Raw genomic sequence first — 40639 nt, 5'->3', positions numbered from 1 at the left:
CCGGCAGGTGGGGCTCTAGCTGTAGACCGAGATTTGTTTGCTCGAGCCGTTACCAAAACCCTTCAGGACCATCCCAATGTAACCATTATTAGAGAAGAGGTTACTGAAATTCCCCGGGATAGGGTGGTGATCGTAGCCTCCGGCCCGCTTACATCGGAAAAACTGAGTAAGTCAATCCAAAGATTGACGGGAGAAAGATATTTTTATTTTTATGATGCTGCTGCTCCAATAGTTACTTACGAATCCATCAATCATCAGAAAGTTTTTAGAGCTTCTCGTTACGGCAAGGGAGAAGCGGCTTATCTTAACTGTCCTTTTACCGAAGAAGAATATAACCGGTTTTATCAAGAGCTGATTAAGGCAGAACGTCATCCCAGGAAAGAATTTGAAAAAGAGATATTTTTTGAGGGATGTATGCCGGTTGAGGTATTGGCAGAAAGAGGGCCGCAAACATTGCTTTTTGGTCCCATGAAACCAGTTGGGCTTATAGATCCCCGGACTGGAAAACAACCGTACGCGGTGGTGCAATTGCGGCAAGACAATAGGGAAGGAACCCTTTACAATATAGTTGGATTTCAAACCAACCTGAAGTGGGGAGAACAGGCACGAGTCTTTCGTTTAATACCGGGTTTAGAAAATGCAGAATTTGTTCGTTACGGAGTGATGCATCGGAATACTTTCATCAATTCTCCCTCGCTTCTCCTCCCAACTCTGCAACTGAAAAAGAATTCTAACATATTTTTCGCCGGTCAAATTACCGGTGTAGAGGGTTATGTAGAATCTGCTAGCAACGGTATCGTAGCTGGCTTAAATGCGGCGCGTCTGTTGCAGGGAAAGGAACCGTTGGTGTTTCCTCGTGAAACGGTTATCGGAGCGTTATGCCATTATATTACTTCCTCTGAGCCTCAGCAGTTTCAACCTATGAATGCCAATTTTGGACTGGTGCCTCCTTTTGGGAAAAGGTTTCGAAACAAAAGGGAAAAGAATCAAAAGTTGGCTCAGAGAGCACTGAATAGTCTAGAAAGTTTTTTACAAAATATCGACAATTAGGTTGTCATAAATTTGTGAATGTGGTAACATAAACGGTGATTATATGAATTTATGGTGATGCTGGTGGATGGCAAGGAAACAGCGGACTTTTTGGAACGTTTCTTATTTTATCTCCAGGTGGAAAAGAATGCGTCCAAACATACCGTAGAGGCCTACCGCCGCGATATAATGCAATTTATAGAATTCGTTAAAGACGATTTAGCAGGGAATTCTTTTTTGGATTACCGACACTTACGACGTTATCTTTCCCATCTTCACCGGCAGGGTTTATCGAGAAGCAGTATGGCCAGAAAACTTTCTGCTCTGAGGAGCTTTTTCAGGTATTTATGTCGAGAGCAGATTATAGAGTATAATCCTGCGGCTCGAGTTACTACTCCCCGGCTAGAAAAAAGGTTGCCTTCTTTTCTCTATTACCCGGAACTACTGCGTTTATTGGAAGCTCCTGATTGTTCAACCCCTTTGGGTATAAGAGATAGAGCTCTTTTAGAAACTCTCTACGCTACAGGCATAAGAGTAAGTGAATTGGTTGGCCTGAACGAAGAAGATGTAGATATATTCTTGGGTTATGCTAGGGTTTGTGGGAAAGGTTCAAAAGAGAGAATTGTACCCATCGGCAGCGAGGCTGCTGAATGGTTGAAACGATATAAAGAAGTGGTTCGAGGGAAGTTGCTTCAGGATGAACAAACCAGAGCTCTTTTTCTTAATCGACAGGGGCGCCGGATTACTGTTCGCGGTGTGCGTTATATACTAGATAAATATGTGCGTAAAGTATCCTTGGGAGAGAAGGTCAGCCCGCATACTTTGCGGCATTGTTTTGCCACCCACCTTCTTGAACGGGGGGCTGACCTCCGTGTAGTGCAGGAACTGTTAGGACACGTCAAATTATCTACTACTCAGGTATACACCCATGTTACCAAAAACCGTTTAAGAGAAGTATATTTACAGGCTCATCCTAGAGCGCGTATGGAGGAATGATAAAATTGTTTCATGGAACTACAATAGTAGCAGTCAAAACCGAAAAAAGCCTGGCTATGGGCAGTGATGGACAGGTCACTTTTGGTGGTAATACTATCATAAAACACAAGGCAAGAAAGGTACGCCGCCTTTATCAGAACCGGGTGTTAGCAGGTTTTGCAGGTTCCGTTGCTGACGCTTTTGCCTTGTTTGAGAAATTTGAAGGAAAGCTGGAGGAACATCATGGCAATTTACATCGAGCTGCAGTAGAGTTGGCAAAAGATTGGAGAACCGATAAAATCCTCCGACGGCTGGAAGCTCTGCTAGTGGTTGCAGATAAGACTGCTATGCTGGTAATTTCGGGAGGCGGCGAAGTGATAGAGCCTGATGAGGATGTAGTAGCCATAGGGTCGGGCGGACCTTATGCTTTGGCCGCGGCCCGGGCTTTGCGAAAGCATACTGATTTAGGGGCAGCCGAAATTGCTCGGGAAGCTTTAAATATTGCTGCTTCTATCTGTGTTTATACCAATCATGAAATACATATAGAGGAATTGATTTAAGTTAGGGGGAGAGAGATGGAGGATTTGACGCCTAAAGAAATAGTACAGGAATTAGATAAATATATTGTAGGCCAGCAGAAAGCCAAAAAAAGCGTAGCTATTGCGCTGCGCAACCGTTACCGTCGCAAGAAACTTCCTCCGGACATGCAGGACGATATTCTGCCTAAGAACATACTTATGATCGGACCTACCGGTGTAGGTAAGACAGAAATAGCCCGCCGGCTGGCTAAGTTAGTTAACGCCCCTTTTATAAAGGTGGAAGCTACTAAGTTTACGGAAGTAGGTTACGTAGGCAGAGATGTAGAGTCCATGGTCAGAGAGTTAGTGGAAACTTCCATTCGAATGGTGCGCCAAGAAAAGATGGCGGCGGTGGAAAACCAGGCGAAAAAAATGGCCGAGGCCAGAATAATTGAGATTTTATGTCCCTATCCTAAAAAAGAAAAAACGGTTAGAAATCCGTTTGAGATGCTCTTTGGTTCTCCGCAGGCTGAGACAGAAGATTATACCATCCATAGCCAAGATTACGAAGAACAAGTTAAAAGGGTCAAAGAAAGAAGAAAAATTATGCAACAAAAATTGCAGAGGGGCGAGTTGGAAGATGTAATTATCGAGATTGAGGTAGAAGACAGTGCTCCACCGATGATCGAAGTTTTCACCGGCGCCGGTATGGAGGAAATGGGTATCAATTTACAGGATGTATTGGGAAATATTTTCCCCAAACGAAAAAAGAAACGCAAAGTTGTCGTTGCTGAAGCTCGAAAAATCTTAACTCAAGAAGAAGCTCAGAAATTGATTGACATGGATGAGGTGATATCTCAAGCTATTGAGCGGGCTGAACAATCGGGGATAATTTTTCTAGACGAAATTGATAAAATTGCCGGCAGGGAAAGCGGTTATGGCCCTGACGTTTCTCGTGGGGGAGTACAGCGGGATATTTTGCCTATTGTAGAAGGTTCGACGGTTATGACCAAGTACGGGCCGGTTAAAACTGACCATATTTTATTTATCGCTGCCGGTGCCTTTCATGTAACAAAACCTTCGGATCTTATCCCTGAGCTACAGGGACGTTTTCCCATAAGGGTTGAACTGGACAGTTTGAGCAAACAAGACTTTGAGCAGATCCTTACCGAACCGAGAAATTCACTAATCAAACAATACGTAGCCTTGTTGAAGACGGAAGGCGTAAACTTGGAATTTACCCGGGACGCTATTGCGGAAATAGCGGAAATTGCTTATACTGTTAATGCTCGGACAGAGGATATCGGTGCCAGAAGGCTTCATACCATTTTAGAAAAATTACTCGAGGACATATCCTTTGAAGCCGATGGTAGGGAGACTAAAAATATGGTAATTGATAAAGAATATGTTAAGAAAAAGTTAGCTGATATAATTAAGGATGACGATTTAACCCGCTATATTCTATAATCAGTAGGGGTAAGTTAAGGGATTAAAGGAGGAATGAAAATGCGAACTTTACTTGAAAAGACAAGAAAAATCAATAAACTTTTGCAGAAGAGCGCAGGCCATCCAGTTGACTTCGAAGAAATGGCTAACGTACTGTGTGATGTAATTGGGGCTAATTGTTATGTTGTAGGTCGATCCGGCAAAATTTTAGGTTACGCTTTCATGGAAGGTTTCTCTTGCGAAATAATGGAGGACATTGTTTATAAATCCGAAAAATTCCCGGAAGATTACAATGAAGAATTACTGCGCATTAACGAAACTCGTGCTAACTTTAATCAAATTGAGAACGCCTGTGTATTCCACAGAGCGGACCGTTGTCTTTTTAATAATAAATTGGTGACTGTAGTGCCCATTATAGGAGGCGGAGAACGCTTAGGAACCTTAGTGTTGGCGAAGTTTAATGTGAAGTTTACGGACGAAGATCTTATTCTGGCTGAATATGGAGCTACCGTTGTAGGTATGGAAATTCTGCGCTCAAAAGCAGAAAAGGTAGAAGAGGAAGCTCGAAAAAGAGCTACGGTTCATGTTGCGCTGGGAACGTTATCGTACTCTGAGTTAGAAGCAGTGGAACATATTTTTGAAGAATTAGATGGGAACGAAGGGGTCTTGGTGGCCAGCAAAATTGCCGATAAGGCCGGCATTACCCGTTCGGTAATAGTTAATGCTCTCCGAAAATTTGAAAGCGCTGGCGTTATTGAATCGAAATCCTTAGGGATGAAGGGCACTTATATTCGAGTATTGAATGAAAACTTGTTGGAAGAACTGGAAAAATTAAGAAAAAAGAAGTAAATTGAGCGCCATGGCTTAACAACCATGGCGTTACGTTCGTATAAAAAATTTGATAGCTGAACAGCTTGCTAAGGCTAACTCTTTATGCTATACTTACGGTTGGTGCCAGTACACACGTTCCCTGAGGTTTGCAGGTGGTGCCCGTTGGGTTCCTGCAGCTAATGAAGGAAACGGAGGCGAAACCAAAAAAGGAGGTATGTTTCGGTGGCAGTCATTACCATGAAGCAGTTACTGGAAGCGGGGGTACACTTTGGTCACCAGACCCGGCGGTGGAACCCCAAAATGGCTCCTTACATCTTTACCGAGAGGAACGGTATTTACATTATCGACCTGCAGAAGACGGTAAAGATGACAGAGGAAGCTTATAATTTTATCCGGGATCTTGCCAGCCAGGGACAAAAAATTCTGTTTGTAGGTACTAAGAAGCAGGCGCAGGAAACCATAAAAGAGGAAGCTGAAAGGTGTGGTCAGTTTTATGTAAACCAGCGATGGCTGGGAGGTATGTTGACTAACTTTCAAACAATTCGCCAACGGATTGAGCGTTTGAAAGAATTGGAAAGAATGGAGCAGGAAGGCTTAATGGAGGTTCTACCTAAAAAAGAAGTGGCTAGGTTGTTAAAAGAAAAAGAAAAACTGCAAAGGTTCCTGGGGGGTATTAAGGAGATGAATGAACTGCCTGGGGCCTTGTTTGTAGTTGACCCCCGTAAAGAAAGGATTGCGGTTGCTGAAGGTAGAAGGCTGGGAATACCCATTGTGGCCATTGTTGATACTAACTGCGACCCTGATGAGATTGACTATGTAATTCCCGGTAATGATGATGCAATTCGAGCTGTGCGATTGCTTACCAGTAAGATGGCTGACGCTGTACTGGAAGGAACACAAGGTCGCGACACCACGGAAGAAGATGGGGAGGAATAGGCAGGTGGGTGCAACCTGCGGATGCAATTAGTGTCCGTGGGGTGCCCTACCTTTTATTTTCCTTGTGTCTTGGCAAAGAGTAAATTGCAAGGGAGGTTAGAGAAATGATCACCGCGTCAATGGTAAAAGAACTGCGGGAAAGAACTGGGGCCGGAATGATGGACTGTAAGAAAGCTTTAGAAGCGACTGGCGGAGACATGCAGAAAGCTATTGAATATCTTCGTGAAAAAGGGTTGGCTGCTGCTGCCAAAAAGGCTGGACGGGTGGCCAGCGAAGGGTTGGTGGAAAGCTATATTCACGGAGGAGGGCGTATAGGCGTCTTAGTGGAGGTCAATTGCGAGACAGACTTTGTGGCTAAGACAGAAGAATTTAAACAGCTTTGTCGGGATATTGCTATGCAGATTGCTGCAGCTAAACCGGAATATGTTTCCAGGGATCAGGTGCCTCCGGAAGTAGTTGAAAAAGAAAAGGAAATTCTTAGGGCTCAAGCCTTAAACGAGGGCAAGCCGGAAAAAATAGTCGAAAAGATTGTTGAAGGCCGATTGGAGAAATTCTTCAAAGAAGTTTGTCTCATGGAACAGCCTTTTATAAAGGATATGGATAAGACGGTTCAGGAATTAGTTGTAGAAAAAATAGCCAAAATTGGGGAGAATATATCTGTGCGACGCTTTGCCCGCTTTGAATTAGGTGAAGGATTAGAAAAAAGGGAATGCGATTTGGCTGCAGAAGTTCAGGCGATGGTTAAACAAAAGGGTTAAGAGAGCACGAGAGTGCTTTTTTTTGAGTAATGTTTTCTACAAAAATTACATATTTCAAAAAAAGGATTTTTTTGGCCCATGTAGAAAGTTATTGACGTGATGGGGGTTAATCTATGAAGCAGCCCAAGTATCGACGCATCGTTTTAAAGCTGAGCGGCGAAGCACTCGCAGGTAGTAAGGGGTTTGGCATCGACCAGGACATACTCAATTCGATTGCCGAGCAAGTTAAAGAAGTTAAAGAAGCAGGAGTAGATGTGGCTGTAGTTGTAGGTGGGGGAAACATCTGGCGGGGTGTAGCCGGAAGTGCGAAGGGCATGGATCGGGCAACCGCCGACTACATGGGAATGTTGGCGACGGTCATGAATGCTCTGGCTCTGCAGGATGCTTTGGAAAAGTACGGTGTAGATACTAGGGTACAAACCGCTATTGAAATGAGGCAGATTGCCGAGCCCTATATTCGCCGCCGAGCAATTCGTCACTTGGAAAAGGGAAGAGTAGTAATTTTTGCTGCAGGAACCGGTAATCCCTATTTTTCGACGGACACTGCGGCTGCCTTACGAGCAGCGGAAATTGAAGCCGAAGTAATCCTGATGGCTAAAAAAGTAGACGGGGTTTACGATTCCGATCCGGTAACCAATCCAAATGCTAAGAAGTTTAGGGATCTGGGCTACATCGAAGTGCTAAATAAAGGTTTGGGAGTTATGGATTCTACCGCCGCATCTCTGTGTATGGATAATCAAATTCCGCTTATTGTTTTTAGCCTTAACCAAAAAGGTAATATTTATAGGGTGGTTATGGGTGAGGAAATAGGAACCTATGTAGGGAGGTAACCATAACTATGATCCCTGATATTTTAGCCGATGCGGAAACGCGGATGGAAAAGGCTGTGGATGCACTGAAAAAGGATTTAGCTTCCTTGAGGGCCGGGAGAGCCAATCCAGCTTTACTGGACGGGATCCAGGTGGAGTATTATGGCGTTTCTACTCCTATAAATCAGGTGGCCAACATTTCGGCTCCCGAACCTCGGCTTTTGGTGGTGCAGCCCTGGGACAAATCAATAATCGCGGAGATCGAACGAGCCATTCTCAAGTCAGATTTGGGAGTTACGCCTAACAATGACGGAAACGTTATTCGCATTGCTTTGCCCCAGTTAACCGAAGAAAGAAGAAAAGAACTGGTTAAAGTGGTTAAAAAGAAAGCAGAAGAGTCTCGAGTGGCGGTTCGGAACATTCGTCGAGATGCAAATGACCAGGTTAAATCTTTGGAAAAGAAAGGCGAGATTTCCGAAGATGAGGCCCGGCGGGGACAGGAGCAGGTACAGAAATTAACGGATAAATACATTGAAATGATTGACCATATTTTACAAAATAAGGAAAAAGAAATTATGGAGATATAAAGATATGGGCAGGGGCTTGCCAAACCATGAAGCCTCCTGATGTAGTGGGTTTGATTTGGGAAGACGCCCTACAGGAATTAAATAAGTACCATCCTCTAAGAATTGAGACGGTTTTCACGGAGCCACCTCATGGGGGCAGACCTTCTGGAAACAGAAGGGTAATACAACAAAGAGGCGGAAAAGACGGAACTATTGTTTTAGTAGTTGCCTATGAAAATTATAACCGTGGACAAGCGAAAGGAGGTGGAGAAAGTGGCAATTAAGATTACTGAGGAGTGCCTGGCTTGCGGAAGCTGTGTCGATGAGTGCCCGGTAGGTGCTATCTCGGAAGGTGACGACATCTACGTTATCAATCAGGATGAGTGCTCTGAGTGCGGCACCTGCATGGAAGCCTGTCCCAACGGAGCAATTATTGAAGAGTAGTAGTCTAATGAGCCCCCTCGTCAGAGGGGGCTTGCTTATAGTTGTCTTAGGGGGGCAGACTAATGGTACGACAGTTTTGGGAGAGATTCCGGCACAGAAGCGGTGAAGGTCTAGAGAAGGAACTACTGGCGCAGTTGGATCGCACGAGATTGCCAAAGCATATCGCTATAATTATGGATGGTAATGGAAGGTGGGCGCAGAGGAGAGGTTTGCCTAGAAGCGCCGGGCATCGGGCCGGAGTAGAATCGCTGCGGGAAATTTTGAAGATTTGCTTGGATCTAAATATTCATGTACTCACCGTATATGCATTTTCCACGGAAAACTGGAAACGGCCTGCGAAAGAAGTTAATATTCTGATGGACCTCCTAACGGAATACATTCAGAAAGAATTAGATGAATTGGACCGTAACGGGGTACAGATAAGGGTTATAGGATGCTTAGAAGAATTGCCCCCTAAACCCCAGCAGGAAATTTATAGGGCCTTGGCGCGTACCCGGAAGAATGACAGATTAATTTTGAATGTTGCCTTGAATTATGGTGGAAGAAGGGAAATAGTAGAAGGGACTAGAAAGCTTATGCAGAAAGCTTATAACAGAGAACTCAAGCCTGAGAACTTGAATGAAGAAGTATTCGCGCAGCATTTATACACTGCCGGTTTACCGGATCCTGATCTTTTGATCCGTCCCGCGGGAGAATTAAGAATTAGTAATTTTTTGCTCTGGCAGATGGCCTACACTGAGTTCTGGATTACTGATGTTCTATGGCCTGATTTCCGCCGGGTACATTTTTTACAGGCATTAGTTGATTACCAGCAGAGGGAAAGACGATTTGGTGGTTTGAAGAGCTGAAATGACGGTGATATCATGTTGAAGAAAAGGATACTGACGGCATTAGTAGGAATCCCGTTAGTAATGTGGGTAGTTTTTACAGGTGGTTTGCCTTTCTTGATTGTATTGGGATTAATTTCTATCCTGGCTATGAGGGAGTTTTTCCAACTTGCTAGGTTAACGGGAGTTATGCCTGTTGATGGTTTAGGGTTTTTCGGTGGATTATTATTCCTGTTAGGAGCATACCTTGATATCAGAAACTATTCTCTGCTAGCGCTGTCCATACTGCTGGTTGCGGGAATATTTATTTTGACCTTGAAATTTCCTAACCTGCGGGTCACGGATCTCGCGGTTACACTAGTAGGAACGATTTATACGGCTGGACTCTTAAGTTTTGTAATATTATTGAAACAGGAAGATCCTGGGGGTTTTCAATATATTTTTTGGCTGTTGGCTCTCACCTGGGCCAATGATACTGGAGCCTATGTTACAGGAAAAATTATGGGGAAACATAAACTTTGTCCTTCGTTAAGTCCCGGTAAGACATGGGAAGGTGCGGTAGGGGGAATAGCAGGAGCTCTTCTGGCAGCAATAATTATCTATCATTGGATGCCTGTTGTTTCCCCGGGGAGAGTAATAGTACTTGCTCTCCTGGTAGGGATTTCAGGACAAGTAGGAGATCTTTTTGAATCGGCTTTAAAAAGAGCGGCCGGAGTAAAGGATTCGGGGAATTTACTTCCCGGACACGGAGGCATGTTGGACCGCATCGACAGTTTGCTGCTGAACGGAGCAATTGTATATTATTACTTGCGGTGGCCTATAATATGAAGGTGGGTTAATTATATGCGTGATGTTCCACCTGGTCAAATTAAATTTCTTATGCAAATACTAATCGTCTTAGGAATTTTTTTATGTTCGTATCTTGCCTACTATTACCTTTATCCGGCATTGGTCAGTACTATTGGTTATATTCTTCCATTATTGACTCCTTTTATTCTAGGAATAGTCTTGGCTGCCTTAATCGAACCACTGGTACAATTTTGTGAGCGGAAAGCTAAAATCTCGCGTGGGTTTTCGGTAGTAGCTATCCTTCTGCTGCTCCTTGGTTCTACCATAACGCTACTTATGGTTATTATTTCTCGGCTAGTAGTGGAGCTAATTAAACTGTCTAAAAATTTACCGAATTATTCTCAGACGATCATCTCTCAAATTAACGATTTCTTCTACCAGGTACAGGATTTTTATTTAGTTATGGAAGTTCCAGAACAGGTGGTGAAAACTATAGAAGGTTCGGTAGAAGGATTTCTTTTAACCTTGAGGGCCACGACTACGGTTATGGCAAATTACCTGATCGACCTTTTGGCTTCGGTTCCCAGTTGGTTGTTGATTTTGCTTGTAGCTATTATCGCTACTTTCTTTCTGAGCCGCGATAAAGATATCATTAAAAAAACTTTTTTACAAATCATCCCCGCGCCTTGGAAGCAAAATATAGAAATGGTTGGTAGTGAAGTAGGCGCGGCTTTGATTGGATTTCTACGGGCTCAAATTATTCTTAGTTCGATTACTACTTTTTTATCGGTAGTAGGGCTTTACTTATTAGGACTGGATTATTCTTTAACCTTAGGGATTTTGGTAGGAATAATGGATATCATACCCATATTGGGCCCGGGAACGATTTTCCTTCCCTGGATAACATTAGAGTTTATCCTGGGAAATGTTCGGGTAGCAATTGCCTTGACCGTTTTATACGGATTAGTAACTCTTGTCCGCCAGGTTCTGCAGGCTAAAGTTGTGGCGGATCAAGTAGGGTTACATCCTTTAGCTACTTTAGTTTCTATATACATAGGCTTGAAAGCTCTCGGGCTGCTGGGGGTAATTATCGGCCCTATTATTCTGGTAATTTTTAAAGCGCTCAAGAAAGCTGGGCTATTTGCCCGCTGGCTGTAGTCACCAGGATTTTTGGGGAGGAAACTTATGATCAAAAAAGTGGCTATTTTGGGCTCAACAGGTTCCATAGGGCAGCAAACTCTCGAGGTAATCGATCTTTTTTCGGAAAAGTTTCAAGTTTTAGCTTTGGCAGGCGGTCGCAATATTGAACTGTTAGAAGAGCAGACTAGAAAATACCGGCCCGGGATAGTTGCCGTGATGGACCCAGAAAGGGCCAGGGAATTGCGTTTAAGGCTGGGAGATTTGCCGGTAAAGGTACTGGAAGGCTTGGAAGGTTTATGTGAAATAGCCCGCCTGTCTCAAGTAGAAATCGTAGTTATGGCTGTTAGTGGGGTGGTCGGGCTTTTGCCTACTCTAGAGGCTGTTAACGCGGGAAAAACGGTGGCTTTAGCGAATAAAGAAACCCTAGTAGCTGGCGGTTCACTGGTAATGCGGGCGGCTCGCGAGAAGGGAGCAATCATTCTTCCGGTAGACAGCGAACATTCGGCTATCTTCCAGTGTCTCCTGCGGGACAGGGAGGGAATTTCTTCCTTGCTTTTAACTGCATCAGGAGGTCCTTTCCGGGGATACACGAAAGAACAGCTCCGTAGGGTGACGCCGCGGGAGGCCCTTCGACACCCCAACTGGGAAATGGGCAGAAAAATTACGATTGATTCCGCTACTCTAATGAATAAAGGCTTAGAGGTTATTGAAGCCCGCTGGTTGTTTGATGTAGATTATGATAAGATTCAGGTAGTGGTACACCCTCAGAGTATTATTCATTCCATGGTTTCCTATATTGATGGATCGGTGATAGCATACATGAGTGTACCGGATATGCGCATACCTATCCAGTATGCTTTATCATGGCCTGAACGGTGGAATAATAATTGGCCTAAATTGGATTTTTTTGCCTTACGGGAGATTACTTTTGAAGAACCCAACGTTAAAAATTTTCCGTGCCTTGATCTGGCCTATCAGGCCGGCCGTATCGGAGGGACTATGCCGGCAGTTTTAAATGCAGCTAATGAAGTAGCGGTGAAATTATTCCTCCAGAACAAGATTGGATTTTTAGAGATTCCCCGATTGATTGAGGAAACTATGGGCCATCATCAAGTTATCTCTAATCCTGATTTAGGGGATATTTTAGAATCCGACCAGGAAGCTAGGCAGAGGGTGAAAGCTCTGGCAAAATAAAAGGATGGTGAGATAATGACCTTACTGATAGCGCTACTAATTTTTAGTGCTCTCATATTCATCCATGAGCTGGGACACTTCTTGGTAGCCAAAAGAGTTGGCATCGCGGTTCACGAGTTCAGTATCGGGATGGGTCCGGTTATTTTCGCTACTCAAAAAGACGGTACGCAGTATTCTTTGCGGGCGTTCCCTATAGGCGGATTTGTGAGGATGGCCGGCATGGATCCGGAAGAGGCGGATCATCCTGAAGGGTTTAACCGCAAAAGCGTAGGGCAACGAATGGCTGTAATTTTTGCCGGGCCGTTTATGAACTTTTTATTATCTCTTTTGTTGTTCGTTTTTGTTTTCATGGTTATTGGTACCCCGTCTCATTCTAACGTTGTAGGAGGGGTTATCCCCGGAAGACCGGCAGACAAGGCGGGAATTCAGAAGGGCGACCGGATAATTGCCATCAATGGTCAGAAGGTTAACGACTGGGATGATTTGGTTAATATTATTTATCAAAACCCAGGACAAAGTTTGCGCATCACTGTTTTACGTAACGGAAACCGTATAGAAAAAACGGTAACGCCGGAACTTGACCCGGAAGCGAACGTGGGACTGATAGGCATAAAACAGGCATGGGAAAAACAAGGTTTTATCAGTTCCATTATTTTAGGTTTGAAACAAGCTTACGCAGTGACGGTAGTCATTTTGACCACTCTAATATTAATGATTACGGGCCAGGTTCCGCCGGAAATAGCGGGACCGGTCGGAGTAGTGCAGATGATCGGGCAGGCAGCCCGTTCGGGAACAGCTATAGTCTTAAATTTTGCGGGAATTTTAAGCCTTCACTTAGGTCTATTAAATCTTTTCCCCATCCCCGCTTTGGACGGAAGCAGGCTTGTCTTTTTGGCTATTGAAGGTTTACGAGGGAAGCCCTTAAACCGTGAAAAAGAGAATTTTATTCACCTTATCGGCTTCGCTTTATTAATGATACTGATGATTATTATTACCTACAGGGACATCTTGCGCATTTTGGGATAACAGGGGGTTCTGCCAGGTGCAGATAGAGAGGCGTAAAACCAGGCCTATCTCTATCGGGAAGGTTACGATAGGGGGCAATGCTCCTATTGTCGTACAATCCATGACTAATACCGATACAAGGGATGTTGAAACTACTGTAAAGCAGATTAAACAACTGGAGACAGCGGGATGTGAGTTGGTCAGGGTAGCAGTTCCCGATACGGAAGCCGCAGCGGCTATACCGGAGATCAAGAAAAGAATTAATATCCCCTTAATTGGTGATATTCATTTTGATTACCGTTTGGCTATTCAAGCCATAAAAAACGGTGTAGATGGTTTGCGGATAAATCCGGGGAATATCGGAGGGAAGAAAAGAGTCCAAGCGGTGGTCAAGGCAGCCCGGGATTATGGGGTTCCCATCAGGATAGGAGTTAATGCCGGTTCTTTAGAACGGGATATTTTGGAAAAGCACGGTGCGATAACCCCGGAAGCAATGGTAGAGAGTGCTCTGAAACATATTCATTTATTAGAAGAAGAAGGATTTTATGACATCAAAATCTCCTTGAAGGCTTCTCATGTTCCGCTAATGGTTGAAGCTTATCGTTTACTGGCTAGGCAGGTAGACTATCCTTTTCATGTGGGGGTTACGGAGGCCGGAACCTTCTTGCGGGGTACAGTTAAATCAGCGGTGGGAATTGGTATTTTATTGGCGGAAGGTATCGGTGACACAATAAGAGTTTCATTAACCGGTGATCCGGTTCAGGAGGTAAGAGTAGCTTACGAAATTTTAAAATCATTAGATTTGCGTAGAAGAGGGGTTGAACTCATTTCCTGTCCGACCTGTGGTCGGTGTGAAATAGACTTAGTGTCGATTACCGAAAAAGTGGAGGAAAAGCTCGAGATGGTAGACAAACCTTTACAGGTAGCCGTCATGGGTTGTGTGGTTAACGGACCAGGAGAAGCTCGTCATGCGGATATTGGTATTGCCGGTGGAAGAGGTGTTGGTCTATTATTTAAGAAGGGGAAAATTGTCAAGAAAGTTCCTGAAGCCCAATTAGTTGATGCTTTACTGAAAGAAATTGATAATATGCTTGTGGAGGAGGGAACAAAGTGAGGGTTTCCCAGTTGTTAGCGCCTACTCTGCGGGAAGATCCGGCGGAGGCAGAAGTGGTCAGTCACCGTCTGATGCTGCGGGCAGGTTTTATTCGTAAGGCAGCGGCAGGGGTATATACGTATTTGCCGTTAGGTTATCGAGTATTACAGAAAATAATGAACATAATTAGGGAAGAAATGAACAAGGCAGGAGGGCAAGAGTTACTTTTACCGATCATTCAACCGGCAGAGCTATGGCAGCAAACAGGTCGTTGGGACGTGTACGGGGAGGAGATGTTTCGTCTCAACGACCGTCATGGTCGGGCTTTTTGTCTCGGTCCCACTCATGAAGAAATTATAACTGATCTGGTTAAAAACGAAATTAATTCCTACAAGCAACTTCCCTTATTGCTGTATCAAATACAGAATAAATATCGGGACGAGAAACGTCCACGCTTTGGTTTGATGCGGGGCCGGGAATTTATAATGAAGGATCTTTATTCCTTTGATAAAGATGAAGAAGGCATGAAAATCAGCTACCAAAAAATGTATGATGCCTACTCCAATGTCTTTCGCCGGTGTGGGCTTGAATTTAGAGCCGTAGAGGCAGATCCGGGGGCTATCGGTGGAGGTACCAGTCATGAGTTTATGGTCCTGGCGGATTCAGGAGAGGCGGTAGTTGTTTACTGCGAGAAATGCGATTACGCCGCCAACCGGGAAAAAGCATGTGCTAAGCCAGATATATATGAGAAAGAAGAAATGCAACCATTGGAATTGGTACACACTCCAGAGGTACGGACTATAGAAGAAGTAGCGGGATTTCTTCAGCTATCCCCCAAGCGTCTCATTAAAACTCTCTTTTACGAAGCTGATGACCGGCTAATATGCGCGCTGATTAGGGGTGACCGGGAAATAAATGAGATTAAGCTAAAAAATACGGTGGGATGTTTGCATTTGAAACTGGCTGCGGACGAAAGAGTAGCTGCTGTTGTCGGTGCAGAGACTGGTTTTGTCGGACCGGTGGGTTTGGAGGGAATTGATATCTACGCTGATCCAGAGGTAGCGGAAATGAGTAATGCGGTGGCAGGAGCAAATAAAAACGGATATCATTATCTAAACGTAAATCCGGGCCGGGATTTCAAAGTGGATATGGTAGTCGACTTGCGTTTGGTACAAGAAGGCGATTCCTGTCCCGGTTGTGGAACTCCTTTGCATGCAACAAAAGGTATTGAAGTCGGACAAGTCTTCCAATTAGGTACCAAATACAGTGAAGCTATCGGAGCAAAATACCATGATGAGCATGGCGAAGAACGCCTAATGGTTATGGGATGCTATGGCATTGGTGTGAGCCGGACCATGGCGGCGGCGATAGAGCAGAATCACGATAAGGATGGAATAATTTGGCCGGTGGCTATTGCTCCCTTTCATGTGGTAGTTATTCCGGTCAGCACCAAAGAGGAAGAACAGGTGCAAGTAGCAGAGCAGCTCTATCAGGAATTGCTAGATGCGGGTATAGAGGTAGTTATCGACGATCGGGCCGACCGGGCTGGAGTCAAGTTTAAAGACGCGGATTTGATTGGTTATCCTTTACGTTTAACGGTAGGTAAGCGTACTATAGAAGAGGGGACCGTAGATATTAAAGTAAGACGTACTGGGGAGGAAATGGCTGTCCCAGTTGCCCGAGTAACGGAAACTGTTAGGCAACTGTTACAGGAGCTTTCTACATCCTGAGTGAGGAATTTTTAACTTGGCAGGGGAATATGATTAGGTATGTTGCCTCCGAGAACGGGGAGGGAGAGCTGTGAGCGTATCAGCTGTTATCCCGGCTTATAACGAAGAGAAAACGGTAGGAGAGATAGTTCGTGTTTTACATGAAGTGCCTCAAGTAAAAGAAATTATAGTGGTCAGCGATGGATCCACCGACCGAACGGTGGAAGTTGCCCGTAATGCGGGAGCAAAAGTTATTGCCCTTACTCAAAACACAGGAAAGGGTGCCGCTATGATGGCGGGGGTACGGGAAGCAAAATACGGTGTCATTCTTTTCTTAGATGCTGATTTAATCGGACTGACGGCAGCGCATGTGGTGGACTTGATAAATCCTGTTCTTTTGGATGAAGCCGATATGACGGTAGGGATTTTTGAGCGAGGCAGAATAGCTACCGATTTGGCTCAGGATCTGGCTCCCTTTCTTTCCGGACAAAGGGCGATAAAAAAGTGTATTTTACATGACATAGACCTGGAACCGGCTCGATTTGGCGTAGAGGTAGCCATAACACGATACGCCTCTGAGCGGGGCTGGCGAGTTAAAGAAGTGCTTTTGGAGGATATGTCACATATTATGAAGGAAGAAAAGTTGGGACTGCTCAGAGGTTTTTGGGCTCGTCTAAAAATGTACTGGGAAATTGCCAAATACATTCGATATTAAGAAAGGATGGAAATAAGTGTCTCAGGAATTTGAGGTAATTTTTCGCCTCATTTTAGCCGGCATTTTGGGCGGCTTTATCGGTCTAGAGAGAGAAAGCCTGAGAAAATCAGCCGGTTTTCGAACCCATATTTTGGTCTGTGTAGGCGCTGCCCTGGTGATGCTGGTTTCCATTCATGTGGCTTCTGGAAATCCGAATGCAGACCCGGCCCGAATAGCCGCCCAGGTGGTAAGTGGAATAGGTTTTTTAGGTGCCGGTACCATTATGCGGGAAGGAGCTACAGTTCGCGGGTTGACTACAGCAGCCAGTCTCTGGGTAGTCGCATGTATTGGTTTGGCGGTAGGGGCGGGTATGTATTTTGCTTCAACTATTGGCACAGGTTTGGTATTTTTGGCTCTTCTCTATTTAGGTAAACTGGAGAGGAGATTGACCGAGCGGCGACATTATCATGTCCTATATTTAACAGTAGATGATGAACCGGGCCAAATGGGACGCATAGGTTGGGCGTTAGGAGAACTCGGAGTTAACATCCACAATATTGATATGAGGAGTTTGAGTGATAACAAGGCCCGTCTTGAACTGTATCTCACTATTCCGGTAGAGCTTCGAACAGAAAAGGTTATCACCACTTTAATGCAATTGGAAGGGGTTCACCAAATTGAGTTAGAAGAATAAGATTGGTTAGAAGGTAAACAAGGAGGAACGGAAGTGCAGGAATTCCTTCGACATCTTCCCGGTGAACTGAAAGAATTTGCGCCCTACATCCGTTTTAAAAAAGTAGAAGTATTCCGGACACGGGGAGTTTGGCGAATTTACCTGGAACTAACCCGGTTTGTTCCTGAACGATATCTAAGACGCTTCTGCCAGGAAGTGCGAAGGGTTGCATCGGATTTGCATGAGGTGGAACTGGAGGTTCGATACTGTTTAGAAGATCTGACCTTGGAAGAATTCTGCCAGACTTACTGGGATGAGCTGGTAGAAGATCTTAATACGCGATTGCCGGGCAGCAAGGGTTGGTTGAGTGTTGTTTCATGGACGACTAAAGGCGATACTCTGACCCTGAAACTCCCCAATGAAGTGGGAGTTCAATTTTTGTTAAATAAAAGATATCCTTTTGTCCTCAGCGAATATTTCGGATATATTCTGAACCGGAAAATATCAGTAAATTTGGAGGTTTCACCCGATCTGGCTGTTTCTACCTATAAGTTCAAGGAAAAGGTGGAGTATGAATCTGTCCATAGGTTGGCAGAGGCATCGGTTCGGGAGAAACAAGAGAATCTTGAGGAAAGGGAGGTTCTGTTCGGGAAGAAAATAAAGGGTGAGGCGATTCCCTTAGCCTCAATAGATGACGAAGAGAAAAATATTGTAGTGCAGGGATACATTTTAGAGATAAATGTTAGAGAACTCAGGAGCGGTAGAAAACTGATCACTTTGGACATCAGTGATAACACGGATTCTATAACGGTGAAAATATTTGATAGTGAAGAAGGCAAATTGATAAAGAGTGGGAAGCTGGTAAGCGGCCAATGGATAAAGGTCCGAGGATCAGTACAGTTTGACCGTTTTATGCAAGAACTCATAGTTATGGCTGATGACGTCAATTTAATAGAGAATATTAGACGTGAAGATCGCTCGGAGGTTAAACGGGTAGAACTTCATCTTCATACCAAAATGAGCGCTATGGACGGGCTTACGGGAATAAGAGAGGTCGTTCAGCGGGCGGCGTTGTGGGGACACCCAGCGATAGCTATCACGGATCATGGGGTAGTACAGGCTTTTCCCGAAGCTTATGCTGCCGGGAAGGAGTACGGTGTAAAAATAATTTACGGTTTAGAAGGTTACTTGTTTGATGATGAGGAAACCAATGGCAATACCGGGAAGAGCAACTACCATGTGATCATTTTGGTCAGGAACCAGACCGGTCTGACAAATTTGTACCGCCTTGTAACTCTTTCTCATTTGCAGTATTTTCACCGGCGCCCTCGCATTCCTAAGACCCTGTTGGGTCGCTACCGGGAAGGTTTGATTATTGGTACCGCGTGCGAAGCAGGAGAACTTATTCAGCGGTATCTTGCGGGGGCCAGGGGGGAAGAGCTCGAGGAAATTGCCCGTTTTTACGATTACTTGGAGATCCAGCCGCTGGCCAACAATGAGTTTTTAGTACGAAGCGGAACTGTATCTTCCAAAGAAGAACTGAAAAAGTTGAACCTGACCATAGTAGAATTAGGAGAAAAACTAAACAAACCGGTAGTGGCAACTGGAGATGTCCACTTTTTGGATCCAGAAGATGCTGTTTACCGCCAAATATTAATGGCGGGAAGTGGTTATGAAGATGAAACTCAAGCTCCTCTTTACTACCGGACAACAGAGGACATGTTAGAGGAATTTAGCTACCTGGGGCAAGATAGAGCCTGGCGGGTGGTAGTGGAAACCCCTAACCTAATAGCCAGTATGGTAGAAGAAGTCAAGCCTATTCCTGACGAATTTTACCCTCCGCGGATCGACGGAGCTGAAGAACAAATCAGGGAGATGGCCTGGAGGAAAGCCCGGGAAATTTATGGCGATCCCCTGCCTGAAATTGTTGAGAAACGAGTGAAAAAAGAGCTTGATGCGATAATAAATAATGGTTTTGCCGTCCTATATCTTATAGCTCATAAACTGGTCACTAAGTCGAACCAAGACGGTTATCTAGTCGGCTCCAGGGGATCAGTTGGTTCTTCCCTAGTAGCAACGCTGACGGGAATTACAGAAGTCAATCCTCTACCCCCTCATTATATATGCCCGGGATGCCATTACAGTGAATTTATAACCGACGGCTCGGTCAACTGTGGGGTAGACTTGCCGCGAAAGAATTGTCCGAGGTGCGGTCGACCCTTACGGAAAGACGGACATGATATTCCTTTTGAAGTTTTTATGGGCTTCAAAGGGGACAAAGTACCGGACATTGACTTGAATTTTTCCGGGGAATATCAAGCTAGGGCCCACAAGTATGTAGAAGAGTTGTTTGGACGGGATCGGGTGTACCGTGCCGGTACTATAGCTACTATTGCGGAAAGAACAGCCTTTGGGTTTGTTAAAAACTACCTGGAGGAGAAGGGAATAAAGGCACGCAATGCGGAAATAAATCGGCTGGTACGGGGATGTACCGGGGTCAAACGGACTACCGGTCAACATCCCGGTGGCCTCATGGTAGTTCCCAAAGACAAAGATATTCACGAATTTACCCCGCTGCAACGTCCGGCCGATGATCCACGGTCGGAGACTGTTACCACCCACTTCGATTACCATGCTATCAGCAGTCGGTTGGTCAAGCTGGACATTCTCGGTCATGATGATCCCACCGTAATCAAAATGTTGGAAGATATGACTGGGGTTTCTGCTACCGATATTCCATTAGATGATCCAGAGACAATTAAACTGTTTTCCGGAGTGGAAGTGCTGGGTGTAACTCCGGAAGATATCCGTTCTCCGGTAGGTACTTATGGCATACCTGAATACGGCACCCGTTTTGTACGGCAAATGCTGGAGGAAACGAAGCCGAAAACATTTTCTGAGCTGGTACGTATAAGCGGGTTTTCCCATGGAACGGATGTGTGGCTAAATAACGCTCAAGAACTGATTAGAAGTGGTACCGCCCGGTTGTCGGAAGCCATCTCGACACGAGATGATATAATGACCTATCTTATCTATAAAGGCGTGGCTCCCGACCTGGCTTTTAAGATAATGGAGGATGTCCGCAAGGGGCGGGGGCTGAAACCGGAATACGAGGAAGCAATGAAGCAGCACGAGGTGCCGGCCTGGTTTATCAATTCCTGTAAGAAGATTAAATATCTGTTTCCCAAAGCGCATGCTGTTGCATACGTTACCATGGCCTTTCGTATTGCCTATTTTAAAGTCTGGTATCCTGAGGCATTTTACGCTAGCTTTTTTACGGTGCGAGCTGATGAATTTGATGCTGATTTGATTGTTCGCGGACCGGAGGCAATCCGGCAAAAGATTGAGGAGATAGAAGCTAGGTGGGACCAGGCAACAGCAAAAGACAAAAACTTGCTAGTAATACTTGAAGTGGCTTTAGAAATGTATCAGCGGGGGATAAAGCTTCTTAAAGTCGATTTGGAGCGGTCGGAGGCCTTGAAATTCAAGGTAGTGGGAAAAGGAGTGATTTTACCTCCTTTTGCCGCTCTACAGGGGATAGGGAAGACGGCAGCAGAGAATATTGTCCGAGCCCGGGAACAGAAACCTTTTAGCTCTATAAACGATTTGAGGATCAGAGCTAGAATCAGCAAGACGGTTCTTGAGATTTTATCCGAACACGGTTGTTTGGAAGGATTACCCGAAACCAGACAGTTGGTAATGTTTCAGGGATAGTTTCCCTTGTCAAAGCGGGGTAGTTATGATATACTGAGGCTAGGTTAATGGAGCGTTTAGCTGCTTGCGCAGCGGTGTGAACAAGTGGGTCATAACCCACTTTTCTTTATGGTTGATTTAGAGGTTTGACATTTACTGAATAGTATATTTTGGGAATCTTGTTGGGACAATAGAAATGTCCGCTGAAAGGAGGGTAATGAGTGAGCAGTAAGAAAGGAAAAGCCCAGGAAGAATTGGGATCTATCATTCTACCGGTAGTAACAGAAATGGGTTACGAATTGGTGGATATTCAATATGGTAGGGAAGGCTCAAAATGGATCTTGCGGATCTTTATTGATCACCCGGAAGGAATTGGTCTAGATGATTGTGAAATGGTTAGCAGACAGGTAGAGAAGAGACTAGATGAAGAAGATCCTATTCCTCATTCTTATGTACTCGAAGTTTCTTCTCCCGGTATCGAGCGACCGTTAAAGTTGCCTCATGATTATGAACGATTTAAAGGCAGATTAGCAACCATTAAAACCTATGGCCCGGTCGATGGTCGTCGGAAATTTACTGGAACCTTGCAGGGATTGAAGGATGATCAGGTAATCATAACCGAAAATGGAAAGAACATAAGTATTCCTCTGGAGATGGTATCCCGGGCTCATCTAACGATAGAGTTTTAACTTTGGTATGGGGAGAGATTTAAGATGAATCAAGATTTTATTCAGGCCTTGCGCGATCTGGAGAGGGAAAAGGGAATACCGGTGGAAGTTCTGTTGGAAGCGATAGAGGCGGCGTTAATTTCTGCTTACAAGAAGAATTTTGGTTCCGCGGTGAATGTGAGAATCCATATAGACCGGGATTCCGGTGAAGTGAAGGTATTTTCCCGACGGGAAGTTGTCGAACAGGTAGAAGATCCCAGAACTCAGATTTCGTTGGAAGAAGCTCATAGGGAAAACCCCAATTACGAAATTGGCGATGTCGTAGAGCTAGAGGTGACCCCTAAGGAGTTCGGGCGTATTGCCGCCCAAACGGCTAAACAGGTAGTAGTGCAACGTATCCGGGAAGCGGAAAGAGACGTTATCTATGAAGAATATGTTAACCGAGAAGAAGACATAGTTACCGGTATCGTGCGGCGGCAGGAGATGCGTAATGTCTTTATTGACTTGGGTAAAACGGAGGCAGTTCTGCCCGTGTCGGAGCAGATCCCCGGAGAAGAATATAAGGTTGGGGAAAGGATTAAGACCTACATAGTAGAGGTTAAGCGGACTACTAAAGGGCCTCAAATTTTGGTCTCTCGAACTCACCCGGGGCTGTTGAAAAGATTATTCGAGTTGGAAGTACCGGAGATTCATGATGGCATAGTGGAAATCAAGGCGATTGCGCGGGAAGCAGGGAGCCGTTCGAAAATAGCAGTTAGTTCCCGGAATGAAAATGTCGATGCTGTTGGTGCATGCGTAGGTCCAAAAGGAATGCGAGTACAAACGGTAGTAAATGAGCTCAAAGGAGAGAAAATAGACATTGTTAAATGGAGTAAAGATCCGGCAACTTTCGTAGCAAACGCTTTGAGTCCAGCTAAAGTGCTGGAGGTAAAGGTAGATGAGGAAGCACAAGTCGCTCAAGTGGTAGTACCAGACTACCAGTTATCCTTGGCCATAGGTAAGGAAGGACAAAATGCCCGCTTGGCCGCGAAACTTACGGGTTGGAAAATTGATATTAAGAGTGAATCCCAAGTGAAGGAACTCCAAACCGAGGAAACATCGGTGGAAGGAGGTCTGAACAGTGGGTAGAGTGCGCAAGATTCCCCAGCGGATGTGCGTGGGTTGCCGGGAAAAAAAAGATAAAAGAGAACTGATTAGAGTAGTGCGTACACCGGAGGGAAGTGTAGTAGTAGATCCTACCGGTAAACGCTCTGGACGGGGAGCTTATATTTGCCCCCAGGTGGAGTGCCTCCTAAAAGCAGTTAAAAATCGCGGATTGGAACGGGGATTAGAAACGAAAATAGAAGATACAGTTATAGAAGAATTGAAAGAAGTCGTGGGTGGGCTCCATGAAGGCAAACGTTAAAACCTTGTTAGGCTTTGCGCAGCGAGCCGGAAAAATTGTTTCGGGAAGGAGCGCGGTACTAGGCCAGTTAAAAAAAGGGAGAGCCCAGATGGTAATCTTGGCGACGGACAGTGCTTCTGATTTGCAAGGAGAAGTTAAGAGTTGGTGCAGCGGCAGGAAGATTCCCGTATTTTATGCAGGTACTAAGGTGGAATTAGGGCTGGCTATTGGAAAATCGCCTCGTGCGGTGCTTGCTGTTTTGGATCGGAATTTTGCGGAGAGAATTGAGCAGGAGTTGGGGAGAGAAGAACCATGACTACTTATGGATAGTCCGGGTAAATTTATGGGGGTGATGTAGTTGGGTAAACAACGGGTGTATGAGCTGGCCAAGGATTTACAGATGACCAGCAGAGAAGTGATGCGGTTGATGCAAGTGCTGAATATACCGGTAAAAACCCATATGAGTACCTTAACCGAAGAGCAAATAGACAAGATTAAGAAGCATCTGGAGAAATTGCAAAGAAAAGACACCGGTACTCCAAAAGTTAGTCCTGCCAAAGAAAAAAAACCGGCTAAGAGAGAAAGAGCAGAAACGAAGGCAGATAAGCGGCACCCAGGCAACGGTAAATTTAAGCAGAAACCGGGTATAAAAAGAGATACACCTACTGCAGATCATCGAAAATGGAAAAAAGAAAAATGGGAAGAGTTTGAGGATGATCAGGAAGTTTATACCAGGAAGGTCAAGGGTAAAAAAACTAAACAGAAGAAAAAATTTGCCAAGCCGGAGGAACCTGCCGAACGTGTTCAAACTGCAATAAAGAAAATAGAAATCGGAGAGACGGTAGTTGTTCAAGATTTGGCTCAAAAAATGGGCAAAAAGGTTTCGGAAGTCATAAAACAATTGATGAATTTAGGAGTACTGGCCACCATTAACCAAGAGATAGACGCGGAAACGGCAACCCTTGTGGCAGCGGAGTTTGGAATAGAAGTAAAAGTAAAAGATACCAAACCAGTTACTGAATTGGAAGATATACCAGACGATCCTGAACTTCTCAAAGAGCGGCCACCGGTAGTAACGGTTATGGGGCATGTAGATCACGGTAAGACTTCGCTTTTGGATGCTATCCGGCAAACCAATGTTACCGCCACGGAAGCAGGCGGCATAACTCAACATATTGGTGCCTATCAGGTAGACGTTGACGGAAAGAAAATTACCTTTTTGGACACACCCGGTCACGAGGCTTTTACGGCTATGCGAGCACGGGGAGCCCAAATAACTGATATTGCTGTCTTGGTGGTAGCTGCTGATGATGGTGTTATGCCGCAGACGGTAGAAGCTATTAACCATGCCAAGGCTGCTAACGTACCCATCATTGTAGCCATCAACAAGATAGATAAACCGAATGCCAACCCTGAGCGGGTAAAACAAGAATTGACCGAGCACGGCTTGATTCCGGAAGAGTGGGGCGGCGATACGATTTGTGTAAATGTTTCTGCCCTCAAAAGAGAAGGAATTGACAACCTGTTAGAAATGATATTGTTAGTGGCAGAGATGGCTGAACTAAAAGCCAACCCTGATCGTCCCGCCAGAGGAGTGGTGATTGAGGCTGAACTGGATAAAGGCAGAGGTCCGGTGGCAACCATGCTGGTACAAAAAGGGACACTAAAGGTAGGCGATTATCTGGTTGCCGGCTTAACCCACGGTAGGGTTAGAGCTATGATGGACCACAGGGGCCAACGAATTAAAAAAGCGGGGCCCTCAGTGCCGGTGGAAGTATTGGGAATGTCGGATGTACCTGAACCCGGAGACATCTTTCAGGTCGTAGAAGATGAAAAACTGGCGCGTCAAATAGCTGAAAATAGAAAGGCGGAGAAAAGAGAAGAAGAACTGCACAAGACCGCGCGTGCTTCGTTAGATGAGTTAATGAAACAGATGAAGGATGCGCAGGCGAAAGAATTAAATATCATTATTAAGGCAGACGTACATGGATCGGTAGAAGCTTTGCGTCAAGCATTGGAGCAGGTGGGTACGGAAGAGGTTCGAATTAATATCATCCATGGGGGCGTCGGGGCGATTACAGAAACTGATGTAATGTTGGCGGCTGCATCTAACGCCATTATTATCGGTTTTAACGTTAGACCTGACGCGAATGCACGAAAAGCTGCGGAAAAAGAAAAAATAGATGTGCGACTTTATCGGGTTATTTATGAGGTTATAGACGATATCAAAGCTGCTATGTCGGGATTGCTGGAACCGGAAATCAAGGAGGTTTTCCTAGGCCGGGCAGAAGTGAGGGCTACTTTCAAAGTGCCTAAAGTAGGGGTAGTAGCCGGGTGTTACGTTACTGAAGGTAGAGTGACAAATAATGCCAACGTTAGAATTATCCGAGACGGAGTAGTAGTCCATGAAGGGAAAGTGGCTTCTCTCAGACGGTTCAAGGATGATGTGCGGGAAGTCAGTCAAGGATACGAATGTGGAATGGGCATTGAAAGATTTAATGATATCAAGGAAGGAGATGTTATCGAGGCCTATACTTTTGAAAAAGTGGAACGTCAATTATAAATTGGGGGTGGCCTTATGAGCCTTCAACGAGCCGAGCGCGTTGCTGAGCAGATCAAAAAAGAAGTTGCCCAGATCTTGAGAGAAGAAATAAAAGACCCCCGTATCGGATTTGTAACGGTAACGGACGTGGAAGTATCAAGCGATTTACGACATGTAAAAATCTATGTGAGTGTTTATGGCGATAAAGAGGAGCAAGAGACTACCATGGAGGGATTACAAAACGCTACCGGTTTTATCCGCAGAGAGATTGGGCAGAGAATACCATTGCGGTATACACCGGAAATTGTGTTCAAGTTTGACAGATCCATAGAGCACGGAGCCCGCATTGCTGAGCTGTTGGCCCAGGTTCGGAAAAGTAGAGAGGAGAACAATGAATAATGGAACAGTTTTCCAAAGTGGTTGACCAGTTAAGGCAGGCAAACGAAGTATTGATAGTCTCTCACCTAATACCCGATGGGGACTGCTTGGGGTCGATGCTGGCTCTAGCCGAAGGGTTACAGCAGTTAGGGAAAAAAGCCATTACGGTCAACGGTGATGAAGTACCCAAAATGTATCGCTATCTGCCGGGGAGTGAGGGAATTCTACTCCCCGGTTCTGTCAAGAAGATCCCCGAGGTTATTGTGTTTGTGGATTGTACCGATGTGGAAAGGGCAGGCGATGAATTTCAGACAATTCTCCAGTCTGAAACTACTGTGATCAATATTGACCATCATATAAGTAACACTCATTTTGGCGACTATAATCTGATTAACACGGAAGCGTCAGCTATAGGGGAAATAATACTTAGGATTTTGGAAGAGTTAAATGTTACCATTACCCCTCGTATTGCAACTGCCCTGTACACGGCCATAGTAACGGATACCGGTTCTTTCCAATTCGAGAACACAACCCCTGAATGCTTGGAAGCCGCTGCGAAGCTCTTGAGGTGCGGTGCTGAGCTAGAGCTTTTGCGTAGAAATCTATGGGAAAGTAGATCCTTGCTCAACACCCGGCTTTTAGCTTATACTCTTTCTAATTTAAGGATGACAGCGGACGGAAAAATTGCCTGGATATCGTTGGAAAAAGAATATATGGACAAACTTGGCGCTAAAAGTGAAGATTGCGAAGGCTTAATTAACTACCCCAAATCTATTGAAGGGGTAGAAATTGGAATATTTTTTCGAGAAATTGAACCCGGTAAGGTAAAAGTAGGCTTTAGATCTAAAGAAAAGGTAGATGTAAATCTACTTGCATCGCGTTTCGGAGGCGGTGGGCATAAAAGGGCCGCCGGATGCACAGTGGAGGGGTCTTTAGAAACTGTTATCCAGGATGTAATAGAAGAAGCCGAAAAGCTATTGCGTCAGACATTGAAGGGGTGACCCCAATGGACGGATTTGTTAATGTCCTCAAACCACCGGGAATGACCTCCCATGATGTGGTTGCCTTCCTGCGCGAGATTTTTCAGGTGCGCAAAGTCGGACATGGAGGGACGTTGGACCCCGGGGCAGCCGGTGTACTGCCGGTAGCGGTGGGGAAAGCAACCCGTCTATTGGAATTTGTACTTGACAAGGATAAAGTTTATCGGGCCGAAATCACTATCGGTATTACTACCTCTACTCAAGATGCCTTTGGAGATATAATCGGGCGAAGGAAAGTGAGCGGTCTTAGGCGGAAAGATATCGAAGAGGTATTCAGGAAATTTACAGGAGAAATTGAACAGATTCCCCCTATGGTTTCCGCGGTCAAATACAAAGGGAAAAGACTTTATCAATTGGCCCGACAGGGGAAAGAAGTTGAGCGGAAGCCGCGAAGAGTACATATCTATCAAATCGAACCGTTGCGGTTTGATCTGGATAGGGATTTTCCGGTTGTCCTTTTTGATGTCTATTGTTCCAAAGGAACTTATATTCGTACGTTATGTGCTGATATTGGGGAACGCCTTGGCTTCGGTGCTCATATGTCTTATCTGATACGGACCCATGCAGGTATATTTTCCTTGGACAAGGCTTACCTTTTGGAGGAAATTCGCGCGTTGACCTCCAGAAGGGAGTTTTCCTTTTTATGGCCTATAGACCGAGTACTGGTACACCTGCCTAGAGTATTGGTGAAGAGAAATTGGGTTCGTAGAGTTTTAAACGGAAATACTATTTATCCCGAAGGAATTAGTGAACTGGATTCGCCTTTAAATAGTGGTCAGTTGGTTCGAATTTATAGCGAGGAGAACGAAAATTTTTTGGCCGTGGGAAAATATCATCGGGAAAAAGCAAGATTTTGTGTTAGCATTGAAAAGGTATTTAAATAGGGGAGAGGGCTCAGCATGAAAGTGATACGTACTTTGGATAATATTGACGAAATGCGTAACCTAGTGATAGCTCTAGGAAATTTTGACGGAGTTCATCGGGGGCATCGGCATTTGATTGAGGGCGTAGTGTCCACGGCGCGAAAAATAAACGGTACAGCAGGAGTTTTAACGTTTGATCCCCATCCCGCCAAAGTTTTGAAACCGGAAGCTTCTCCGGGATTCATTCTCACCCCCGAAACTAAATTGCGTTTGATAGCACATTTGGGAGTCGATCTAACTATTTTGGTGCCCTTTGATGAGGATCTTGCCCGAATTGAACCGACGAAGTTTATCGAGAATATTCTTTGGGAAAAGCTGCGCCCCTCCGTAATTTATGTAGGGTTTAATTATACTTTCGGGAAGGCGGCCAAGGGTCGCCCTGAACTGTTAAAGCGTTATGGAGAAAAGCTCAATTTTGAAGTAAAAATAGTACCGCCGGTTATGATTGGCGGTGTACCGGTAAGCAGTACTTTGATCCGAGAAATGCTGGTGAAGGGTGATATCTCAAGAGCGAAAGATCTTCTGGGATACTGGCCAATCTTAGAAGGGAAGGTGGTCTCCGGCGACCAAAAGGGCAGAGAAATCGGTTTCCCCACCGCCAATTTAGCCATGGAAGAGGATCTTCTCCTTCCGGCGCGGGGTGTCTACGCCGCCTGGGTTATTCGTAAGCATGAGATATATAAAGGTATTGTCAATATCGGGTATAAACCGACGTTTGGAGAACGGTCTACCCCGACGGTGGAAGTACACATCTTTGATTTGGATGAAGATCTGTACGGACAATCTCTCGAATTGCGGTTGCGGCAGAGAATCCGACCGGAAAAAAAATTTCCGGGGACGAGAGAACTTGCCCAACAGATACGGGTAGATATTGAAACAGCTAAAGAAGTGTTGAGAGAAGTCGAGTGGACTTTTTTACCAGTTATAGCCCAAGATTAAAGAAAATATAATTATTACGTAGTAACCTACAAAGGAGAGGGGCGGGGGCATGGTTTTGCCGGTTAGGGATGAGCGCCACCAGCTATTAAATGAATATGTTCAAAGCATCGCCGGTATATGTCTGAGTGAGGAATTTATAAAGTTAAGAAGGGAATTAGAAGAAATTTACGCGGCTACGGATGGGGAACGGGCTAAGACGGTGGCATTTCAAGATGCTCTCTATGCTATTATGGCCCAATCTGATTTCTTACTATATGAGACGTACTTGCGTCATATCAAGGGATGAAATCAGGATGCGGGTCATCATCACGGAACATGCCCGGAAACGCCTAAAGGCTCCCCGGCAGGATGATATAACGGTAGAAGATATTATAAATGCTGCCCAGAAAATCCCGGGGCATATTCCAACAGCAACTCGCTTTCGAGGCTTTTTTGCCCGGTCGGGACGGGTTTTCGACATTGTTGCCAAGGATATTACGGCCGGTCGACTGGTAATCACGGTCATCGGCAAGTAATTTCGAGGATTTTTATCTGTAGTTGATAATTTGCTGTTTTTACATTATAATAGGAACAGGTACGGTGACCCATCTATAGGAACCATAGCGAGGAATGTCGGGCCTCCGACGGCATTCTTGGCTATTGGGGCTCAAGATTAAAAGGAGGTGAAATAAGTGGGCTTAGCTCCTGAAAAGAAGCAAGAAATAATTGAAAAATACCAACTACATGAAACAGATACCGGTTCGCCAGAAGTACAGATCGCTATTCTGACGGAACGGATTAATCACTTGACTGAGCACTTGAAAGTTCATAAAAAAGACCATCATTCCCGGAGAGGTTTACTGAAGATGGTGGGTCAGCGTCGAGGTTTGCTAGAGTACCTGAAGAAGAAGGATATTGAACGGTACCGCAGAATTGTGCAGGAACTCGGCTTGCGCAGATAAAAAGAGCGGGTAGTCCCGCTCTTTTTTTCTGAACTTTGTTATCGGTATTATTGATTTGATGGTATTGGGGGTAAGCATAGAAGGAAATAATATAACAAATGTAGAATAGTTAATAGTTCGATCAATTTGGTAGATAGAGGAGGTAACAAATACCTTATGCAGTCGGAGAGAGTTGTTTTCGGCAAGGAAATAGAATTGGCTGGTAGAAAACTCAGCCTACAAGTAGGAAAAGTGGCAACGCAGGCAAACGGCTCGGTTTTGGCTCGGTACGGAGATACCATGACTTTGGTTACTGCGGTGGCATCTGCTCAGCCCCGCGAAGGAATAGATTTTTTCCCTTTGACGGTAGATTATGAGGAAAGGCTTTATGCGGTAGGGAAAATCCCCGGGGGATTCATAAAAAGGGAAGGGAGGCCCAGTGAAAAAGCTATTCTCTCGGCGCGTTTAATTGACCGTCCTATTAGACCTCTATTTCCGAAGTCATATCGTAATGACGTTCATGTAGTTGCTACTGTTTTATCGGTAGACCAGAATAGTCCTCCTGACGTATTAGCTATGGTGGGGGCTTCTGCAGCCCTTCACTTATCCGATATTCCATTTGCCGGTCCTATAGGAGCGGTTGCTGTCGGTCGAGTTGACGGAAAATTGATCATAAATCCTACGTTGGAACAATCAGAGAAGAGCGACATGCATTTGGTAGTAGCAGGAACTAGAGATGCGGTTATGATGGTGGAAGCAGGAGCGAAGGAAGTTCCGGAAGATGTGATGTTAGAAGCTATAATGTTAGGACATGAGGAAATTAAGAGAATAGTCGATTTTATTGAGGAGTTAAGAGAAGAAGCATTAGAAAAAGGTTTGGCTTTACCCAAACAGGAAGTAGTCGAGGAAGAAGAAGCCCTTGAAGTAGAAAGGATAGCAAGGGAGTTCTGTACCGAGCGTATAGCTGAACTTCTGAGAGAATGCCGGCAAGAAAAGTTAAGTAAGTTGGCCAGGGAAGCAAAGATCAAGCTGGCTAAAGAGCAATTACTAGAAGAGTTTCTGGCCTCTAACCCGGAGATGCCTGAGCAGTATCAGGAGTTCGATAAGCTTTTCATGGGTGCGGTGAATAAAATTGAAAAGGAATTGCTCAGAAAAATGATACTGGAAGAAGGAGTAAGAATTGACGGTCGCAAGCTTGATGAGATTCGCCCTGTATCCTGTGAAGTTGGTATCTTACCACGAACTCACGGTTCTGCTTTGTTTACCAGAGGAGAGACACAGGTACTGACGGTGGGCACCTTGGGGGCCGTCGGTGAGGAGCAGATATTAGATGGGCTGGAAGTAGAAGAAGCAAAACGATACATGCATCACTATAATTTCCCTCCCTACAGTGTTGGAGAGGCGAGACCGATTCGAGGTCCGGGACGAAGGGAGATAGGGCATGGAGCTCTGGCGGAGAGAGCACTGGAACCGATGTTGCCTCCGGAAGAGGAATTTCCGTATACTATTCGTCTAGTTTCGGAAGTTCTGGAATCCAACGGATCAACTTCTATGGCCAGCGTCTGTGGTAGTACCCTAGCTCTAATGGATGCCGGAGTTCCTATCAAGGCGCCAGTGGCAGGTGTTGCCATGGGGTTGATTAAGGAAGAGGATAGGGTGGCGATTCTAACAGATATTCAAGGATACGAAGATGCACTAGGAGATATGGATTTCAAGGTTGCCGGTACCCAAAAGGGCATTACCGCACTGCAGATGGACATTAAGATTCCCGGCATAAACAGGGAGATATTGGAAAAGGCGTTGGCTCAAGCGCGGGAAGGAAGATTGTTTATTTTGGAGAAGATGCTGGCTACTATCGATCGCCCCAGACCTGAGTTATCGCCGTATGCACCTCGAATCATTCGCACTGTCGTGGATCCTGAAAAAATCCGGGATATTATTGGGCCCGGCGGTAAAGTGATTAAGAAGATAATCGATGAAACAGGTGTGAAAATCGATATTGAAGATGACGGCACTGTGTATATTGCCGCCGTTGACCGGGAAGCGGGCGAGAAAGCTATGAGGATTATCGAAAATCTAACTCAAGACGTGCAGCTAGGTAAAGTTTATCTTGGAAAGGTTACCCGAACTACCGAATTTGGGGCTTTTGTAGAGGTTATACCGGGTGTTCTCGGGTTACCCGGGAAGGAAGGAATGGTGCACATTTCTCAATTAGCAGAAGGCAGAGTGGGACGGGTGGAGGATGTGGTTCGTGCCGGAGAGCAAATACTAGTTAAGGCCATCGGTTTTGACCAACAGGGTAGGTTGAGACTGTCTCACAAGGAGGCCCTGCGTAATCAGGGGGAAGAAGAGGAACGAAAGAAACGGCCTCGTAGGGGTCGAGGCAGGCGCTAAAAACAGACCATAAACCAATTGGTTTATGGTTTTTGTTATATTTAGCCGTTAGCCCCTTGATTTCCACCACTCGAGCCCTAAATTCTACTGCTTATCGCAAAAACCACTCACCGGTAATTTCTGCTTGTATAATAAAAGGGGGAGTATTTTTAGAATGTTTATAATTTTTAAAATGAAGAGTTGATTGCCGGGAGGGTTTATATGGCAGTCGAGAGGCGCATTAAAGAGGAGATCCAGAAAGAAATCGAGGCCATGGGTAGAGATATTCTCAATTCTATTCACAACGGTGTGGTAGCGGTTGATCGACGAGGCATTATAGTTGTATTTAACAAAACTCTACAACGCATTTTCAATTGTACCGAGGAGTACGCTGTGGGCAAACATATTCGGGAAATTGTTCCTTACACGGGATTGTTAAAAGTATTGGAAACGGGAAAATCTCATATCGGTCGAAAATTTACCATAGGTGGCAGAATTTATTTAACAAATAGGACACCTATTATTCGAAACGGCAGGATCATCGGTGCGGTCGGAGTTATTCAAGATATCACCGAATTACAATCGGTAGTGGATGAACTGCAGAGTGTTAAAGACTTGAAAGGAACTTTAGAAACTATCTTAGATTCGGCTTACGATGGTCTGATTGTAGTAAATCGTGATGGCATGGTAACTATGGTTAATGGAGCCTTTAGTACTCTGCTGGGAACTTCTCCTGATCAGATAGTAGGCCGGCACGTAACAGAAGTTATGGAGAATACGCGCATGCATATAGTAGCGCAGACCGGAAGGCCTGAAATAGGGGATCTTCAGCGCATAAATGGCCATGACGTGGTAGTTATGCGGATTCCGATTATAAAAGAAGGGCGTACTATTGGAGCGGTAGGTAAAATTATGTTTAAGGACGTAAGCGAGTTAAATGCTTTGGCTAAGAAGATCAACAGCCTTTATAGCGAATTAGCGTACTATAAGGATGAACTCAAAAAATATCGGGAAGCCAAATACGGTTTAGATAACATAGTGGGTAATAGCGAAGCGATTAAGAGGCTGAAAGAAACTACGCGTAAAGTTGCTCAAAGCAATTCTACCGTTCTCATACGGGGAGAAACAGGTACGGGAAAAGAGCTCTTCGCCCATGCTTTGCACATGGAAAGTTGTCGCCGTTATGCTCCTTTTATTAAGGTGAACTGTGCGGCTATACCGGAAAACCTTCTGGAATCGGAGCTTTTTGGATATGCGGAAGGCGCATTTACCGGCGCCAAGAAAGGAGGGCAGGTTGGCAAGTTTGAGTTGGCCAACGGCGGTACCATTTTTCTGGACGAGATAGGAGATATGTCTCTGCACTTACAAGCCAAACTGTTGAGAGTTTTACAGGAAAAAGAAGTTGAGCGTTTGGGAGAAAACAAGACCAGGAAAATAGATGTAAGGGTTGTAGCGGCAACGAACAAGAACTTGGAAGAACTTATCAAGAAGGGCAAGTTCCGGGCAGATCTTTTCTACCGCCTGAACGTTATTAGCCTGACTATTCCTCCTTTGCGGGAACGCATGGAGGACCTGGAGCCATTGGTATACCATTTCATAGGTAAGTACAATCATGAATTTGGAGTTAACGTCACCGGCTTGGCACCTGCCTGCTGGAATCTATTTCGAAATTATCACTGGCCCGGAAACATCCGGGAATTGGCCAACGTAATTGAGAGAGCTTTCAATGTAGTGGAAGGGAATACTATTCTGGTGCAAGACCTTCCTATGTACCTCCAAAAATACGGTCGGTCGGGAAAGGTGCTGGTGAAACAGCAGACCCTCCAGGCTTTGTTAGAACAGACGGAGAAGGCGGCTATTAAAGAAGCTTTGTCGATAACGAAAGGGAATAAAGCACAGGCGGCAAAGCTTTTGGGCATATCTCGAGCCTGGCTTTACCAGAAGATCGAGAAATATCATATAGAAGTTTAGACAGGTACAGGTGAGTTAACAGAAATAGACATGTTAAGCAGAGTTTACACCAACAGGCCAAAAGCTTGTGGCTGCCCAGATTTCATGATTGCTCGGTATAGGATACTGGACATCCCCATAAATTCAAACATAATCAGCAGAGGCAGCTACAAGCTTTTTTATGTGTGTAAAGGTGGTACGCTTTTTGCAAAAATTTATAGTGGGAGTTAGTTGGCTATACATTAGTAAGAACATTCTTGCTATTTAAATTACGAGGAGGTGATCAGTTTCTAAAAACTATGCAAAAGAAAGAATGCTTGTTAAGAGTAAACTTCTGAAAAATAGGAGGGACGGAAGTGGGTTTGCAATTTAAGCCTAACATGGAGGATTACGAAAAAACTTACGCCGAATTTAAGTTGGAAGTGCCCGAATATTTCAACTTTACGCGGGATGTATTTGACAAGTGGGCTGCCGACCCGGACAAGTTAGCTCTTTGGTGGGTAGATGATGGCGGAAACGAGAAGAAGTTTACCTTCCGGGAGTTATCCCTACGGTCGAAGAAGCTGGCCAATGTGCTTAAGAAGCACGGTATTAAGAGAGGCGACCGGGTCTTCCTGCTGCTGCCGCGGATTCCTGAATGGTGGGAGTCTATGTTGGCCCTTCTGCGCATTGGAGCGGTTGTTATGCCCGGTACCAGCCAGCTTACCGCTAAAGATATAAAATATCGTTTTGACGCATCGGAAGGAGTCGCTATTATTACCGACGTAGACAATGCTCCCAAAGTAGAAGAAGTAAAGGACGAATGCTCGACCCTTCGCCTAATGATCGTAGTAGGGGAAAGAGAAGGCTGGATTAGTTATGAGGAAGAAGTGAGTTCTGCTTCCGAGGACTTTGAAACGGAAAACACCAGGAGCGATGAGCCGGCAATACTCTATTTCACCTCTGGAACTACCGGTTATCCGAAAATGACTGTACACACCCACGCCAGCTATCCTATCGGTCACATAATAACCGGCAAATTCTGGCTGGACCTGAAGCCCGATGATCTGCACTGGAACCTGTCCGATACCGGCTGGGCCAAGGCGGCTTGGAGCAGTTTCTTTGGTCCGTGGAATATGGGTGCTGCCATATTTGCCCATCACAGTACCGGTAAATTTGATGCCGGCAAAACTTTGGAATTGTTGGAAAAATATCCAATTACTACTTTATGCGGGCCTCCTACTGCCTACAGGGTTTTTGTTTTGGAAGACTTGACCAAGTACAACTTCAAGGCTCTGCGGCACTGCGTGGCTGCTGGGGAGCCGCTTAACCCTGAAGTCATAGAGGTCTGGAAGAAAGCTACTGGAATAACCATCCGGGACGGGTATGGTCAGACGGAAACGGTATGCTTGGTAGGAAGCTTCCCCTGCCTGGAGGTTAAACCCGGATCGATGGGCAAACCTTCTCCCGGCTTTTATGTATCGGTCATTGACGATGAAGGTAACGAAGTGCCGCCGGGTCAGGAAGGCGATATTGCCGTGAGAATCAAGCCGGAACGTCCGGTAGGACTGTTCAAAGAATACTGGAAGGATCCGGAAAGAACGGCAGCTACTATACGCGGCGATTGGTATGTAACTGGCGATCGGGCCATCAAGGATGAAGATGGATATTTCTGGTTTGTTGGTCGGGCGGACGATGTAATTATTAGTTCCGGATACCGGATAGGTCCTTTTGAAGTAGAAAGCGCCTTGGTAGAGCATCCCGCCGTGGCAGAATCCGCAGTGGTGGCCAGTCCTGACGAGGTCAGAGGAGAGATAGTGAAAGCTTTTGTTATTTTGGCTCCCGGTTACGAGCCTTCCGAAGAGTTAGTAAAAGAATTACAGGACCATGTCAAGAAAGTCACGGCACCTTACAAGTACCCGAGGGAAATTGAGTTTGTCGACTCTTTGCCCAAAACGGTTAGTGGTAAAATCAGACGGGTCGAACTGCGTGAAAGAGAGAGAAAGAAGAAGCTGGCGCAAAAAGAAACAGCTGCCAGCAAGCAGTAAGGGAAACGGGCCGGGGGCAGACTTTTGCCTCCGGCAATTTAGAAAAAGGTAAGGCGGTCTTCCCTGAGCGTTTAGACGGGGACGCTTGCCAGGAGAAAACCTAACCTTACCTGTAGCTTCTATTATAACATAAATGATAGTTGCGAGTAACAGGGTTCCTTATATAAATGGTTACGTGAAACGTCAAACCTTTAAGGAAGGGTGAGTTTGTTTGAACGCTTACAAAAAGGAAGTTTATAGTACCATAATTCTGACTATTCTATTTATTCTGGCAGGTCACACCGGATTGATTTTTGTGTTGTTCGCTCCGCATGGGTTAAAAGCAACCTTTATGGGATTTCCTGTTCACTATATTGTTCCTATTCTCACTGGTTGGATAGGCGTAGTAATACTTACTCTGGTAGCAGGATATGTAGGCAATCAGTTGGATGAGGAAATTGCGAAGGACAGGGAAGTAGATGTTAAGGAAACTACTTCCGTTTCTAGAACATATTCCCGAACTACCGCTTAATCTTCAAGGAGGGATTTTTATGGAACAAAGTTGGCAGCTTTCTAATACGTCTTTAGGTATTGCGTTTCTGGTGGCAAGTTTTGTGGTGTTCTATCTCATTGGCTGGTATTCAAATCGGGCAAGTAAATCGGTAGCAGATTTATATATTGCCGGCGGTACGATTGGTCCGCTTGCCAACGGGCTGGGTATGGCTTCCACTTACATGAGTCTGGCCACTTTTTTAGGAGTTACAGCGCTGATTCTTAAACTGCAAGTTCCTTTCGTTTACATGTGGATACAATTCATCTTAGCCATCCCTCTAATTACTATTTTGTTTGGCACCAGCCTTCGGCGTATGGGTGCGTTCACTCCCGCTCATTTCGTGAGGGAACGCTACGGGAAAACGGCAGCGGTAGTATCGGCCTGCTGGATGATACTTATCATGCTGATGTACGCGCTGGGTCAAATGATTGGTATTGCGAAAGCTTTTGAAACCCTTTTAGGTATTCCCTATGCCTATGGTTTAGCTTTTGGTGGATTGTTAATAGTAGGATATATTACTCTTGGGGGTATGTACGGAGCCTCTTACAACGCTGCCTTCCAAATGGTTATGATGGGGATTGCTTTCATCATTCCTCTGGGGGCGATTATGAAGGCCATGGGGAGCTCAGGATGGTGGTTTCCTCCCCTGCTCTACGGTGATATGGTGAAATCAATGCTTGAGGTAGCTCCGGACTTTTTCGATCCCAAGTACGGTGTCAAATGGTACTTTGCCTTGATTCCTAGTTTGACTTTAGGTGGAATTGGCTTGCCTCATCTCGCCATGCGGGTGTTCACGGCATCAAGTCTCCGGAGCGCGAGAGCAGCCATGGTATGGTATGCCCTGATACTTGGCATGGTGTTCTCGGCGACCTATACTATGGGTTTTGCTGGAGTATACTTTTCCCAATCTACGGGAACAGTGATTAGCCCTACTGATGCGGACAAAATCACTATTATTCTAAATCTAGTTTATAATCCGGAATGGGTTACGGCATTAGTGATTGTCGGTGCAATTGCTGCCGGTCTTTCGACCTTAAATGGAAACCTATTAGCTATTGGAGCCCTGGTGGCACAGGATATTATAAGCACTTTGAAGCCGAATTTAGCGGAGAAAAGTAAAATGGTTATTGGTTACGTTGCTATTGCCACAGCGGGTATAGTGAGTATTCTCCTTGCCTTCAAACCCCCGGCTTTCCTAGTGGTGAGCATCCTGTGGGCTTTCGGATTGGCAGCTACGGTTAGTGCGCCTTTGGTAATCATGGGAGTGTGGTGGAAGGAAGCGAATAAATACGGAGCCATTGCTGCTTCACTAATTGCAGGATTGGTTTACATCCTCGTTTCTCCTTACGTAGCGCCTTCTATTACATTGAGCGGTGACGCTTTGACTGATAAGCTGGGGCTATCGGGTGCGTTACTGTCGGCTCCTTTGAGCTTTATTATCTTGATTGTAGTATCTTATGTGACCAATCGTATTCCTTCTTTGGCTGTACGAATACCGCGGCATGAGACGGAAAAATTAATAGAAAGTATACACGGCTGGAGCACGGTTAATCCTATGCGCTATAACAGTACTGCCGGAGCCTTTACCATTGCGGGAATCTGTGCGGTTCTGGTAATTTGGGCTCTCATGCCGTGGTAAAGGGAGAAGAACCGGGAGGTGGGAAGTTAGTTTTGGCCTCCCGGTCATTTTCTCTAGGGGAAAACCGTCTGGGGACATGGGAAGGAGTTATCTAAAATGAAGTTGGGGAATTATTATAAATTTATAACTGTGGAAAAATTGGAACCTACTTTTGAGAAACTGGGGACGGTAAGTACTTTGGTTTTAGGAATAATTTATGGCGGAAGCAATCTCTGGTTCCATCAAGAGTATTTACATGGTTTTGAGTCCCGGTTTTTGCAGGTAGTATTAGTGCCACTAATATTTCTTTTGGCTGGCGTATTAATGGCGTACTTGACTCGCGTGGCGTTGATGCTGGCGTTTTGGGGATTCAGCAGGGGGTTAGGGGGACTGGGAGATATAAGCAAGTTATATCGCTTTTCCGGGTACGGGTTGTTGCCGCTATGTCTCGGTGCTCCGGGTATTGCCTATTTCGGGAATGTTTCGCTGGAAGCTCGAACGCCGGTGGTCAGTTTTGTTCTGGGAATACTACTCTTAGTTTCAATTTTCCTAACTATATTGAGCTGGCACCGGATAGTAATGGCAACGCAGCAGTTTTCACGATGGAAAGCATGGATTTGTTTGGCATTAACAGCCATTTTTACTTTCAGTGTTTTTTATTTGGTACAACCGTCATAAAGTTGAGTAATAAAGGAAAAGCCGTAGACTGTGTCTGCGGCTTTTCGTGCGAAGTGTAAATAAATAGTTACATGTAGCGAAATGTAGACACATTCCGGCGGGGACAGGTAGTTATTCCCGCCTTATAGGTTAAATTGTAGAGGATTGTTAACAGAAAGCACTTGTGGCAACTGGGAAAAGACTTGAGGTATTGTGGCACAGGATTTGCATATATAATTTGGAGGTAGAGTGACTTCAGCACTGAACCCGCAAGAAATGAGTGGGAAGGAGGAAAAGTTTTATGAGCGGACGGGAAACAGTAATCGTTAGCGCGGCCCGTACGCCTTTCGGACGGTTTGGAGGGGTTTTACAGCCTCTATCGGCAGTTGATTTAGGAGCCGTAGCCATTAAAGAAGCAGTTAAACGGGCTGGAATTGAGAACGACCAAGTAGACTACGTGCTCATGGGGATGGTTCTGCAAGGAGGAGCGGGACAGATCCCTTCGAGACAGGCCTCTATAAAAGCCGGCCTGCCTCTGCACGTACCATCAGATACTATCAACAAGGTATGTATCTCCTCTCACCGGGCCGTCACTATGGCTGATGAGATGATTAAGGCCGGTTATGCGGAGATTGTGGTGGCCGGGGGAATGGAAAGTATGAGCAACTCTCCTTACGCTGTTCCCCGGGCGCGATGGGGTTACCGGATGGGCAACGGCGAACTGATTGACCTTATGGTCTATGATGGCTTGAGATGTGCCTTCCACAATGTTCACATGGCGGTTCATGGTAGCAAAGTGGCCAAGGAGTACGGTATTAGCAGGCAGGAACAGGACGAATGGGCTCTGCGGAGTCACCAGAGAGCAATAGCTGCTATCGATTCCGGCAAGCTCAACGATGAAATAGTGCCTGTAGAAGTACCACAGCGAAAGGGTCCAGCCTTAGTGGTAGAAACAGACGAATCTCCCCGACGGGACACTTCTTTGGAAAAATTGGCGGCGTTACCTCCTATATTTATAGAAGACGGGACTGTAACTGCCGGGAATGCGCCGGGAGTCAACGACGGAGCGGGTGCTTTAGTCTTGATGTCGCGGGAGAAGGCTAAAGCTTTGGGTTTAATTCCGTTGGCTACCATTGTTGACCATACTTGGGTGGCAGAAGAGCCCGCCTATATCGCTACCGTGCCCGGCCTGGCTACTAATAAATTGTTGAAGAAGGTCGGGATGAATATCCATGATATTCACTTAATAGAAGCTAATGAAGCGTTTGCTGCCGTTACCTTAACTAGCGGTAAGATTACCGGCTGGGATCCGGAAAAAGTAAACGTTAACGGAGGAGCCATTGCCTACGGTCATCCTATTGGGGCTAGCGGCGCCCGGATTATTATGACTTTAATATATGAGCTGCGTCGCCGTGGTGGAGGTTACGGAGTGGCTGCCATTTGCGGTGGAGCTGCTCAGGGCGATGCATTATTAATTAAAGTAGAGTAGAGACCCGCGGTAAAATGTCAAGACCCTGAATTGGAAATTTTATTGTTTCAAAATGTAAAAAGACAATAAG

39 protein-coding genes are annotated in these 40639 nt (G+C 45.3%); all 39 read left to right on the top strand.

Annotated features, from left to right (window positions below; all coding sequences use genetic code 11):
• Positions 1-1050: FADH(2)-oxidizing methylenetetrahydrofolate--tRNA-(uracil(54)-C(5))-methyltransferase TrmFO (gene trmFO / locus KKC1_RS15355; RefSeq protein ID WP_088555295.1), on the top strand; the 1050-nt coding region annotated here is incomplete at its 5' end.
• 51 nt (positions 1051-1101) lie between these two features.
• Positions 1102-2025, top strand: a complete 924-nt coding sequence (gene xerC / locus KKC1_RS15350; protein WP_238134334.1) for a tyrosine recombinase XerC — start codon at positions 1102-1104, stop codon at positions 2023-2025.
• 5 nt (positions 2026-2030) lie between these two features.
• Positions 2031-2564 (top strand): ATP-dependent protease subunit HslV, encoded by a 534-nt coding sequence (gene hslV, locus KKC1_RS15345; protein WP_088555333.1) that lies wholly within the window; start codon positions 2031-2033, stop codon positions 2562-2564.
• Between the two features lie 15 nt (positions 2565-2579).
• Positions 2580-3989 (top strand): ATP-dependent protease ATPase subunit HslU, encoded by a 1410-nt coding sequence (hslU, locus tag KKC1_RS15340; RefSeq protein ID WP_088555294.1) that lies wholly within the window; start codon positions 2580-2582, stop codon positions 3987-3989.
• 39 nt (positions 3990-4028) lie between these two features.
• Entirely contained in the window at positions 4029-4817 is a 789-nt protein-coding gene (gene codY / locus KKC1_RS15335) for a GTP-sensing pleiotropic transcriptional regulator CodY (RefSeq protein ID WP_192868288.1), read from the top strand.
• A 204-nt stretch (positions 4818-5021) separates the two neighbouring features.
• Positions 5022-5735, top strand: coding sequence for a 30S ribosomal protein S2 (rpsB, locus tag KKC1_RS15330; RefSeq protein WP_088555292.1), 714 nt, complete (start codon positions 5022-5024; stop codon positions 5733-5735).
• A gap of 104 nt (positions 5736-5839) precedes the next feature.
• Positions 5840-6493: a translation elongation factor Ts gene (gene tsf / locus KKC1_RS15325; RefSeq protein WP_088555291.1), complete on the top strand. Its 654-nt coding sequence runs from the start codon at positions 5840-5842 to the stop codon at positions 6491-6493.
• A gap of 113 nt (positions 6494-6606) precedes the next feature.
• The gene (gene pyrH / locus KKC1_RS15320; protein ID WP_088555290.1) at positions 6607-7323 is read left to right on the top strand and encodes a UMP kinase; all 717 of its coding nucleotides are present in this window, start codon (positions 6607-6609) and stop codon (positions 7321-7323) included.
• Positions 7324-7331: 8 nt separating this feature from the next.
• A complete protein-coding gene (gene frr / locus KKC1_RS15315) occupies positions 7332-7889 on the top strand; it encodes a ribosome recycling factor (RefSeq protein WP_088555289.1) in 558 nt (185 codons plus the stop codon).
• Between the two features lie 252 nt (positions 7890-8141).
• Positions 8142-8312 carry a DUF362 domain-containing protein gene (locus KKC1_RS15305; protein ID WP_088555287.1) on the top strand — a complete coding sequence of 57 codons (171 nt, stop codon included), beginning with the start codon at positions 8142-8144 and terminating at the stop codon, positions 8310-8312.
• Positions 8313-8374: 62 nt separating this feature from the next.
• On the top strand, positions 8375-9160 hold the full coding sequence (gene uppS, locus KKC1_RS15300; RefSeq protein ID WP_088555286.1) for an undecaprenyl pyrophosphate synthase: 786 nt from the start codon (positions 8375-8377) through the stop codon (positions 9158-9160).
• 18 nt (positions 9161-9178) lie between these two features.
• Positions 9179-9967, top strand: coding sequence for a phosphatidate cytidylyltransferase (locus tag KKC1_RS15295; RefSeq protein ID WP_192868287.1), 789 nt, complete (start codon positions 9179-9181; stop codon positions 9965-9967).
• A gap of 15 nt (positions 9968-9982) precedes the next feature.
• Complete coding sequence (gene ytvI, locus KKC1_RS15290; RefSeq protein ID WP_088555284.1) at positions 9983-11086, top strand: sporulation integral membrane protein YtvI; 1104 nt, start codon at positions 9983-9985, stop codon at positions 11084-11086.
• A gap of 27 nt (positions 11087-11113) precedes the next feature.
• A complete protein-coding gene (locus KKC1_RS15285; RefSeq protein WP_088555283.1) occupies positions 11114-12262 on the top strand; it encodes a 1-deoxy-D-xylulose-5-phosphate reductoisomerase in 1149 nt (382 codons plus the stop codon).
• Between the two features lie 15 nt (positions 12263-12277).
• Complete coding sequence (gene rseP, locus KKC1_RS15280; protein ID WP_088555282.1) at positions 12278-13288, top strand: RIP metalloprotease RseP; 1011 nt, start codon at positions 12278-12280, stop codon at positions 13286-13288.
• 22 nt (positions 13289-13310) lie between these two features.
• Positions 13311-14381 (top strand): flavodoxin-dependent (E)-4-hydroxy-3-methylbut-2-enyl-diphosphate synthase, encoded by a 1071-nt coding sequence (gene ispG, locus KKC1_RS15275; protein ID WP_088555332.1) that lies wholly within the window; start codon positions 13311-13313, stop codon positions 14379-14381.
• Complete coding sequence (locus tag KKC1_RS15270) at positions 14378-16090, top strand: proline--tRNA ligase (protein ID WP_088555281.1); 1713 nt, start codon at positions 14378-14380, stop codon at positions 16088-16090. The genes ispG and KKC1_RS15270 overlap by 4 nt, the downstream gene beginning before the upstream one ends.
• 70 nt (positions 16091-16160) lie before the next feature.
• Complete coding sequence (locus KKC1_RS15265; RefSeq protein ID WP_088555280.1) at positions 16161-16784, top strand: glycosyltransferase family 2 protein; 624 nt, start codon at positions 16161-16163, stop codon at positions 16782-16784.
• Positions 16785-16800: 16 nt separating this feature from the next.
• Positions 16801-17457: an MgtC/SapB family protein gene (locus KKC1_RS15260; RefSeq protein WP_088555279.1), complete on the top strand. Its 657-nt coding sequence runs from the start codon at positions 16801-16803 to the stop codon at positions 17455-17457.
• Positions 17458-17490: 33 nt separating this feature from the next.
• The gene (locus KKC1_RS15255; RefSeq protein WP_192868286.1) at positions 17491-21150 is read left to right on the top strand and encodes a PolC-type DNA polymerase III; all 3660 of its coding nucleotides are present in this window, start codon (positions 17491-17493) and stop codon (positions 21148-21150) included.
• 200 nt (positions 21151-21350) lie between these two features.
• Positions 21351-21818 (top strand): ribosome maturation factor RimP, encoded by a 468-nt coding sequence (locus tag KKC1_RS15250; protein WP_272946686.1) that lies wholly within the window; start codon positions 21351-21353, stop codon positions 21816-21818.
• A gap of 24 nt (positions 21819-21842) precedes the next feature.
• Positions 21843-22925 (top strand): transcription termination factor NusA, encoded by a 1083-nt coding sequence (gene nusA / locus KKC1_RS15245; protein WP_088555278.1) that lies wholly within the window; start codon positions 21843-21845, stop codon positions 22923-22925.
• Entirely contained in the window at positions 22918-23202 is a 285-nt protein-coding gene (gene rnpM / locus KKC1_RS15240) for an RNase P modulator RnpM (protein WP_088555277.1), read from the top strand. Before nusA ends, rnpM begins: the two co-directional genes overlap by 8 nt.
• Complete coding sequence (locus tag KKC1_RS15235; protein WP_088555276.1) at positions 23186-23497, top strand: L7Ae/L30e/S12e/Gadd45 family ribosomal protein; 312 nt, start codon at positions 23186-23188, stop codon at positions 23495-23497. The genes rnpM and KKC1_RS15235 overlap by 17 nt, the downstream gene beginning before the upstream one ends.
• A gap of 42 nt (positions 23498-23539) precedes the next feature.
• Positions 23540-25744: a translation initiation factor IF-2 gene (gene infB, locus KKC1_RS15230; protein WP_088555275.1), complete on the top strand. Its 2205-nt coding sequence runs from the start codon at positions 23540-23542 to the stop codon at positions 25742-25744.
• Positions 25745-25759: 15 nt separating this feature from the next.
• On the top strand, positions 25760-26122 hold the full coding sequence (gene rbfA / locus KKC1_RS15225) for a 30S ribosome-binding factor RbfA (RefSeq protein ID WP_088555274.1): 363 nt from the start codon (positions 25760-25762) through the stop codon (positions 26120-26122).
• Positions 26122-27102, top strand: a complete 981-nt coding sequence (locus tag KKC1_RS15220) for a DHH family phosphoesterase (protein WP_088555273.1) — start codon at positions 26122-26124, stop codon at positions 27100-27102. Before rbfA ends, KKC1_RS15220 begins: the two co-directional genes overlap by 1 nt.
• 5 nt (positions 27103-27107) lie before the next feature.
• Positions 27108-28025 (top strand): tRNA pseudouridine(55) synthase TruB, encoded by a 918-nt coding sequence (gene truB, locus KKC1_RS15215; protein ID WP_088555272.1) that lies wholly within the window; start codon positions 27108-27110, stop codon positions 28023-28025.
• Between the two features lie 15 nt (positions 28026-28040).
• Entirely contained in the window at positions 28041-29003 is a 963-nt protein-coding gene (locus tag KKC1_RS15210) for a bifunctional riboflavin kinase/FAD synthetase (protein WP_088555271.1), read from the top strand.
• 49 nt (positions 29004-29052) lie between these two features.
• Positions 29053-29289, top strand: coding sequence for a hypothetical protein (locus KKC1_RS15205; RefSeq protein ID WP_088555270.1), 237 nt, complete (start codon positions 29053-29055; stop codon positions 29287-29289).
• A 7-nt stretch (positions 29290-29296) separates the two neighbouring features.
• The gene (locus KKC1_RS15200) at positions 29297-29518 is read left to right on the top strand and encodes a hypothetical protein (RefSeq protein ID WP_088555269.1); all 222 of its coding nucleotides are present in this window, start codon (positions 29297-29299) and stop codon (positions 29516-29518) included.
• Between the two features lie 156 nt (positions 29519-29674).
• Entirely contained in the window at positions 29675-29944 is a 270-nt protein-coding gene (gene rpsO / locus KKC1_RS15195; RefSeq protein WP_088555268.1) for a 30S ribosomal protein S15, read from the top strand.
• A 156-nt stretch (positions 29945-30100) separates the two neighbouring features.
• Entirely contained in the window at positions 30101-32317 is a 2217-nt protein-coding gene (pnp, locus tag KKC1_RS15190; protein WP_088555267.1) for a polyribonucleotide nucleotidyltransferase, read from the top strand.
• 201 nt (positions 32318-32518) lie between these two features.
• The gene (locus KKC1_RS15185; RefSeq protein WP_088555266.1) at positions 32519-34267 is read left to right on the top strand and encodes a sigma-54 interaction domain-containing protein; all 1749 of its coding nucleotides are present in this window, start codon (positions 32519-32521) and stop codon (positions 34265-34267) included.
• A 359-nt stretch (positions 34268-34626) separates the two neighbouring features.
• Complete coding sequence (locus KKC1_RS15180) at positions 34627-36273, top strand: AMP-binding protein (RefSeq protein WP_088555329.1); 1647 nt, start codon at positions 34627-34629, stop codon at positions 36271-36273.
• Between the two features lie 211 nt (positions 36274-36484).
• Entirely contained in the window at positions 36485-36784 is a 300-nt protein-coding gene (locus KKC1_RS15175; protein WP_088555265.1) for a hypothetical protein, read from the top strand.
• A gap of 19 nt (positions 36785-36803) precedes the next feature.
• Positions 36804-38444 (top strand): sodium:solute symporter family transporter, encoded by a 1641-nt coding sequence (locus KKC1_RS15170; RefSeq protein WP_088555264.1) that lies wholly within the window; start codon positions 36804-36806, stop codon positions 38442-38444.
• 96 nt (positions 38445-38540) lie between these two features.
• Entirely contained in the window at positions 38541-39101 is a 561-nt protein-coding gene (locus tag KKC1_RS15165; RefSeq protein ID WP_088555263.1) for a YIP1 family protein, read from the top strand.
• A gap of 280 nt (positions 39102-39381) precedes the next feature.
• On the top strand, positions 39382-40569 hold the full coding sequence (locus tag KKC1_RS15160; RefSeq protein ID WP_088555262.1) for an acetyl-CoA C-acetyltransferase: 1188 nt from the start codon (positions 39382-39384) through the stop codon (positions 40567-40569).
• Positions 40570-40639: the final 70 nt, after the last annotated feature.

The organism is Calderihabitans maritimus (assembly GCF_002207765.1).
GTDB lineage: Bacteria > Bacillota > KKC1 > Calderihabitantales > Calderihabitantaceae > Calderihabitans > Calderihabitans maritimus.
This window is presented reverse-complemented; position numbering and strand designations above follow the sequence as displayed.

Bases quoted from the DNA above. Each gene is read 5' to 3' on its own strand.
- xerC (WP_238134334.1), top strand. From the start codon at position 1,102: ATGGTGATGCTGGTGGATGGCAAGGAAACAGCGGACTTTTTGGAACGT.
- hslU (WP_088555294.1), top strand. From the start codon at position 2,580: ATGGAGGATTTGACGCCTAAAGAAATAGTACAGGAATTAGATAAATAT.
- codY (WP_192868288.1), top strand. From the start codon at position 4,029: ATGCGAACTTTACTTGAAAAGACAAGAAAAATCAATAAACTTTTGCAG.
- tsf (WP_088555291.1), top strand. From the start codon at position 5,840: ATGATCACCGCGTCAATGGTAAAAGAACTGCGGGAAAGAACTGGGGCC.
- pyrH (WP_088555290.1), top strand. From the start codon at position 6,607: ATGAAGCAGCCCAAGTATCGACGCATCGTTTTAAAGCTGAGCGGCGAA.
- frr (WP_088555289.1), top strand. From the start codon at position 7,332: ATGATCCCTGATATTTTAGCCGATGCGGAAACGCGGATGGAAAAGGCT.
- uppS (WP_088555286.1), top strand. From the start codon at position 8,375: ATGGTACGACAGTTTTGGGAGAGATTCCGGCACAGAAGCGGTGAAGGT.
- ytvI (WP_088555284.1), top strand. From the start codon at position 9,983: ATGCGTGATGTTCCACCTGGTCAAATTAAATTTCTTATGCAAATACTA.
- KKC1_RS15285 (WP_088555283.1), top strand. From the start codon at position 11,114: ATGATCAAAAAAGTGGCTATTTTGGGCTCAACAGGTTCCATAGGGCAG.
- rseP (WP_088555282.1), top strand. From the start codon at position 12,278: ATGACCTTACTGATAGCGCTACTAATTTTTAGTGCTCTCATATTCATC.
- nusA (WP_088555278.1), top strand. From the start codon at position 21,843: ATGAATCAAGATTTTATTCAGGCCTTGCGCGATCTGGAGAGGGAAAAG.
- KKC1_RS15235 (WP_088555276.1), top strand. From the start codon at position 23,186: ATGAAGGCAAACGTTAAAACCTTGTTAGGCTTTGCGCAGCGAGCCGGA.
- rbfA (WP_088555274.1), top strand. From the start codon at position 25,760: ATGAGCCTTCAACGAGCCGAGCGCGTTGCTGAGCAGATCAAAAAAGAA.
- KKC1_RS15220 (WP_088555273.1), top strand. From the start codon at position 26,122: ATGGAACAGTTTTCCAAAGTGGTTGACCAGTTAAGGCAGGCAAACGAA.
- truB (WP_088555272.1), top strand. From the start codon at position 27,108: ATGGACGGATTTGTTAATGTCCTCAAACCACCGGGAATGACCTCCCAT.
- KKC1_RS15210 (WP_088555271.1), top strand. From the start codon at position 28,041: ATGAAAGTGATACGTACTTTGGATAATATTGACGAAATGCGTAACCTA.
- KKC1_RS15205 (WP_088555270.1), top strand. From the start codon at position 29,053: ATGGTTTTGCCGGTTAGGGATGAGCGCCACCAGCTATTAAATGAATAT.
- KKC1_RS15200 (WP_088555269.1), top strand. From the start codon at position 29,297: ATGCGGGTCATCATCACGGAACATGCCCGGAAACGCCTAAAGGCTCCC.
- pnp (WP_088555267.1), top strand. From the start codon at position 30,101: ATGCAGTCGGAGAGAGTTGTTTTCGGCAAGGAAATAGAATTGGCTGGT.
- KKC1_RS15185 (WP_088555266.1), top strand. From the start codon at position 32,519: ATGGCAGTCGAGAGGCGCATTAAAGAGGAGATCCAGAAAGAAATCGAG.
- KKC1_RS15180 (WP_088555329.1), top strand. From the start codon at position 34,627: ATGGAGGATTACGAAAAAACTTACGCCGAATTTAAGTTGGAAGTGCCC.
- KKC1_RS15170 (WP_088555264.1), top strand. From the start codon at position 36,804: ATGGAACAAAGTTGGCAGCTTTCTAATACGTCTTTAGGTATTGCGTTT.
- KKC1_RS15165 (WP_088555263.1), top strand. From the start codon at position 38,541: ATGAAGTTGGGGAATTATTATAAATTTATAACTGTGGAAAAATTGGAA.
- KKC1_RS15160 (WP_088555262.1), top strand. From the start codon at position 39,382: ATGAGCGGACGGGAAACAGTAATCGTTAGCGCGGCCCGTACGCCTTTC.